Genomic DNA, 55,695 nt, shown 5'->3' on the forward strand with positions numbered 1-55,695 from the left:
GTTCGTCCGGGAGGTCGGAGCCGCGCACACCGGTGAAGCGGATCTCCCGCACCGGCTCCTCCACCGAGAGGTAGCGCACCTCCGGTCCTCCGTCCTGCTTGACGAACGTCCACGGGAGGAAGAGGGGGAACACGTCAGTCGCCTCGGCCCAGCCCTCCGCCATCACGATCAGCTCCTCCACGGAGGCGCGCACGTACGGAGTCTCGTCCCTCAGTTCGTCGCGCAACGGCCCCACGATCACCCTGACCATCTCGGCGGCCTGCTCGGACGGGAACCAGGAGAGGGCGAACATCGAGGACGGGTGGTCGAGCCGTTCTCGCACGGCCTCCTCGACCGCGGCGTCCTCGGTGAGGTCGGCGATCCGCTCCAGCACCCAGGTGTGGACGCCGTGCGAGGTGTTCCAGATCGGGCAGTACCAGGTGCCGTCCCGGTCGACGAAGAAGTCACTGGACATGGCTCGTGATCCTACGGACGGAACCGCGGGGTTGACCTCTACTTAAATGGAGTTCCTAGCCTCAGTGGCATGTTCGCGATTCGGCAGTACGAGTTCGGCCCGGCGGAGAACCTGCGGTTCGAGGAGGTCCCCGACCCGGAGCCCGCCCCGGGCCAGGTCCGCGTCACGGTGGCGGCGGCCGGCGTCCACCTCGTCGACACGACGATCCGCAAGGGCGGCTTCGGGCCGGTCGCCTTCCCGATGACGCCGGGCCGTGAGGTCGCCGGGGTCGTGACGGCGCTCGGGGAGGACGTCTCGCCGGACTGGCTCGGCCGCCGGGTCGTCGCGCACCTCGGCCTGGCCAACGGCGGGTATGCCGAGCTCGCGGTGGCGGGTGTCGATGCTCTGCACGCGCTGCCGGACGACGTGTCGTTCGAGGCGGCCGTCGCGATGATCGGCACCGGCCGCACGGTGGTCGGGGTGCTCGACGCCGCGAAGCTCACGAAGGACGACGTGGTGCTCGTGATGTCGGCGGCCGGGGGCATGGGCGCGTTGTTCGTGCAGGAGGCGCGCAACGTCGGTGCGCGCGTCATCGGCCTCGCGAGCACCGACAAGCTCGACCTCGTCATGGACAACGGCGCGGACGCCGCCATCGACTACACGCGGCCGGGCTGGGCGGACGGCCTCAAGGACATGACCGTCGTGCTGGACGGTGTCGGTGGCGAGGCGGGCGGGCAGGCGTTGAAGACGCTCGGGCCGGGCGGGCGGCAGATCATCTACGGCTGGGCGTCCGGGTCCTCGACGCCGATCAGCACCGAGGCGTTGTTCGCGAACAGTCTCACCGCGACTGTCGCGTTGGGACCCGGGCTGATGCGGCGCGGGTTGCGGGTGCTGGAGGACGAGTCGATGGCCGGGCTGGCGAGCGGGCGGTTCGTGCCGCTGGTCCATCCGCCGTTCGCGCTCAAGGACGCTCCGCTGGCGCACGAGTCGCTGGAGTCACGTGCCACCGCCGGGAAGGTGCTGCTGAGGCCTTAGCCGGCCTCGATCTCGAAGCCACGCCACTGGTTCGCCATCTCGATGAGCTCGTCGACGATCTTCACCGCGTGGTCACGCCCCTCGCCCTCGTGCTGTGCCAGCGCCGCGGGGCGGAGTTCGGTGCGGATGACGTGCACGATCTCCTCGGAGACCTCGGGGCCGAAGCTGCGTCCGAAGTCCTCCACGAAGACCAGCCCGCTCGAGAAGCTCCTGAGCTCGGCCCGCGCCTCTTCGTTCGTCACGTGCTCCGCGACCACTTCGAGTACCCACGACACGTAGGCACTGGAGTGGTTCCAGCAGTGGTCGCCGATGAACAGGTGGGATGACATAGGGCAAAGATAATGGGGCCGTCCGAAAAGGACGGCCCCATTATCCTCCGATCACGCCTGGACCGGTACCTCGACGAACTTCTTGCCCGCGAAGTTCTCCACCACGACCGACTTGACGTCGTCGGGGGCGACCAACGCGGAACCGTCCAGGTTCGTGCCCTCGGCGGCGCCCTTCTTGGACACCACCCAGGAGCCCGCCTCCTGGCGGCTGCCGTCCTTCGCGACGACGAAGATCCGGCACTTCTCGCCCTCGGGAATGCCGTTGATCGCCATGTTCGTCCGGACCCAGCCGGCGGCGGGGACGACCTTCACGGTCATCGACGCCTTGGTCGCCGGGTCGGTGAACGTGGCGAGCCTGGTGCCCGCCGGGTCCGGTGCCACCGTCGGGGTGGGAAGGGCCGTCACATCGGGTGACGTGGCCTTACCGACGAAGACACCGGCACCGAGCACCACCGCGGCCACGACGGCCGCCGCGGCACCGATCGCGAACTGACGACGTCGTGCGACGCCGCCCCGTTCGGCGCGTACCTGGCGCAGGGTGCGCTGCAACAACATGTCGCCGCCCTCGGGCGGCCCGTCCAGCATGGCCTCCGGCGGCACCTCGCCGAGGAAGGCCTCCATGTCGCGGAGTTCTTCGAGTTCACGCTTGCATTCGGGGCAGGACGCCAGGTGCTGGTCCATCTCGCGCACCTCCTGCTCGTCCAGTGCCCCGAGAACGTAGGCACCGAGCAGTTGCGGGTCGTGCTGCGTGGTCATCCGGCCACCCCCTTCAGTGCGACCTTCTGACCGCCGAAGGTCTCCCTCAAGGCTCGCAACGCGTAATACGATCTCGATTTCACTGTGCCAGGTGGCACCCCGAGCGCCTCAGCCGCCTCCGTCACGCTCCGGCCGCGGAAGTAGATCTCCATCAGCACGTCGCGGTGGTCGGAGGACAACCTGTCGAGCGCTTCGAGCACCACCACCGAGTCGACGACCTGGTCGGCGTGGTCGCGCTCGATCGGTGGCGTCGCCGGGGACTCCGCCACCTCCTGAGGACGCGCGGCCTTCGCCCGCACCCTGTCGGTGACGATGTTGCGCGCCACCGTGAGCAACCAGCCTCGCACTGATCCCTTGCCGTTCACGAGGGCGTCGGGATGGCGCCACGCTCGGACCAGGGTCTCCTGGACCACGTCCTCGGCAGCCGCCCGATCGCCGGTCAACCGCGTCGCGTACGCCAGCAGCGCCCGACCGTGCTCCTCGTAGAGCGATCGGATCAGTGCCTCGTCGGCCGCGGTCTCCCGTTTGCGGGAGAACAAAGCCGCCATCCACCTACTCCTCCCCGCCCGCGAACACTTCCTGCGGGCGTCCAGTTCAAGACCTCAGCCGACACACGAGCGGCGGAGAGCTTCGGTTCAACGGATTTCAACAAAAAGGATTGCCGGATGTTAGCGGGACCGGTTGAGCCGCCCGACCAGTTCCACCATCTGCGCCTCCGGCATGACGTTGATGTACATCGCGTGGTCGGTCGCCGGGTCGCGCAGTTCCTCGGCGAAGCTGTCGATCGCGTACGGCCGACCTGCGGGGACGTCGTAGCCCACGGTGATGTGCAGGCGCGGGATCGGGAAGGTCTTGGCCGGGCACATGCCACCCGCCAGTGGGAACACCACGTGCGTGCGGTGCGAGGCGCTGTCGGTGTTGTTGCCGTCCCAGCAGCTGCCGAAGTCGTAGCTGCGCAACGTGGTCGCGCTTCCGCACAGCGGGTACTTCGTGGTGAAGCGGCCCGGCCGGTCCGAGCAGCCCCACCGGGCGCGCGTGTTCGGGCCGTAGTCGCTGGTGAACGCCGCCGGATCGCCGGTGATCAGGCGCAGGAACCGCGGCATCGGCAGCACGGCGCTCACGGGGCTGCCGTCGTACCGGATCTCGACGCTCTTCGGCCGCAGCACCTCGCCGGTGTTGCCGTGCAGGCCGCCACCGTCCGCGTGCTCGTCGTGCCCGACGCCGTCGGTGAGCCGCAGCACGGGCCAGTAGTAGGTCGAGAGGTCGTTGTTCTCGCACGTCGTCGTCGCGGCCGCGAGGGACTCGTCGGTCGAGCGTGCATCGGCCGAGGAGTTGCCGACGTACTCGTGCGTGTGGTGGGCGCCGAACGGGATGCCGGGCGAGACGACGGGGTTGTCCGCGTTGAGGTGACGTTCCTCGTTCGTGCCGCACCGGATGACGACGTGCGGTGTGCTCGGTTCGACGAGCACCTGGTCCAGGTCGCCGACGTACTGGTCAGGTGACGGCGCACCGTTGGACGTGCCGCGCAGCAGGACCGCGGAGCCCGCCACGACGAGGAGCGCGACCACCGCGACCGCGAAGGTCGCCGGTTTGTTCCGGGCCACGTCCACAGCCTGCCAATCCGTCCGGGCGAACAAAAGCGCGCTGTCTCAACAGGATCGCAAACGCTCCGGCCGGACGGGGACTCGGGTCCGCGGCCCGAGTCCCGCTCCGCTCTACTGCGCCGTGACCAGCGGCTGGCGATCGTGGTCGACCACGCTGACCCCGGCCACGTCCCCTGCCCGCACCATCGCGGACCCGGCCAAGGTCACTTCACCGTCGTGCGCCCTCCACGAGCCCGCGGTGAACGTTCGTCCGTCCTTCGTGTGCACGACCAGCCAGCAGGCTTCCCCGTCCTGCATCCCGTCGACCGTCGCGACCAGCCTCAGGCCACCTTCGGTGTCGGTGACCTGCACGGCCATGTGCGCACCCGTCGACGAGGTCCCCTGCAGGAGCGCGTCGACGTTCTCGGTGTCACCGACCCCCAGGCCCTGGCCCATCCAGACGCCTCCGGCAAGCACTCCGGCGACCACCAGGGTCGACGACAGGGCCGTGATGCGGCCCCGGCGGCGCACGGCCCGGTGTCTCTCTTCGCGGACCGTGCCCAGCGTGCGCTGGAGCAGGTGGTCCATGTTCGGTGGAGGCCCGTCGAGCGCGGCCTCCGGTGGCAGTTCTTCCATCAGCATGTCGTTCTCGTTCAACTCGTTGGTGCCCAGGACGTTCGGTGCCTTGCGCCGGCGGACGCGGCAATGGACACGGTCACGCGGAACGATGCACTCAAATTTCTCCTTCTCCAGTCCCGCGCACAGCGGTGACCAACACCTTCAAAACGAGCCGGCGAGGAAGTTGGTTCAACGCAGATACAAGGACGTTGCGCAGCCCACACGAAACGGTTGACCTGGGCCTCCACCTGCCCATACGCTCTCATATATGATGTATGACCGGGTGGGAGCACTTCCGGCGTCCCGGACCGACTTCGTTCTGGAATCGATCAAAGAAGCGATTCTTTATGGAAAGCTGAAGCCCGGTCAGGCGCTCGTGGAAACCGATCTCGCCGCGATGCTGAACGTCTCGAAGACGCCCGTGCGCGAGGCGCTCAAGACGCTCGCCGGGTCGGGGCTCGTCGTGATGAGCCCGTACAAGGGCGCCACGGTCCGGGTGGTCGACGCCGAGATGGCCGCGTCCGTCTACGACGTGCGGCTGCTGGTCGAGCCCGAGGCGCTGCGCCGCTCCGTCGCGCTGGGGGCGGACTTCTCCGAGGCCCGCTCAGCCCTCGAGGAGGTGCCTGACCTGGCTCAGCGCAGCCTGGCCAACCGCCGCTTCCACCGCGCGCTCTACGCCGGGTGCGGCAACCCGTTGCTGGTGGGGATCCTCGACGGGCTGCGCGACCAGACCGCGTTGATCACCGTCGCGGGCTGGGGCGTCTGCCCGACGTGGGACGCCGAGGAGGCCGAGCACCGGGCGATCCTCGTCGCCGCCGAGGAGGGCTTCGGCGACGCCGCGGCCGACCTGCTGCGCCGGCACGTCAAGACCTTCGCCGACCGAGTAGCCGAGGAGCTTCCCGATGTCGTTCGATGACCTCTCCGACCAGCTGGCGTCCGTGGTGGCGATCACGGTCACCCCGTTCGGCGCGGACGGCGCGATCGACGAGAAGAACTACGCCGCCGTGGTGGACCGGATGGTCGAGGGCGGGATCTCGGTCGTGACGCCGAACGGCAACACGAGCGAGTTCTACACGTTGTCCGCCGCCGAGACCGAGCGCGCGCTGCAGATCACTGTGGACGCCGTCGGGGATCGTGCGGCGATCGTCGCCGGGGTCGGGCACGACCTGACGTCCGCCGTGACGGCCGCGCGGTTCGCGGACCGGGCCGGCGCGCGGGGGGTCATGATCCACCAGCCGGTGCACCCGTACGTCTCGCTGGACGGGTGGGTCGGCTACCACCGGGCGATCGCCTCGGCGGTGCCCGAACTCAGCGTGGTCCTGTACGTGCGGAACCCGCGGATCGGCGGCGAGCAGATCGCGGCGCTCGCGGACGCGTGCCCGAACGTCGTAGGCGTGAAGTACGCGGTGCCGGACCCGGTGCGGTTCGCCTCGGTCGCGCGGGACGCCGGGCTCGAGCGGCTGACGTGGGTCGCGGGGCTGGCCGAGCTGTCGGCGCCGGGTTACTTCGCGGTCGGGGCCACCGGGTTCACGTCCGGGCTGGCGAACGTCGCGCCGCAGCTGTCGATGCAGATGTTCCGGTGCCTGCAGGCGCGTGAGTTCGGTGCGGCGATGGAGTTCTGGGAGTTCGTCCGGGGGTTCGAGGAACTGCGGGCCTTGAACGAGTCGGCGAACAACGTGTCCGTTGTGAAGGAAGCGTTGGCACAGCTCGGTTTGTGCCGCCGGGACGTGCGTCCGCCCGCATCGGCGCTTTCGGAAGCCGACCGTTCGGCGGTGGGCGTGCTGCTGAACTCGTGGAGCCTGCTGTGAAGAAGCTCCGCAGCGCGGAGTGGTTCGAGGGTGAGGGGCTCAGGGCGTTCTCGCACAACGCTCGCGCGCGCCAGCTCGGCCTGAACGCGTCCGAGCACCTCGGCAAGCCGGTCATCGCGATCCTCAACACGTGGAGCGGCATCAACCCGTGCCACATGCATCTGCGCGAACGGGCGCAGCAGGTCGAGCGCGGGGTGTGGCAGGCGGGCGGTTTTCCGTTGGAGTTCCCCGTTTCCACGTTGTCGGAGACGTACCAGAAGCCGACCCCGATGCTGTACCGGAACATGCTGTCGATGGAGACCGAGGAGATCCTCCGGTCCTATCCCGTCGACGGTTGTGTGCTGATGGGCGGCTGCGACAAGAGCACCCCGGCGTTGCTGATGGGCGCCGCTTCCGCCGGGCTGCCGGCGGTCTTCGTGCCCGCGGGCCCGATGCTGCGCGGGCACTGGCGGGGCGAGAACCTCGCGTCCGGCACGGACATGTGGCGGTTCTGGGACGAGAAGCGGGCGGGCACGATCTCGTCCGGCGACTGGGCGGAGATCCAGTCAGGACTGGCCCGCTCCCCCGGCACGTGCATGACGATGGGCACGGCGTCGACCATGACGGCCGCCGCGGAGGCACTGGGACTGACGTTGCCCGGGGCGTCGTCGATCCCGGCCGTGGACTCGGCGCACCACCGGATGGCGGCCGCGTCCGGGATGCGCGCGGTCGAGATGGTGCGCGAGGGGCTGACGATCGGCGACGTGCTGTCCAAGGAGGCCTACGAGGACGCGATCCGGACGGTGCTGGCGCTGGGCGGGTCGACGAACTCGTACATCCACCTGATCGCGATGGCCGGGCGGTCGCAGATCCCGTTGTCGCTGGACGACTTCGACCGGCTGTCGCGCGAGGTTCCGGTGCTGGCCTCGGTCCAGCCCGCCGGTGAGCACCTGATGGAGGACTTCTACTACGCGGGCGGACTGCCCGGACTGCTGTCGCGGCTGCGGGACTCGTTGCACCTCGGGCGGATCACGGTCACCGGGCGGACGTTCGGCGAGGACCTCGACGGCGCCGAGGTGCACGACGCCGCCGTGATCCGGCCGCTGGACGATCCGATCTCCCCTGAGGGCGGTTTGGCCGTGCTGCGGGGAAATCTGGCCCCGGACGGCGCGGTGATCAAGTACGTGGCGGCCGATCCCGCGTTGTGGAGGCACACCGGGCCCGCCGTGGTCTTCCACGGCTACCAGGACCTGCAGGCACGGATCAACGACCCCGCGCTGGACGTGACGAGGGAGTCGGTGATCGTGCTCGCCGGTGGCGGCCCGAAGGGCGGGCCCGGCATGCCGGAGTACGGGATGCTGCCGATTCCGGAGAAGCTCCTCCGCGAGGGCGTCCGGGACATGGTGCGCGTGTCGGACGCACGGATGAGCGGAACCTCTTACGGTGCCTGCGTTCTGCACGTGGCACCGGAAGCGCACGTCGGCGGCCCGCTGGCGCTGGTGCGGGACGGCGACCTGGTGACGCTGGACGTCGAGGCGCGGGTGTTGCGCGTGGAGATCTCCGACGAGGAGATGGCGCGCCGTCGTGACGCGTGGACGGCACCACCGCCGAAGTTCGAACGCGGGTACGGCGCCCTGTACTACGAGCACATCACGCAGGCCGACGAGGGCTGCGACTTCGAGTTCCTGTCACGGCCCGGGAAGAATCCCGAACCCAACGCTCATTAGCTCTTCGACTCGACGCGGCCGTCCGTGATCTCGACGTCCTGCCAGTCCGTGGTTCCGTGTAGCTGACTGCGCAGGTACGCCGTGGTGAGGCGCTGCACGAGCGCGACCCGTTCGGGGTTCTCGTCGGTGGTCTCGGCGACGTCGTACCCGGAGACGCCACCGAACCCGTGTTCCGCGCCGGACAACGTGACCAGGTCCTTCGGGCCGGGTGCCAGGTGGTACGGGTCGGCGTGCCAGTCCGGCCCCATGGTCGTCAGGTGCGCGGAGGCGTCCGCGTCGCCGGCGACGACGAGCGCGGGCGTGGTCATCCCGCTGAAGTCCGTGCTCAGCATGAAGGAGTAGTTCTCCTTCACCATGTCGGTGACGGCGTCGCCACGGCCCGTGGAGCCGAGCAGCACACCCGCCCTGACCCGGTCGTCCTTCAGGCTGACGCCCTCGGTCGTCATGCCCAGCAGCAGGCTCGCGGTGTGGCCGCCCATCGAGTGGCCGACGACGGCGATCTTCGTGCGGTCCCAGCGGTTCTGGAGCTGCGGCACGGCCTTCTCGATCTCGTCGAGCCGGTCGAGCACGTGCGACAGGTCCTCGGCCCTGGAGCGCCAGAACAGCGGCGCGCCGGGGGTGTCCTCCGGCAGGGACAGGGTGCGGCTGCTCAGGTGCGTGGGCTGCAGGACGACGAAGCCCTGCTCGGCCCAGTGGTTCGCGAGCGGTGCGTAGCCGTTCAGCGAGGACAGGTGGTTCGAGTAACCGTGCCCGTGCGAGAGCAGGAGGATCGGCAGCCCGGTGCCCTCGGTCGGCGCGGAGACCTTCAACCGCAGGTCGACGGGCCTGCCGGGGATCTCGAGCACGACGGGGCTCAGGGTGAAGACGGTCATGGGGGTTCCCTTCAAACGGAGCGTTGTTCCGGAACGATACGGAGCGCTGTTCCGCTTTGTCAACCACCGCCGTCCACATCGGACTTGCCGCTGGTCGCCGCGAGCGGGGGCAGGACGCGCAGGCCGGACTTCACACCCGACCCGTCATGATTGCCCGATCCGGCACGAGGGTGAGGTATCCGTGGCAGTCACCATCCGCGACGTGGCACGCAGGGCGCACGTGTCCGTCGCGACCGTTTCGCGTGCCCTGACGTCCCCGGAGCTCGTGCGTCCGGAGACCAGGACGCGCGTACTGGCCGCCGCGACAGAACTCGGCTACCAGCCCAACCGGGCCGCTCGCGGGCTGATCACGGGCAAGACGGGCAACATCGGCATCGTCGTGCCCGACCTCGACAACCCGTTCTTCACCGGCGTGCTCAAGGCCGTGCAGGCGCGGGCGATGCAGGCCGACTACGCGGTGTTCGTGGCGGACAGCGACGAGGACCCGGTCGCCGAGGCCAGGCTCGTGCACGCGATGGCCAAGCAGGTCGACGGCGTCGTGCTGTGCGCGCCCGGCCTGGAGGACTCCCAGGTCCACGAGGTCGCCGGCGTGACGTCACTGGTGCTGCTGAACCGGCGGCTGGCCGGCGTGCCCGCCGCGCTGATGGACTCGGCGGGCGGAATGCACGCCGTCATCGATCACCTCGTCGCATTGGGACACCACCGGATCGCCTACCTCAACGGGCCTCGCACGTCCTGGTCCAACCAGGAGCGTCGCCGCGGGCTGATGAAGGCGGTGGCACGGCACGGGGTGGACCTGGTCGACCTCGGGCCGTTCGCGCCGCGCTACGAGGGCGGCCTGCAGGCGGCGGACCTCGCCGTGGCGGCCGACACGACGGCGATCGTCGCCTACAACGACATCATGGCGCTGGGCGTGCTGGCCCGGCTGCGCGATCGCGGCATCTCGGTGCCGGACGACGTGTCGGTGACCGGGTTCGACGACCTCACCTACGCCTCGCTGTGCTCCCCCGCGCTGACGACGGTGGCGATGCCGGTGGCGCAGGCGGGGCGCACGGCGGTGAACCTCCTGCTGGACTGGCTCGACTCGGACACCACCGAGGTCCCACAGATCGTGGCGGAGACGCAACTGATCGTGCGCGGCACGACCACGCCGCCACGAAAGTGAAGGGCCGCAAATGAAGGCGGCCCCGGCAGGGGCGTCTGGGGGGAGTACGCCTTGAGCCGGGGCCGCGAAGCGGCTGGGGCCCGAGGGGGGAGGGGGCCTGGCGCCGCTTGGTGTCCGAGTCTGCCCTGAGCGGAAGAAAATCGCCAGGGTGGATGTACCTGTTTTTGGATTTCTCGTACGTACGGGTTACTCGTAGAGTCCTTCGTACAACCCAGAGTGAAGTCGATGTACAACGGAGCGTTTGACCTTCAACGTCGGTGTGAGCTCACCTTCCTCCTGGGACAGATCCCTGGTGAGCAGCACGAACTTCTTCACTTGGGAAACACTGGCGAAGTGCGAGTTCGCTTCGTCGACAACTCCCTGCACGAGCGTTCGCACGTCCGGGTGACCCACCAAAGATTCGACGTCGGACGGCAAGCCACGCGCCGTCGCCCACGGCACGACCTCGTCCGCGTCCAGTGTGATCAGGGCCACACAGTACGGCTTGCGGTCGCCGAACAGCACGGCGTGCGAGATCCAGCGGGACTGGCGCAGCACGTTCTCCACGTTGGCCGGCGCGATGTTCTTGCCGCCCGCGGTGATGATGATGTCCTTCTTGCGCCCCGTGATCGTCACGAAACCGTCCGCGTCGATCTCGCCGAGGTCTCCGGTGTGCAGCCAGCCGTCCCGCAGCGTCTCGGCGGTGGCCTCGTCGTTGCGCCAGTAGCCCGCGAAGACGTGCGGACCGCGCATCAGCAGTTCGCCGTCCTCCCCCAGCGTCATCTCGAGCCCCGCCACGCCGGACGCGCCGACCGAGCCGAGCTTGAAGCGGCCCAGGGTGTTGATCGTGCCGACCGCCGTGGACTCGGTCATGCCGTAGCCCTCCAGCACCGGTACCCCGGCCGCGTGGAAGAACCGCAGCACCTCGGGTGAGATCGGCGCGGCACCGGACAGCGCCTGCACGAGCCGCCCGCCGAACGCCGCGCGCACGTTGGCGAACAGCGCGTCGACCTGCTCGAACGCGGCCGCCATCTCCGCCGGCACGGGCTCGCCCGCGGCACGCCTGCGCCGGACTTCCAGCCCCAGGGCGACGGCCTGGCCGAGCTGCTCCGCGGGCACGTTCGACGTGACGAAGGTGTAGATCTTCTCGAAGATCCGCGGCACGGACGGCAGGAACGTCGGCCGCACCTCGGCCAGCTCCGGCACGATCGCCTTCATGTCGCCGCCGAAGTAGGCGAGGGCGCCGCCCCGGTACATGGTGCCGAACATGATGATCTGCGCGAAGACGTGCGCGAGCGGCAGGAAGAGGTAGACGACGCCGGTCATCGCGTCGATGCGGGCCTCCTCCGCGACCCGGCACAGCGCGACCCAGTTCGCGTTCGTCAGGACGCAGCCCTTGGGCGGTCCGGTGGTGCCCGAGGTGTAGATGATGAGGCTCGGGTCCTCGGGCCTGATCGCGGCGCGGCGGGAGTCGAGGACGTCGGCCAGCGGGGAGGTGCGGCCGCTGTCCTGGACCTCGGCGATCCGCGGCCGGTCACCGGCGGGATCGATCGAGAAGACCGTGCGCAGCTCGGGGAGTCCGGCGCTGACGGACTCGACCTTGAGGCACTGCTCCTCGTTCTCCGCCACCACGATCGACGCGCCGGAGTCGCCGACCACCCAGGCGATCTCCTCCGGCGCGCTCGACGGGTAGATCGGCACGACGATGCCGCCCGCCGCGAGCACCGCGAGCTCGACCGCCGTCCACTCCGGACGGGTGTTCGCGAGCACGCAGACCCGGTCGCCCGCCTCCAGTCCGGCGTGGACGAACCCGGACGCCAGGTCCAGCACCACCTCGGAGACCTCGGCGTAGGTCTGCTCACGCCACTGCCCGTCCTGCTTGAACCGCCACGCCACCGCGTCCCCGTACGCCTGCTCCGCGAGGAACGGCAGGTCGGCTATCCGGCGGACGGCTTGCACCGCGTTCGGGCTGGTGACTCCGGCGGTCATGGCGACTCCAATGCACCTCGGGGGAAGGTCACGCACGCACGACCTGCACTCGGGTGCCGTTCAGGACGGCGGTGCCCGAGAGCGGGTCGATGCGGAGGTCGTCGGTGAGGAGGTTGACGTTCACGCCGGCGTGCTCGCCCGCGACGGTGAGCCGCGTGCCGGGCTGGTCGTGGCCCCAGCCGTGCGGCATCGAGACGACGCCGGGCGCGATGTCCGCGGTGACCTCGACCAGCACCTCGATCTTGCCGATGCGCGAGGTGACCTGGGCGGTCCCGCCGTCCTCGATGCCGAGCCGGTCGGCGTCGCCGGGGTTGACCAGCAGCGTGCACAACGGCTTGCCCTTCACCAGCGCGGGCACGTTGTGCATCCAGGAGTTGTTGGTGCGCAGGTGCCTGCGGCCGACCAGGACCATGCCGGTCTCGGGCGTGCGCAGGGCTTCGAGCACGCGCGGCAGGTCGTCCATGATCGGCTGTGGCGTGAGCTCGATCTTCCCGGACGGGGTGCGGAGGATCTCCGGCAGGCGCGAGGTGAGCGGGCCGAGGTCGATGCCGTGCGGGTTGTCCAGCAGCTGCTGGAGCGTCACCCCGTACGCGCCGGTGCGGAGTTTCAGGTCCAGCAGGCGTTCCTCGCGCGTCTCGCCCTCGGGTTCGAAGTCGGCGCCGGCCTTCTTCTTCAGGTCGGCGAGCTGGAACGCGGCGATGGCGTCGAGATCGGCCTTGGGGCCCAGGCCGCTGAAGATGGTGGCGAGCCGGAAGAAGATCTCCGTCTCGTCGACCCTGCCCTCCTCCAGCGGGATCGCGGCACGCGAGTACTTCACGACGTTGCGGACGGAGTTGTTGAGGAACGCGATGTCGTAGTGGTCGCGGCGGGACGGTGGCGGCGTCGGCAGGATGACGTCCGCGTGCCTGGTGGTCTCGTTGAGGTACGGGTCGACGCTGACCATGAAGTCCAATGAGGACAGTGTCTCGTTCACGCGGGCCGAGTTCGGCAGTGACAGCGCCGGGTTGCCGCCGACCGTGAACAGCGCCCGCACCTGGCCCTCGCCGGGCGTCTCGATCTCGTCGACCATCGTGACGGCCGGGAACTCCCCCATCACCTCGGGGTGGCCTCGCACGCGGCTGTGCCAGCGACCGATGCCGAAACCCTTGCCGGTGCCGGATCCCCGCTTGCTGTGCGCGGGCAGCGGCCACATCGCGCCACCGGGCCGGTCGAGGTTGCCCGTGAGGATGTTGAGCGTGTCGACCGCCCACGACGCGACCGTGCCGAACTCGACGGTCGTCGTGCCGATCCGGCCGTAGACCACGGCGCGTTCGGCCTCGGCCAGGCGCCTCGCCAGCGCCCGGATCGTCTCCGCGTCGATCCCGGTGCGGTCCGCGACGGCCTCGGGGCCGAACGGCTCGACGTGCCCGCGGATCACCGCGTGGTCGGTGACGTGCTCGGCGAGGTCCTTGAGGTTCACCAGGTCCTGGGCGAAGAGTTCGTGGATCAGGGCGAGCAGCAGGAACACGTCGGTGCCCGGCCGGATCACGACGTGCTGGTCGGCGGCCTGCGCGGTCCGGCTGCGGCGCGGGTCGACCACGACGAAGCTGCCACCGCGCTTCTGCAGGGCCTTGAAGCGGCCCGGCGCGTCCGGGACCGTCCACAGGCTCCCGTTGGACGAGAACGGGTCGGCGCCCAGCACCAGCATGAAGTCGGTGCGGTCGATGTCGGGCACCGGGATGGAGAAGATGCCGCCGAACACGTGACCGACCTGGACGTGCTTGGGCATCTGGTCGACGGTGCTCGCGGTGAACACGTTGCGGCTGCCCAGGGCCTTGCGCAGCGGTCCGGCGTAGAGGCCGCCGGCGAGCGAGTGGACGACAGGGTTGCCGAGGTACAGGGCAACGGAGTTGCGGTCCGGGAAGTCCTTCAGGCGTTCGTCGACGTACGCGAAGGCCTCCTCCCAGGTGGCCTCCTGGAACTCGCCGTCGCGCTTGATCAGCGGGGTGCTCAGCCGGTCGGGGTCGGCGTCGAGCGTGCCGAGCGAGGCGCCCTTGGGACACAGGAAGCCCTTGCTGAACTCGTCCTCGCGGTCGCCGCGCACCTTCGTGATGCGGTCACCCTCCACCGTCAGCTCGAGTCCGCACATCGCTTCGCAGAGCGGGCAGGTCGTGAACGCGGTCGTCATCGGGTCCCCTCACACAGCTTGTTACCAACGGGTACTAGTCGCCTGCCATCCGGCGCAACCGCCCGGCCGAGGGTCGACCCGAACAGCCCAACGACCGCCTGAGAGTCGCCGAGCATACCAGCCGGTATGTCGATTTGCACTGGTCAAGACCCGGCACACTTCCGGAACGCGCTGGTACCTATCTACGGAGTGAGTCCAGGCGGGTACGCCCTGTCGCGAGGTATGGCCATCGTGTGTGCGCAGGTGGAACATGTGGCGGTGAACGCCGCACTCCGCACCGCCGCCACGATCGCCGCGGTCGCGCTCGCGTACTACGCGACCGCGCAGGTCGGCCTGGTCCTGGCCCTCGTGAAGGGTCAGGTGACCCCGCTGTGGCTGCCGACGGGGATCTCCGTGGCGGCACTGCTGATGTCGGGCCGGAAGATCTGGCCGGGGATCACGCTCGGAGCGTTCGCCGCCAACATCTCGCTGGGCGCGCCCGTGCTCTCGGCGTTGCTGATCACCGCGGGCAACACCGCCGCTCCCCTGCTCGCCTGGTACCTGCTGACCCGCTTCGGCTTCCGGCCCGCGCTCGACCGGCTGAAGGACGCGCTGCTGCTCGTCTTCGCGGGTGCGCTGGGCGCGATGCTGGTCAGCGCGGTCGTCGGCGCGGCGGCGTTGAGGATCGGCGGCGTGATCCCGTGGCACGAGGTGCCGGCGGTGGTGTCGGTGTGGTGGACGGGCGACGCGATGGGCGTGCTGGTGTTCACGCCGTTGCTGCTCACGGTGCCGCGTCAGTGGAACGCCGCACCGCGCCGGTTGGCGGAGGCGGCCGCGCTGCTGGTCGCGACCGCCACGCTCGCGTCCGTCGTGACGACGGCCGAGTCGCGCCTGCTGTTCCTGGTGTTCCCGATGCTGATCTGGGGCGCGATCCGCTTCCAGCACGCGGTCGCCGCCCCGTGCGCCGTGATCATCTCGGTGGCCGCCGTGATGTCCGCGGCCAGCGGGCACTTCGCCGCCGACGACCTGCTGACCACGATGATCGTGTTGCAGGCGTTCAACGGCTCGGTGGCGCTGACCGGGCTGATCCTGAGCGCCGTCACGAGTGAGCGCAACGAGGCCAAGCAGGCCATCGAGCGGGCGTGCGTGCAGCTGGCCGAGACCGTCGCGCGCTACCAGGAGGACGGTGCGCGCAAACGGCTCGGCCGCGTAGTGCCGCCCGGATAGGAGACCGGACGAGCTAGAAGGGCTTGGTCTCCACCGCGATCTCACCGAGGATGTCGCTCAACGGTCGCGCGGACTGCACGCCCAGCGACGCCGCCGCACCCGGCGGCACGGTCTCCGCGATGTCCGTGCCCGCGCACGTGACGCGCGAAGCAGGCAGGATCCCGGACACCAGGTACTTGTTCACCAGGGTGTCGACACAAGCGTTGCGGCGCAACGCGTAGTGCCCGTGCTGTCCGTCGTTGGACACGCTGATCAGCGGCTGGTTCAGGTGCTCTGCCATCACGCGGCCGTTGGCGAGCGGCGTCTGGGTGTCGCCGTCGGAGTTGACCACCAGCCCGGCCGGGTACTTGCGGGTGATGGCGGGGATCTTCTCCGGGCGCTGGAACGCGCGGAACGTGCAGTTGGTCGGCGCCATGTAGTCGACGGTGCCGCCGTACGGGTTGGTGTCGCGCCAGCGCTTCATGTCGTTGTAGTAGGTGTTGACGTCGGAGAACCAGTCCCACTCGCACACCACGGCCTGGAAGGTGCCCGGCGAGGTGGGTTCGATGTCACCCTTCTTCAGCGCCGCCACGATCGCCGAGGCCTCCGCGGGGTCGGCGACACCCGCCTTGATCGACGCGATGTGACGGGAGAACGCGGCCCACGAACGGCGGTAGCGGGTGGAGCCGGCCGCGTAGTCGAAGGAGGTCACGTCCGCGTAGCCGCCGAACGGGCCTTCCTGCAGCTTCGCGGCGATCTTGTCGAGCTCACCGCGCACCGCGGCAGGGGTGGTGCCGAGGCCGTAGGTGCCGTTGCGGGCGGCGGTCCACTCGGTCCACTTCTTCAGGTTGTCGGTGATGGCGTCCACCACGTCGACGTCCTGCTCGTGCCACGTCTTCAGCGGGTCCAGGGCGGAGTCGAGGACGCTGCGGTCGAGGAACTTCGGGAACATCGAGCCGTAGACGGCGCCGAGCTGCGTGCCGTAGGAGTAGCCGACGTAGGAGATCTTCTTCTCCCCCATGGCCCCGCGGATGACGTCCATGTCGCGGGCGGTGTTCATGGTCGAGATGAACCGGCGCATCTCACCGCCGCCGCGCTGGCAGTTCGCCTCGACGGCACGGGCGTAGTCCGACCAGTTCGCGAGCTGCGAGTCCGTTGGGCGCGAAGGGAACTCGTCGTCGGACGGCGTCGAGATGCAGCGGATGTTCGTCGAACGGCCGACACCGCGCGGGTCCATGCCGATGACGTCGTAGATCTTCAGGACCTCGGTCTGCGCGTTGAACCAGTGCACCGCGCCGAGGCCAGAACCGCCGGGTCCGCCGGGATTCGTCATCAGCACGCCTCTGCGGCGCGCCGGATCGGTGGCCTTCTTGCGCGAGATGGCGACTTCCAGGTTGCCGTTGCCGGGGTTCTTGTAGTCCATCGGCACGATCACCGTGGCGCACTCGATCCCCGTCGAGGGCGTGACCCAGCCCGCCGGGCACTCTGCCCACGCGACGGTCTGGGTGTAGTACTCGTCCAACGGACCCGGTACCGCCTGGGCCGTTCCCACCAGGGACATGAACAGCGGAGCGACCAAAGCCGCCGCGCCCCAACGCTTCCTCACCGCGTACCCCTCACGATCGTCGGTCAGCGACAGAACGCTGTCGCAGTCGCGGACCCGGTCGACACCCCCGAAGGTCGGGTGAAATTGACCGAAGTGGGGTAGGAAGGGGTATGGATCCGGTCAAGGCGTTGAAGCAGGTGGCGTTCCACCTGGAACGGGCCGGCGAGCCGACCTACCGCGTCCAGGCGTTCCGCAACGCGGCCGTCGTCCTCGCCGACCTCGATCCCGCGGACGTCGAGAAGCGCGCGAAGCTCGGCACGCTCACCGACCTCAAGGGTGTCGGCAAGTCGACGGCCGGGGTGGTCCTGGACGCGCTCGCGAACCGTGAACCGTCTTATTTGGCGAAACTCCGGCACGTCGACATCACCGGCGGCGAGGAGATGCGGGCGAAGCTGAAGGGCGACTGCCACGTCCACTCGGACTGGTCCGACGGCGGCAGCCCGATCCGCGACATGGCGGAGGCGGCGCGCGACCTCGGGCACGAGTTCATGGTGCTGACGGACCACTCGCCGCGGCTGACCGTCGCGAACGGACTGTCGCGCGACCGCCTGGAGAAGCAGCTCGAGGTGATCGCCGAGCTGAACGTCGAGCTGGCACCGTTCCTGGTCCTCACCGGCATCGAGGTCGACATCCTCGACGACGGTGCGCTCGACCAGGACGAGGACCTGTTGGCACGGCTCGACGTCGTGGTCGCGAGCGTCCACTCGAAACTGAAGATGCCGCGCGCCGAGATGACGCGCCGGATGGTCAACGCGGTCGAGAACCCGCACGTCGACGTCCTCGGCCACTGCACCGGCCGGCTGGTCGTCGGCAAGGGCCGCCCGGAGTCCCAGTTCGACGCGGAGAAGGTCTTCGAGGCCTGCGCGCGGAGCGGCACCGCCGTCGAGATCAACTCACGTCCCGAACGGCTCGACCCCCCGCGCCGGCTGCTCAGCCTGGCCGTGGACGCCGGGTGCACGTTCTCCATCGACAGCGACGCACACGCGCCCGGCCAGCTGGACTGGCTGAACTACGGCTGCGCGCGGGCCGAGGAGTGCGGTGTCACGCCGGACCAGGTGATCAACACGAGGAGCGCAGCTCGGCTGCTGTCCGGGTGAGGTGCTCGTACCAGGACACGAGCGGCCCGGTGTCGGCCAGCGCACGGCCGAGCGCGACCCGGCACAGGTCCCGGACCGGTTCGGGGTCCCACGCGGCCACCAGGGCCTGTATCGAAGTCCCGTTCGATGAGAGTCGCGCCTGAGGTGGTTCCTGGTGGTGCGGCCGAATGGCCCGCATACCGCTGTTGTATGTGGGTCGTTCGGCCGTGCCGCCAGGGGCCGCGTCAGGCCCGGCTATCGCGAACATGGACTTCGATACAGGCCCTGGGTTCTCGAACGACCCCAGTTCACCGAGCGCGTAGCCCTCCAGGCCGGTGCAGATCGGCACGACCGTCCCGTCGGCCTTCACCACGAACGGATCGACCCGCACGAACGCCGTGGGATCGGCCCGCAGCAAAGCGGCGGACGTGACGTCGAACTGGACCTCGACGGCGTCGTCCTCGGCGACCCGGCCGAGCTCCACCGCCGCGTAGACGAGATCGACCCGGTCGACGCCGTGCGGCCGCACGCGCACCTTGCGAGCGCCCTCCCCGACCGCCTCGGTGGCCAGACCCCTCAGCATCGCCACGTTGTCCGGCACCAGATCGATCAGCACCGTCACCCGGTGCCCGTCGGCGGCGTGCCCTCCCACCTCGTCCAGCGCGACCACCAGCTCGGCTCCGGGCACGGCCGCGAGCCAGCGAGGGTCGCAGACCTCGACTCCCATGTCTCTACGGAGCAGGCGGCACGTGCGGAAATACCGCTCACTGGATCATCTGGTTTTTCCGTCTGGCGTATCAACCACCTGCCCGCATCCATCAGAGTGGAGTACGGCCCCGAATGGTCCGATCGAGGGACTTCGTTCACACCATCGGGAAAGCCGATAACGGCTGATCAGATGCGAGCGAAGTCATCGGTGGGAGGGAGCGAGAATGCGCCGGCAGTTCATCGTGCCCGCGGAGTCCTGCGCCAGGAGCGCGGCTGAGGCGCGCCGCACAGTGCTGCGCGATCTCCACGACGGTGTCGGTCCCTCGCTCGCCGCGGTCGCTCTCGGGCTGCGGTCGGCGCGGCAGCTGCTCGCCTCCGACCCGGCCGGCGCGGCCCGGCTCCTCGTGCTGCTCGAGGACGAGATCCACTCGGCGATAGGCGACATCAAGTCGCTGGTCGCGAACGAGAGTCCCGCCGCGGTGACCAAGTTCGGGTTGGTGGGAGCCGTCGAGACGTTCGTGGCCGCGTTGCGGTCGCGGCTGCACGTCGAGATCGAGGTGCTGGTGCTCGGCGAGATCCCGCCCCTTCCCGACCCGGTGAGCGTGGCGGCGTACCGGATCATCCGCGAGGCGCTGACGAACGTCGTCACGCACGCCGACGCGCGCACGTGCGTTGTGCGGCTGTGGTTCGACGCCGAGCTGCACGTCGAGGTGGTCGACGACGGGGTGGGCGCGGCCGAGGTGACGACCGGTGTCGGACTGGCGTCGATGCGGCAGCGGGCCAGTGATCTCGGCGGTGACTGCCGGGTCGAGCCCGGCCACGACGGCGGCACCAGACTCGCGGCCGCGCTGCCGGTCTCATGAGCCTGCGCGCGCTGGTCGTGGACGACCACCCGTTGTTCCGCCAGGGCGTGATGGCGGCGCTGGCGGACAGCGGCATCGACGTCGTGGGTGAGGCCAGCGACGGGACGCCGGCGATCGAGCTGGCGCGGCAGCTGCGGCCGGACGTGATCGTGATGGACCTCAACATGCCCGAACTCGGCGGCATCGAGGCGACGCGCCGGATCGTCGCCGCCCGGCCGTCCGCGCGAGTGCTGGTGCTGACCATGTTCGAGGACGACGAGTCGGTGTTCGCGGCGATGCGGGCCGGTGCGCGCGGTTATCTCGTGAAGTCCTCGCGGCCGCAGCAGATCGTCGACGCGGTGCGCGCGGTCGGGGAGGGCGAGGCGATCTTCAGCCCCGGCGTGGCGACGCGGCTGCTCGACTTCTTCGCCACCGCACCACGTCCGAGCGCGCTGCCGGAGCTGACCGGGCGGGAACGCGAGGTCGCCCTGCTCATGGCCGCGGGCAAGGGCAACGCGACGATCGCGCGGGAGTTGTTCGTCAGCACCAAAACCGTGCGCAACCACGTGTCCCACATCCTCCGCAAGTTGCAGGTCGCAGATCGTGCCCAGGCGGTAAACGCACTTCGGGACCGTTCGGGATAAGTGCCCGTGTCGGCCGGGACGCGCCCGGCAGGATGATGGAAGCAGTAGTCAGAAGGGGAGCTGATGAACGCCGAGCCCGTCACCGTCGTCCTGCACGCCACCGATTCCATCACCCGCGCGGGTGTCACCGTCGCACTGCGGTCCCGCCCGGAGATCAGGCTCGTCGAGCCGGAGACCACCGAGCGCTGCGTCGCTCTCGTCGTCGCCGAACGTCTCGACGAGAACGTGCTGCAACTGCTGAGAAAGCTGCAGTGCCAGCCGAACCCCGGCATCGTGCTGATCGCCGGCGACGTGGCCGACGCCGAACTGCTCGACGTCGTCGGCAGCGGGGTGTCCGCCGTGCTGCGCCGGGCCGACGCCACCCCGGACACGCTCGTCCGGCTGATCCGCGCCGCGCACGCCGGGGAGGGCTCGCTGCCCGCCGACTTGCTCGGCCGGTTGCTCGGACGTGTCTCCGCGCTGCAGCGCAACGTGCTGCGCCCCAACGGGTTGAACCTCGCCGGCATGTCGAGCCGGGAGACCGAGGTGCTGCGGATGATCGCGGACGGCCTGGAGACCAGGGAGATCGCGGAGCGGCTGTGCTACTCGCAGCGCACGGTGAAGTCGATCCTGCACGACATCACCAACCGCTTCCAGCTGCGCAACCGCGCCCACGCCGTGGCGTTCGCGTTGCGCGAAGGTCTGATCTGACCTCATCCGGAGCGTCCGTTCAACACCACCGACGGGGTGCACGAGCCCTTGGGTTGCGGGTTCTGGCAGCTCACCCGGAACACGATCTTCTCACCCGGCTGGAACCGCAGTGGTTCCTGGAAGTGCTCGTCGCGGTCCCGGAAGTTCCCGAGCCCGATGACCCGGATGGTGCTGCGCGTCCCGGCCGCGTCCCGGACGAGTTGGGCGGTGCCCGTGTCGCCCTTGGCGTTCTCGAAGAAGATGTCCTTGATGAGGAACGTCTTCTTGTCGTCCGGCGGGGTGAACGTGACCTCGGTGAACGAGCCGGTGTTCGCGACGATCGGCGCGGTGACGTCGAGCCGGAACGTCACCGGCTCACCGTTCTCGGCGGGTTTCGGCAGCGTCGGCGTCGCGCCGGTGTCACCGGGCTTGATGCCCAGGGCGTCCAGTGCCTGACCGGCGTTCGCCGCGGCCTGCTTCGACTCGTCCTTGGCCGCCCCGGCCGCGCTGGCCGCCTGGTCGGCCCTGTCCTTGATCTCCTTGCTCTCCTGCTGCATCGCCTCGCGCGCCGCGGTCTTCACCGCGGGCGCCAGCACCGTGATCCACAGCGCCGCCAGTGCCGCCGCGATCAGCAGGAGCGCGATCAGCAACGGCAGCAACCACGCCGGCAGCAGCGGGCGCTGGACCATCGTGCCCTGGGTGATCAGCGGGTCGCCCTGCTCCGGCGTGATCTCGACCTGGAACGGGTGCCGCTTCGGCTCTCCGCGCAGGAACCGCCGGCGCGGCCTGGCCCGCAGCCGCACGAACGCCGTGGTGCCGGGCGGCAGTGCGACCTCGGTGCGGTCCAGCCGGAAGTCCAGCTCGTCCTCGGGGTCGACGGCCCGCAGCCGCAGCACCGCGGGCGAGTTGCCGACGTTGTCGACGGCGACCTCGAACGTGGCCTTCCGCGCGCCCTCCGCCTTGGCGGGCACGAGTTCCACGGCCACGTCGGTGAACGCCCCGACCGCGACCACGCCCTCCTCCACGACGGAGCCGTTCGGGTCCTCGCGGGAGATGACCCGGACGCCGAACGGCACCGTGCCCGCGTAGACACCCGTCTCGCGGGGAGGCGCGAACCGGATGAGCACCGGCGCGGACTCACCGGGGTTCAGGTTCACCACGGCCGGTTCGGCGTGGCTCCAGGACGAGGCCTCGCCGACGACGTCGATCGTGAACTGGTCCACCAGCTCGCCCGCGTTGCGCACCATCACCTGGCAGGTGACGTCGCCGCCCGGCGCGACCGACAGGTCCGAAGTGGACAGTGTCGCTGTTGCTCCCATGTCGTGAAGTCTCCTTCGTGTGCTGTCCGCTGACAGCGGCGTTCCAGGCGTGGCCGGGTGCGCTCTTCACTGCCCGTTGGGGAAGCTGCTAACCGCGTTCGATGAAGTCGGCCGGCTGGCTCGTGTTGGGCAGCACCAGGAAGTCCCCCGACTTCACCTCGCCGAACCTGGTGCCCTCCACCGTCGCCGCCAGCGCCTGCCTCGGTCCCTCGGTGTCGTTGTGGAAGACCAGCATCTGCGCGGTGAACGTGCCGTCCGCGGTCGTCAGCTCGCCCGGTGTCTCGGAGATGCCCGGCGACCAGCCGAGCCTGATCTTGGCGCCCGGCGGGAAGTCCTTGCCCTGCAGGGAGACCACGCCGCCGAGCGGTCCGGCCTGCTGGTCGAGGGTGATGGCCGGTTGTTTGACGACGATCTGGGTGGAGGCCACGTTGTCGGACGCGATCTCGTCCGGGCCGGTGGCGATGACGACGCCGACCAGTTCGCGGTCGACGGCCTGGGTGGCCGGGATCGTCAGCTTCACCTCGGTCTGGCCGTCCGGGCCGAGTGTGCCGACCAGGCATTCCGGCTCGCAGCCGAACGCCGAGGCGACCACCCGGACGCTCGTGAGCGTCGAGCCGGAGCTGTTGAGCAGGGTGAAGGTGACGGTCACGTCGTCACCGCCGACGAACGCCGGCTGCGGGGTCGCCGCGACCGCCAGCGAGAGCGATCCGGTGCGTTCCAGCACCTTCACGGTGACTTTCGACGTGATCGTGCCGACCGCGGCGGTCACCTCGTGCTCCCCCGCCGTCGAGCCGATGGCGTCGCCGCTCACGACCTTCCGCTCCCCCGGCGCGATCGGACCGAGGTTCGACCCCACCGGTCCGCCCTGCAGACCGGGCGGCATCGTCACGGTCAGCGTGGCGGGCGCGGGGGCGAAACCGGTGTTCGCGACGGTCACCTCGATGGTCGTCCTGCCGTTGAACGGGATCTCGGCCGGAGTGGCGGTCGTGGTCACGGTGAGGCGCGGAAGTCGTTGCACGGCGGGCTGGCTCGCGTCGCGGGTCAGGAGTTGCGGGGTGCCGCCCTGAACGGGCACGGTCCACAGGTCCGGCGGCCGTTCCACGTCGGAGGACTCGAAGACGAGCCTCGTGCCGTCCGGGAGCCACGCCGCGTCACGTGGGCGGACGATGCTGCCGCTGTCCTCCACGACGACGCGGGTGTCGGTGCCGTCGGCCTTGACCGTGCAGATCCGCTCGTCCTGGGTGAACGCGAGGGTCTGGCCGTCCGGGGACCACGCCGGGTGCTCGTCGTTGTAGCCGTTGCACTCCTCGCCGAAGCGCGCGGACAGGTCGAACTGGCTGCTGCCGTCCGGGGTGACGAGCCAGATCCGTGACCCCTCCGGATCGTCCGCGGTGATCGTGACGATGGCGGTGTCCCTGCCGGTGTTGCCCTGGGCGTCGGTCGCGGTGCACGTCACCGTCGTGATGCCGACGGGGAACCTGGTGCCGGACGGCGGTGTGCAGGCCGGGGTGAGGGGGCGGTTCTGCGCGTCGGTCGCGGTGGCCTGGAAGGTGATCGTCGCGCCGGTGCCGTCCTGGGTCCGCGCGACGATGTCGTCTATGCGCACCAACGGTCTCACCTGGTCGGCGACCTGGACCTCGACGGTGTGGACGTACCCGGGCCTGGGCTCCTGGTCGTTGTTGAGGCGGAACTCGACCGTGCAGCGCAGGGTGCTGCCCGGTGTGGCGTTCGCGGCGACGGTGAACCTCTCGGTGAACCTGGCGTCCTGGCCGCTCGGCGCGGTCACCGGGCCCGGCGGGGTGAGCTCGACGGTGAGCCCGTCGTCGCACCGGGAGACCGGGGTGATCTTGACGTCGAGGTCCTTGATTCCGTCGAGGATCGCGGTGCTGATCTCGCCCGGTTTGTTCTCGTCGTAGGTCTGCAACGAGCCGTCGGTGGCGTCGACGAACCGCGTCGCCTGGCCGAGCTCGTTCAAGCCGCCGCTGTCGACGCCGACGAACCGGATGTTCGCCCGCTGCAGCGCGGCGATCGCGTTGTCGACCGTGTCGTCCCGGTTCGGGGGCATCAGGCGTTCGGCGGTGGGTTCGTCGCCGATCACGACGACGACCCGGCTCGAGTCGGGCCGGTACGCGAACGCGTCCGTCGCCGTGCGGATCAGCGCGTGGGCCCAGACCTCGGTAGAACCCTGGTCCAGGATCACGTTCACCTCGCCGATCCCGGCGACGGGGTCCTCGTCGAATCCGGAGTGGACGGTGAACGTGCGGCCCGCGTTCTCCGGCCCGGCGAAGCTCGCGATGCCGAACCGGGACTCGGGCTGCAGGGTCGAGATGTCGCCCATGATGTCGAGGAGGGTCTTCTTGACGCTCGCGATCTCGCCGTCCATCGAGCCGCTGATGTCGATGAGCAGCACGATGTCCGGCTTCGGCGGGACGCGCGGGGTGCGGACGACCTGCTCGACGTCGAACGTGCTCGCGCGGCGGACGGGCCGGTCGGTGGTGGGCACGCTGATCTGCGGCGGTGGCTGGGTGATGGTGCTGGACCTGCGGGTGATCGCGATGGTCCGGCCGTCCGGGGACCAGTCCGGCTGGCTGTCGTAGGCGCGCAGGTGCTCCGGAATTCCGATCTCACCGGTCTTGGCGCCGCCAGCGACCCGGTGGATCTGGATCCTCGGACTCTCGCCGTCGCCGATGGGGATCCAGGTGACAAGCGCGATGCTCGTGCCGTCCGGTGACCACGCCGGTTGGGTCTGCCGGAAGGGTTCGGCGTTGAGAGGCCTGGGGTTCGTGCCGTCGGCGTTAGCGATCATGACGTGGTCGTCGTCGACGTAGGCGAGCTTCGTGCCGTCCGGCGAGAACGCCGGGTCGTGTTGCTCGCGGGCGGTGCCGGTCAGGTTGGTGCGCGCGTTTCCGGTGCTGTCCACCTTGAAGACGTGGCCGTCGTCGCTCGTGAAGCCGATGTTGAACGGTTCCGCGGGCGGCTGGGCCTGGAGAACCGGCACCGGCATCACGAGCAAAGCCACGAGCAGCAACGGAAGTGCGCGCACGGTCATTTCACCTGCTTCTCGAACAACTCGATCTCGCTGATCACCGTGTCGGTGCTCTCGGTCGACGGGTAGACGCCCGCGACGAGCACCTGGACCTGCTGGACGCCGTCGCCGTTCTCGATGGCGTGCTCCTGCTGGTCGGGCGCGTCGGTGAGAGTGATGTCGTCGGTCTTGCCGGTGTCGAACACCAGCGTGAGCCGCTGCGGTCGTTGGGAACCCAGGTACTTCTTGGGGTCACCGCTGTAGACGATCATCCGGCGCAGGTCGGTCTTCCGGTCGAACTGAATGGTCAGCGCCGCGGTCCTGGGATCGGTCTGCGCGGCCCAGAACGTGCCCTTGTCCGTGTCCATGGCGAGGCCCGCCGGGTGGTCGGGGCGTTCCTGCGAGGCGGAGATCGAGCTCTGCCTGACCGGCACCCACTTCTCGACGAAGATGCCCGCCACGGTGTCCTTCGCCTTGACCACCTGGGTGTTGACGCCGCTGCGGAACGGCTGCGAGAACCCGTACAGGGCGACGAAGAGCAACACCGCGACGGCCAGCGTCCAGCGCACCGCCTTGCCGACGCCCTGGCGGACCTTGGTGGTCGTCCTGACGCGGCGCGGCCTGCTGCCGCTTTCCCTGACCTTCGGGCCCCTCCGCCACCGCTTCCACCACGGCTGCCGCTCGACCGTCGCGTCGACGAGCGTGTGGCCGCAGACGGCGCAGAACCGCCTGGTGGTCACGTTGCCCGAGCCGCACTGGCCGCAGATGAGGTCTCCGGGCTGCGGCTGTCTTCTGAGAGTCTGTTGTGGACGGTGGTGCGGCTGCTGCTGTTGCGGCTCGTCCGGGCGGACCGGGCCGGCCTGGGCCTGGGCACCGGTCCACTTCAGGAAGTCGCCGCAGTTGCCGCAGAATTCGGTGTTCGGCGCGTTGTGCTCGCCGCAGGTCTGGCAGACGATCATGTGGTCACCTCGATGGTCGTGGCGACGTGGGCGGGCACCATCCGGCGCACCGCCGCGGTGATGCGCGCCCGGTCCACCGCCTCCGGACGCTCCACCCGGACGCGGACCAGCACGTGCGCGGGAGAACTGCCGGGGACGGGGCCGTTCGGGGTCGACGAGGTCGCGGTGCCGCCGCTGTCCGCGATGTCGACGCGGCCGCCGGTGAGCAGCCAGACGTGTTCGGCGAGGCCTCTCCTGGTGCCGCGGAACCGGTGCAGCCGGACGGCGCGGGCCACGAGCTCACGGCGCTGGGCGGAGGACCAGTTCTCGTCGAGGTCGAGCGCGACCCAGCCGGCGAGCCAGTCCACGAAGTCCTCGGGGGCGAGCCGCGGGTCGAGGTAGGCGGAGAAGCAGTCGAGGACGGTGAAGATCGGGGCCAGGACCTCGTCGAGGGCCTGGGTGAAGCGCTGGGTGAAGTCGTCGTCGGTGTAGACGGCGGGCATGCGCTCGCCCAGGGGGTGCGGGGAGATGAGGTCGTCCACGGCGTTCCTCACGACCTCGCCACCCTGACCTGGTGGTTGTACGAGAACGCCAGGCCGTTCGGCGGCAGGTCGACCCGTTGCTGCGACTGGCTCCTCTCGCCCGTGGCCAGGTTCGCCGCGAACAGCTTGACGTCCTCCACCAGCTCGACGCCCTGGATGCGTTGCAGCACCGCGTAGACCTCGCCCGAGTGCACCGGCCTGCCGAACGGCCAGCCCGTCCCGTCCGCTCCGCCGCGGATCGGGTCGAGGTGGGCGGCGAGCGCGTCCATCGCCCGTGCCCGGACGGCCTCGGTGGGCGTGCCGGGGCGTGCCTTGAGGTCCGCGACCACCGTGACGCCCTGGTAGAACGGCGGTTCGACGCTCACCCGCGCGCCGACGCACCGGCGCGCGTCGAGGTGGCGGGCGATCCGTTCGAGGGTCTCCTGGTCGACCTGCAGGGCCGCGAAGTTCGGTTCCTCGTGCTGGGGCACCGCCGGGACGACCAGCACGCGCACACCGTCGTCGCCCGGCGCGCACCGCACCCGTGCGACCTCCGGAGCGACCTCCTTGGCGAGGACCTCGTAGTCCTCGGCCGTCACCGCCCGATCGCGCGTGCGCAGGGACAGCGGTCCTCTCAGTGCCGCGTCCTCGACCGACTCCCCCGCCACCCCGCCGCGGCCGGGCTTGCGGTTCGTGACGTTGCTGACGAACGGCACCGGATCCCGTTGCACGGTCACGAGGTTGCGCGCGACGTTGCCGCGCGGGCCGCCACCGGTCCGGTACTCGGTGACGCGGATCGCCGCCGACTTCGCCGGGACGGCGCCGTAGTGGCGCAGCGTGCCGTCCTCCCGGCGGACCGCCGGGCCGAAGATGATCTGGCCCTCGGTGTTGTCCAGCAGGAAGTGCCGGTCCTCCGGGCCCGACTCGACGAACTCGCGGACCTCGGTCCAGGTGTCCCAGCCTTCCGTGGTGGCGACCTCGACCGTGATCGGCTCACCCGCGACCACAGGGGTTCTCGCGAGCGGGAAGCGTTGACCCACAACACCTTCCGAGACGCCGAGCGACTCGTTCCTGACCACGTCGGCGTGCACCGCCTCGGTGGTGCCGCCGATCGTGGACGCCGTGACGTCGCGGAGCTTCGGCGAGCGCCGGTAGAAGGGCTGGCCGGGCCACAGTTCGGCGGCGCGGCACCGCAGCCAGCCCGCGCGCTGCCGGACCAGGACCGACGTGGTGTGGCCGGCCGGGACGTGCACGACGACGTCGCCTGCGGAGTTGAAGCCGCCGTTGGTGAAGTGGTCGACCTCGCAGGCGGCCCAGCCCTCGTCGGTCCAGGCCTCCCACGCCCACGGCGGGTCGGCGGGGTTGATGCCGGACCCCATCGGTTCGCAGTCGAACCGGAGCAGCACCGCGCAGCCGGGGACGGCGTCGGACAGGCCGAACAGCACGGCGTCGTCCTTCTGCGGCTGCTCGCTGAACGCCGGGGGTTCCTTGGCCGCCCTGAGGTCGTCGGTGCGGTCGACCGGCTGGCCGTTCGCCGTGGCCGTGGCGAGGTGGGAGAGCTCGCAGGGCACGATCGTGAGCGGGCGGTCGACCGTGAAGACGACCGGGTCCTCGACGCCCTTGCGCTGCGTCGCGACCTGGTTGCCCCGCGGGACCTCGACGGGGGCCGGTTGGGCGGCCGACAGCCAGTAGGTGACGTCCACTCGCGCGGCGGTCGGGGCGAACAGCTCGACGCCGATCAGGTCTAGGAACTTCAGGTAGTTCAGCTTCGGCACGCGGTTGAGCCGGTACATCAGCTCGTCGACCATGTGCGCGAAGGTCTCGATCAGCGTGACACCGGGGTCGGAGACGTTGTGGTCAGTCCATTCCGGACAGTGCTGCTGGACGCGGCGCTTGGCCTCGTCCACGAGCTGCTGGAAGCGCCGGTCGTCCAGGTTCGGCAGGGGAAGCGGCATCACGCACCGTCCTCGTGCGGCGGTATGACGTAGAACGGGAAGACGAGGTTGCGCGGGTCGTTGGTGGTGCTCAGGGTGTAGCGGATGTCGATCAGCAGGGTGCCGCTGTCCGCCTCGGCGAAGTCCACGACCACGTCGGTCAGCTCGATGCGCGGTTCCCACCGCTCCAGTGACTGCCGCACCTCGTAGGCGATCTGACCGGCCGTCGTGGAGTCCGCGGGCGCGAACACCAGGTCGTGGATCGCGCAGCCGAACTCGGGCCGCATCGGGCGTTCGCCGGGCGCGGTCGCGAGGATCAGCCGGATGCTCTCGACGATCTCGCGGTCGCCGTCGACGAGCGCCACCGAGCCCGTCGCGTCGGTGCGGACGGGGAAGCTGAGGCCCCTGCCGATGAACTCCATCACCCTCCTATCAGGACGGTCGGGCAGCCGGGCGGCAGGATCGGCGCGCCGCAGCCGCTCATGTCCCCGACGCGGGCCGCCGGCTTGCCGCCGATCAGCACGGTCGGGCAGCCCGGCGGCACGATCGGTGTCGGCGGGTGCACCGCGGGCGGCGGGAACGAGCACGTGTGCAGGTCCCCGACCGTCGCGGCCGGTTTGCCGCCGATCAGCACGGTCGGCACGCCGGGTCCGGTGATGACGCCGGGATGGGCTGTCATGTCGGCGATTCTGGCTGCGGGTGGCATGGTTCCTCAGTTGATCTTCACGATGGCGCCCTTGACGGTCAGCGGCCCGCTGGCCGTGACCTCCGTCTGCGCCTGGCCGGCGATCTTGACCTGGGCGCCCTCCGCCTTGAGCTCGGTCTGCGCCTTGATGGACACCTTCTGCCCCTTGAGCTCCAGCGGGCCGGTGCCGGCGTCGACGGTGATGCCGTTCTGCGCCTTGACGTTGACGGTCTTGGCGCTGGTGATCTCGATGTTCTGGGCCTTCTGGTCGATCCTGACGAGGAACTTCCCGTCACCGCTGGAGATCACGATGCCGTCGTCCTCGATCAGCTCGACCTTGTGCCCCTTGCGGCTCACGAATCCCCGGACCGCGATCTCGCCGCTCGCGCCGTCGACGGGCGGTTTGCTCAGCTTCGGCGGCTGGTCCTTGCCGTTGTGCAGGCCGCCGAGCACGTACGGCGCGTCGAACTCGCCGTGCTCGAAGCCGACCAGCACCTCGTCGCCGACCTCGGGCAGGATCATCGTGCCGCGGTTCGCGCCGGCGCCCTGCTGCACGGTCCGGGCCCAGACGCTGGTGAAGTCGCTGGCGAGCCAGGGGAACTTGACCTGGACCCGGCCGAGGTTCTTGGGGTCCTTGGCGTTCGTGACGATGGCGGGGACCAGTCCGTTGAGCGGCTTGTCCTTCGCGCTGTGGACGAGTCCGTAGAGCGAGCGCTCCTGCCGGCCGGAGACGGTGAACTCCGTGGTGTAGCCGGTGTGTTCGGCGAACAGGTGCCGGGTGCTGGTGAGGGTGTACTTGCCCTGGAACGGTTCGCCGACGTTGGTCAGCGCGACCGCCGTACCGGCCTTGAGCTCCGGGTTCCCCCTGGCCACGCCGGTGAGTTCGGCGCAGGAACCGCCCAGCTGGGCCGCTAGCGCCTCCGCCGCGGCCTTGGCCTCGGCGTGCGTGCGGTACTGACCGGTTTCCAGGTGTGGCTGCGCCTGGAACTTGTTCGCGAGCTCCTTCGGGTTGGCCTGGGGCACCTCGACGCCGGCGGTGTTCGGCACGGCGGTGGCGACGACCTCCTGCTTGTTCTCGAAGTCCCAGCCCCTGACCTGGACCTCGGGGACCTGGCCCGCGGTCGTGATGCCGGCCCGGAGCGCCACGAGCGTGCTGTGCATCTCGAGGACGAGCGGGTCCGACTTGGCCTTGGCGTTGGCTTTCGGTGCCTTGGCGGGAGGTTCGGGCAGCCTGAAGTCGAGTTTGCCGTCCTTGACCGCGATCTGCGCGCCGACCGCGCGCGCGAGGCGGCTGAGGAACTCCCAGTCGCTCACGTTGTCCTGGCTGAGCTGCGTGTCCGGCCGGCCGCCGACGCCCGGCACGTCGTCGATCGTGCCCGCCTTGATGTTCGCGCGTCCGGCGACCTTCCTCACGACGTCCGCGACCGTCATGCCCGGGTAGACCGCGACCCTGCGGCCGCGGAACAGCCGGTGCGCCTCGTCGTACCCTCGGACCTCGGTGAACGTGCCCTGCGCGTCGAGCTCGACGCCGACGGCCGTGATCTCGCCGCTCATCAGCGGTTTCGGTCCGCCGGGGTCGGCGGTCTGGACCTTGAGCGCGGCCTTCGCCCCGATCTTGAGCCCGGCCTTGGCGAGCACGACGTGGCCGGGGTCGCGGAACCGCAGCACGAACATGTCCGGCAGGTTGCGGCTGTCGTCCACGTAGGCGTAGGTGAGCAGCAGCTTGACGTCGGCGGGCAACGGCTGCCCCTCGACCTCGACGACGAGGTTGTTGGCGAAGCTCTCGTTAGCCATGGTGGACCTCCTCCAACGCGGGCACGAGCACCGTCGTGCCGGGGGTGAGGCGCATCGGGTCGTCGATGTTGTTGGCCTCGGCGATGTACCGCCACAGCTCGGGGTTGCCGTAGGCCTTGTACGCCAGGCTTTGCAGGCTGTCGCCGGCCGTGAGGGTGTGCGCGTTCCTGGCGGCCAGCGCGCCACTGGTCGGGTTCTGCCCGCCGGGTTCGCCGCTGACCTCCTCCAGGTTGACCGTGCAGAGCGCCCTGACCGGCATGCCTCCGGGCGTGAAGAGCGTGTACTTGGCGCTGACGCTCGCGACGTAGCTCGGGAAGCCCGTCGTCGTGCCCCACTTGAAGATGACCCAGGGCGGACTGCCCTTGCCGCCCTGCCTGGAGTCCTTCGTGGGCACGGTGAGGTTGAAGAGCTGCTCGACCTTCTTGATGGTCGCGTCGCCCATCGTGTCCGTGGAGTCGAGGAAGATCTCCAGGCTCAGCTTGGCCGGTTCGGCCCCCTTGAACTCGGGCACGCCCGCCTTGGCCGCGTTGGGCTGCGTCTGCCGCTGCCACTTGGCGTTCTTGGCGAGCGTCAGCTCCTTGGGGTTGAACTGGAACTTGATCTCGTCGATCTGCGCCCCCGGTTTCTGCAACCCACCGGGCTTGGGCGGCTCGTGCACGGTCAGCGACGCGTGCTCCATCTTCTTGGACGTGGTCGCGTTCCCCGCGCTCGTGAACGTGACGGTCATCGCGCGTCCAGGAACCCGTGGTGCGCCAGCTCGAGCGTCTCGGTGGCGACCTTCGTCTGCTCGGCGCTCAGCTGCGGCCCCGTCCACCGGACGGGAATCACCTCGGCCAGCGACCAGCTCGCGATCACCCTGCCCTCCAACGTCTTGGCCTCGATGACCGCGGTCCTGCGCTTGATGCCGGACGCCATGCCCGCGATCCAGTTGGTGATCTTCTGGCTGTCCCTGGTCACCGGTCGCGTGAGCTTCACGTTGGGGTACTTGATGCGCGTGGGCAGCTGCCACACCATCCCGTTGTTGCCGCCCTCTTCCCGTTGCTCGATGACGAACTCACACCCGAGCCCCTCACAACTGTTGAAGGCCCCCAGATCGTCCTTGTCGACCGACACGCTGAAACAGACGGCGACGGCTTCCTCCGGTGCACTCATCACACGTCCTCACATGTCGGTGAGCGCCCCACGACGCTCACGGTCGAGCCACAGATCGGCCTTGAGCCGCCGCAGCAACGGGTCGTACAACTTCCGCAACAACTCGTCGGCCCCCTGCCCCTGCACCGGCACCTCGACCCGTTGCACCTCCTGCGGCCCGACCTCGGCCACCCGCTGCACCACCGTCTCCACGACCGGCGCCCTCGTTTCGACCACTTCCTCAACGGCACGGGCCACCACCACCGGCAACGCGGGTTCGGCACCCTTCCGCTCCGTGGGTTCCGCAGGTTGCGCGAACCGCTGCACGGCCCAACTGCCGGTGAGCGGCCGCTGCTCTGCCTGCACCACAGCGGGTTCTGGCTTGTCGGCACTCTGCGCGAGCTGCACCACAGGCAGGGCCGCTTCGGCAGCGCGCTGCGCGGCAACGCCGAGCGACGGCACCTCCGCCGGCCCACCGGGAGCGGCCGAGGACGCGGGGTTACCGGGCAATCGCTGCACCACAACGCCGAGTTCCGGCGCCACCGTCGTCTCCGCGGCCCTCTGCACCTCGATGCCGGGAGACGGTGCCTCTGGCACACCGGCCGTCGGTGCCGGTGCGGAGATCGGCTCACCAAGCCCCAGCCTGCGCGACCGGGTCGGCAGGGGCACGGCGCTGGAGCGTTGTACGACCGCATCGGACCGGCTTGCGGACGGCTCGACATCGGCTCGGGGTTCGGGCGGGCCGGCGTGGTCCGAGGAGACGAGCCGGAGGTGGTCCGTCGCGGCACGCTGGATGCCGGGCTCGGACGAGGTGAGCGGTCTGCTTGCACCGCTTGTCGTCGTGAAGGGTGTGCCCGCGCTCCCTGGCGACGCGAACGGCGGAGTGCTTTGTTCTGCGTGCCGCGGGAGGCCAAGACCCGCTGGGGCGGGTGGCGCGCCTTGCTCGGTCGAAGCACGCTGCACTGGTGAGGTGGGCGTCGCGGAGGCGCGTTGCACGATGCCCGGCTGCAACGGGGTTAGGGGCAGGACTTCGGGCATGGTCGAGCCGGGCGGCGGGTTCCCGTGCTCCGGAGAGACCGCCGGGGCGTCCGGCTGCAGGCTGCTGGGCAGCGCTGGGCTGCGGTGTTCGACTGAGGAGCGCTGCGGGGTGCCGTGTTCTAGTGGGGTCGTGTCGTCGGTTGCCGAGCGCTGCAGGGCAGCCCGTTGCACGGTGGCGGGTTCGGCCTTCGCGCGCTGCGGGGTACCGAGAGCCGGTGGCGCGTCGCGCTCGGCCACAGCCCGTTGCAGGATGCCGAGTGCCGGTGCGGCGGCAGGTTCGATCGCGGTGCTCTGCACGGTGCCGTGCTCCGGCACGACATCGCGCTCCACCGCAGTCCGCTGCACGGTGACGCGTTCCGGCGCGGCGGCGGGTTCCGGCGCGGCGCGCTGCACGGTGGCGCGTTCCGGCGCGGCGGCAGGTTCTGTCATGGCGTGCTGCACGATGGCGCGTTCAGACACGGCGGCAGATTCCGTCGAGGCCCGCTGCACGATGGCGCGTTCCAGTAGGACTTCGCGCTCCACCGGAGCCCGCTGCACGGTGACGCGTTCCGGCGCGGCGGCAAGTTCCGTCAAGGCGTGCTGCATGGTGGCGCGTTCCAGGGTGGCGGCAGGTTCCGTCGAGGCCCGCTGCAAGGTTGCGTGCTCCGGTGATGCGTCGGACTCAGCCGAAACCCGTTGCACGGCGGCGCGTTCCGGCACGGCGGCAGGTTCGGCCGAGGCGCGCTGCAGGGTGCCGGACGTCGGCAGGTAGTCGCGCTCGGCCGCAGTCCGTTGAAACGCGGCGCGGTCCGGGGCGGCGGGTTCGGTCGCGGCCCGCTGCACGGGGGCGCTTTCCGCCACGACAGGCTCGGCCACAGCACGCTGCGGGGCGCTGGGCTCCGGCGTGGCATCACGCTCAGCCGCAGCCCGTTGCACGGTGGCGGGTCCCGGCACAGTGGCGCGTTCCAGCGAAGCGGCGCGTCCCCGCAGGGCAACGTGTTCTGGCGCACCGGCGGGCTCAACCGCAGCCCGTTGCACAGTGGCGGTTCGCGGCACAGCAACGTGTTCCGGCACGCCAGCGGGCTCAACCGCGGCCCGTTGCCCAGCAGCGCGTCTCGGCACAGCAACATGTTCCGGCACGCCAGCGGGCTCAGCCGCAGCCCGTTGCACAGCAGCGCGTCCCGGCGTGGCATCACGCTCAGCCGCAGCCCGCTGCACCGTGGCGCGTCCCGGCGCAGCAACGTGTCCCAGCGCACCGCTGGGTTCGACCACAGCCCGTTGCACAGCACCGCGTCCCGCCGAACCAGCGCCGTCTGACGCCACGGATGGCGGCGAGAAGTCGGCCGGGCGGGACGGCGGAGGTGGCTGGTCCGGGGCAGGCTTGGCCACGTCGGCGATCGACCCCGACAGCTCCGACTCGCCCACCGCGTGCGCCAGAGGCGCGAGGAACGACGGGTTCTGCCACGCGGCCAGGCGAGCGGAGAACGCCGGCACCGGGTTGATCAGCGGGTGCGGGGCCACCAGGCGTTGCAGGGGCGGGAGGGTTCGCCAGTCCGACCTGACGACCGGAAGCGGGGCGGCGGCTCGCCGTCGAAAGGGCCACACGACCGATCACCTCCCCTAGCCCGAAGAACACCGAAAAACGACTAGCCCGCTGAGATGCGGGCGTTGATGCGGCCGATCTCCTCCACGTACCGCAGCCGCTCCGCGTGCTCCAGGTCCAGAATGGAGTCGAGCGACCAGTGGAAGTGGTAGGCGACGTACGCGACCTCCGAGTACAGGCGGTCCGCCGCGTACGTCACGATTCCCCCAGGCGCCCACCGGCGATGTCGACCTCGAAGCCGTGGCCGCAGGACGGGCACGAGACCCCAGAACGCGTGTGGCCCTCGCTGTTGATGCGGCGGTACATGTCCTGCAGGAACGCCAGATCCGCTGCGAACAGGTTCTCGATGACGCCGGCGTGCACGTCGGTGACCGAGCCCAGGCGGACCACCACCCGGCCCAGCAGGACGACGGTCAGGTACGCGGCGTTCTCGCGGACCCTGTCGTCCCGCAACGGGATCAGCTCGTCGCGGGCCGTGGCGAGGCGCATCACGCCGGAACGGTGCAACACGCCCGAGTCGTCCACGTAGCCGCGGGGGAGTTCGAAGGCGAACTCCGTCTGCATCTCGACCACGGCGGAACGCTTCACTCGACGTCCATCTCCTCGTAGGTGACCGTGAGCTTCTCGGTCAGCACTGAGGTGTCGCCGGCCTTCAGCGTCCCGATCTCCAGCGCCTTCGGCCAGGCGCGCATGATCTTGTAGCGCTTGATGGCCTGGCCCTCGTAGTCGTAGACGACGACCACGCCGTTCTTGCGGGCCGCGCCCATCTTGCCGAAGCGGGAGTCCTTCACCCACTTCTCGAACGAGTTGTCGGACGTGAGGCCTCGGGTGAAGACGACCTCGCCCGCCTTCATGCGGCCCGGCAGCTTCTTCACGACGTACTTGCCGTCGGCCATGTTCTGCTTGAGCTCGATGACGTCCTGCTCCATCTTCAGGCCCGTCACCTCGGAGATCTGCTTGATCGTGATGCCGTCGACCTCCAGGCCGAACGAGTGGCCTACCGACGTGTCGAGATCGGGGAGTGGCATGTCGAGGTACCGCCTTTACTCGTTGACCAGACTGGTGCCGCCCTGCATCTGGGCGAGCCTGAAGATGACGAACTCCGCGGGCTTCACGGGCGCGATGCCGACCTCGCAGACGACCTGGCCGAGGTCGATGCCCTCGGCGGGGTTGGTCTCGCGGTCGCACTTGACGTAGAACGCCTCGTCCGGCGTCAGGCCGAACAGGGCCCCCTTGCGCCACTCCATCACCAGGAACGCGGCGATGGTGCGGCGGATGCGGGCCCACAGGGCATCGTCGTTCGGCTCGAAGACGACCCACTGCGTTCCGTCCAGAATGGACTCTTCGAGGTAGTTGAAGAGCCGCCGGACGTTCAGGTAGCGCCACGCCGGGTCCGAGGACAGGGTCCTGGCGCCCCACACGCGGATGCCGCGGCCGGTGAACGAGCGGATGCAGTTCACGCCGATCGGGTTCAGCAGTTCCTGCTCGGCCTTGGTGAGCTGGGTCTGCAACGCCACGGCGCCACGCACGGTCTCGTTCGCCGGGGCTTTGTGCACGCCGCGGGTGGCGTCGGTGCGGGCCCACACGCCGGCCATGTGACCGGACGGAGGCACGAAGATGTTGTCCGAGGTGGACGGGTCGTAGACCTTGATCCACGGGTAGTACAGGGTCGCGTACTTCGAGTCGAAGCCCGCCTCGACCTGCTTCCAGTTCTTGATCTCGTCCGGCGACAGCGCCGGCGGCGGGTCGAGGATCGCCATGCGGTCGCCCATGAGCTCGCAGTGCGCGATCACGGCCGCCTGCACGGTCTTCACGGCCTCCAGCGTGATCAGTCCGCGCTGGTAGGAGCTCATCAGGTCGGGCACCGAGACCATCGTGATCTCGTCCACGGCCTCCAGGCCGCCGAAGCCGGTGCGGTCCGAGACGTCACCCACGTAGTCGTCCGCGACGACCTTGCGCGGCACCGGCGACGCGGCGGGCTCCGAGCGCAACGCCACGGAGGCCTTGTCCGGACGAGCGACGGCGGCCCCGGTCACCTCCTCGACCGTGATGAGCTTCGAAGCCGTGTTCACGACCGTGACGACGTTCTCCTTGCCGCGCTTCGACGACACCTGGTGCGTCTCGACGACCTTGCCGTTGTCCTTGACCAGCAACGAGAAGCGGTCGTCCGGCGCGTTCTCCCCCGCGGCCTCGCCGACCTCGACGGACAGGGAACCGGCACCGAGCTCACGGGCCTTCACCTTGTAACTGCCCAGCACGGCGGAGGGCCCGGCCTCCAGGGCGGCGGAACGGGAGCCGCCGACCCGCACGACGTAGCAGTTGGTGCCACCGTTGAGGAAGTAGCCGTAGACGGCGAGCGGCAGGTAGCAGCCCTCCGCGAAGTCGCCGAACTTGTCGGTGTACTGCGACCAGTTCGAGACGAGAGTCGGGGTGTTGAAGTCCCCCTTGACCGCGAAGCCGACGAACGCGGCGACGGCGGTGCCCACGCCCTCGATCGGACGGGCACCTGCCTCCACCTCCTCGACGTACACGCCCGGCGAGAGATAGGTGGGCATCGACGGCCTCCCAAGTCGTACGGAACCCTGTACGACCCATGCTGGAACGGCGCCGAAGATCCCGACACGACCCCACGACGGTGCTGGAGGGAGCAGGCGGCTGCCCAAACGGGCAGTCACCCCCTGGAGGGGTTTTCCCACCGTTCACCCAACCGCCGCCGAACGATCATTGGTGACCGAACCACCTCACCCCTACTCTTCGCGACGGCCCATGTCCGCCCACCACCACGAGGACAGGCATGTCACGTCGCAGGGCTCCCCTAGCCGTGCTCTCCACCGTCATCATCACGGCGGCCACACTCACCGCCTCGACCGCGGCTCAGGCTGCCGCCACCACCTTCACACCCACCGCCGACACCTACGTCGACAACGGGTCCACCGGCACGAACTACGGCACCTCGAGCCAGTTCGGCGTCGACAACTCGCCGGTCAAGCGGACGTTCCTCAAGTTCACCGTCTCCGGCGTCACGGGCGGCGTCAGCAACGCCAAGCTCCGCCTGCACACCGACGACGTCTCCGGCGCGGAAAGCCCCAGCGGCGGCACGTTCAGGGCGATGTCGAACACCAGCTGGACCGAGACCGCCGTGACCTGGGCAAGCCAGCCCGCGATCGACGGCGCCACGCTCGGTTCTCTCGGCTCGGTCGTGCGCAACGCCTGGTACGAGGTCGACGTCACGAGCTACGTCACCGGCAACGGCACGTACAGCATCGGCATCACGTCGAGCAGCACGGACGGCGCCGACTACGACTCGCGCGAGTCGGGCTCGACGGCGCCGCAGCTCGTCGTCACCGACGGCACGACGCCGCCTCCCGGCGACCCGGTGTGGGTCGGCGCGGGCGACATCGCGGACTCGGGTTCCGGCGACACGGCCACGGCCGCGTTGCTGGACGGCATCCAGGGCACCGTCTGGACCACGGGCGACAACGTCTACCCGGACGGCACCGCGAGCCAGTTCACCACCTACTACGAGCCCACGTGGGGCCGGCACAAGGCACGCACCAGGCCCTCCCCCGGCAACCACGACTACCACACCAGCGGCGCCACGGGTTACTACAACTACTTCGGCGCACAGGCCGGGCCGTCCGGCCGCGGTTACTACTCCTACGACATCGGCAACTGGCACATCGTGTCGCTGAACTCCAACGTCAGCATGTCGGCGGGCAGCGCGCAGGAGCAGTGGCTGCGGCAGGACCTGGCGGCGAGCACGAAGCCGTGCACCGCGGCGTACTGGCACCACCCGCTGTTCACCAGCGGCGCCAACCACTCGCCGTCGACGGCCACCCGGCCGTTGTTCCAGGCCCTGTACGACGCCAACGCGGACGTGGTCGTCTTCGGCCACAACCACCAGTACGAGCGGTTCGCCCCGCAGAACCCCAACGGCGGCCTCGACAACACGCGCGGCATCCGTTCGTTCGTCGCGGGCATGGGCGGTGCGGGCGCCTACGGCTTCGGCACGATCAGGCCGAACAGCGAGGCCCGCAACACCGGAACCCAGGGCGTGCTGAAGCTGACGTTGCACGACAACAGCTTCGACTGGCAGTTCGTCCCGGTCGCGGGCAAGACCTACACCGACAGCGGCACCACCAACTGCCACTGACGGACCGCTGGAGGCCGATGATGTACCTGTCCACGATCGACAAACCCAGGACGGCGAACTGGAAAGGGCTGAGCGGCAACGTCTTCGCGCTCGGCACGGTCAGCCTCATCACCGACGTCTCGTCGGAGATGGTGGCCGCGATCCTGCCGCTGTACCTGGTCATCGGCCTCCAGCTCAGTCCGGCCGCGTACGGGCTGATCGACGGCGTCTACACCGGCGCCACCACACTCCTCAGACTCGCGGGCGGCTACCTCGCCGACCGCACGAACAGGCGCAAAGCCGTCGCGGGCTTCGGTTACGGACTCTCGGCCGTGGCCAAGCTGGGACTCCTGGCGGCGGGCAACTCGCTGACCGCGCTCGGCGTCGTGATCACGGCGGACCGCGCGGGCAAGGGCCTCAGAACAGCCCCGCGCGACGCGTTGATCACCCTCTCCACCCCCAGCGGCGACCTCGGACGGGCGTTCGGCGTGCACCGGGCGATGGACGGCATCGGCGCGTTCGCCGGGCCGCTCGTCGCGATGGCCGTGCTCGCCGCCTCCGCACAGTCGTTCGACGCCGTGTTCGTCGTCAGCTTCTGCATCGCCGCGTTCGGGGTGCTGGTGCTCGTGCTCTACGTGCGGGACCGGCCGGAACCCGTGGAGCGCAGGGAACCTCTCAAACTCGCCCTGCTCAAGGACCCGGCCGTCCGGAAGATCGTGCTGGCCGCGTCCCTGCTCGGTCTCGTCACCATCGGCGACGGGTTCGTCTACCTGTTGCTGCAGAAGCGCGAAGGGCTGGCGTTCGGCTGGTTCCCGTTGCTGGCCGTGGGCACGAGCCTGGTCTACCTGCTGCTCGCCGCACCACTCGGCGCGCTCGCGGACAAGATCGGCCGGCTCAAGGTCATGCTGGCCGGTTACGGCGCCCTGACCGTCGTCTACCTGCTGTTGCACGGACCGCTGGGCGGCTGGCCGCTCCTCGTGCTGGTCGTGCTGTTGTACGGCGTCTTCTACGCCTGCACGGACGGCGTGCTGATGGCACTCGCGGGCCCGGTCCTGCCGGAACGCCTGCGCACCACCGGCATCGCGCTGATCCAAAGTGGACAGGCGATCGCCTACCTCGGCTCGTCCGTGCTGTTCGGCCTCGCCTGGCAGTTCTGGAGCCCCGAGGCCGCCACCAGGGTCGCCGCCGTCGCGGTCGTCCTGGCCCTGATCACCACCGCCGCACTGCTGGGACGCCGGAAATGAACCAACGCCTGCTGATCACCCTGACCGCCGCCGTCCTGCTCGGGGGTGTCGCGGTCGGCTACACCGCGCTGTCCGGTGCCGCACCGGACGCCGCGCAGTCCGTCACGACCGGCGCGGGCCCACGTCTGATGGTTCTGAGCAACGGCAAGCTCTCCACGGTGTCGAGCGCCGGCGGTTCGCGCGAGGTCACCGGACAGAGCTGCGACCGCGCGTACGAGGCAGCGGGCACGATCTCCTGCCTGCGCCCGGTCGGCGCGCTGAAGGCCAGCGAACTGGCCGTGCTCGACCGCGACCTGAAGGAACTCAGGACCGTTCCGCTGACGGGTTTCCCGAACCGCACGAGGGTCTCGGCCAGCGGCCGGATGGTGGCGTGGACGCTGTTCGTCGACGGACACTCGTACGCCGCCAACGGGTTCTCCACCAGCACCGGCGTTCTCGACACGAAGACCGGCACGCTGGTCGCGTCGCTGGAGGAGTTCGCGGTCGAGGGCATGCCGCAACGGCCGGTCGACACGAACTACTGGGGCGTCACCTTCACCGCCGACGACAACCGCTTCTACGCCACCATGTCCACCGGCGGCCACCGTTACCTGCTCGAAGGCGACTTCGCCGAGCGCACGGTCCGGCCGCTCACCGACCTGGACGACGTCGAGTGCCCGTCGCTGTCCCCGGACGGCACCCGCATCGCCTACAAGAAGGCCGTCGGTGGCGATCCGCAGCAGGGCTGGCGGGTGTCCGTGCTCGACCTGAAGACCCGCGAGATCACCGAGCTCGCCGAGACCCGCAGCGTCGACGACCAGCCGGCCTGGGTCGACGACAGGACCGTCGCGTACGGCATCCAGCGCGACGACGGCCTGAACGACGTGTGGGCGGTCCCGGCGGACGGCACCGGCGCACCGGCGATCCTGGTGCCGGAGGCCAGCTCACCGGCGCCGATCAGCTAGCGGACTCGGTTTCTTCCTCTTCCTCGGCTCGTTGCACGAACGTCTGGGCGGTCTCCTCCTCGGGAGCTTCCTCCCGTTGCACGGCCGGAGCGGAAGGGGCCGCCGACATCACGCGGTCGGCGTTCGCCACGGCCTCGCGCTCGAACCGGTCCGACGGGCTGCTGACCTTCACCCCGGCACCGTTGTCCGTGCCGTCGACCGGCCCGGACCGCTGCTGCACCACGTGCGTCAGCTCGTGCGCCAGCATGTGCTTGCCGGAGTCCGACGACGGGTCGTACTTGTCGCGCTGGAACACGATGTTCGACCCGACGGTGTACGCGTGCGCGTTCACCGACTTCGCGGAGTCGTGCGCCTCGGACCCGGTGTGCACCCGGACGTCGGAGAAGTCCTGGCCGAACCGGCCCTCCATGTCCTCGCGCACCCCCGCGTCGAGCGGCGCCCCGCCGGACGACACGCCGGACGACACGACGTCGCTGACACCCGCGTTGCCCACGGCCCGTTGCAGGCCGAGCATCCCCTGAGGTCCGAGCACGTCCGGGCGTCCGGCGACGGCCGCGCGGCCCATCAGGTCGGTCTCCTCCTGCGGCGCCCGGTCGCCCCTGGGGCGCAAGGACGTCTCGTGCTCATGTTCGTGCCCGCGCATCACAACCCTCTCTTTCCACGGCGAGTTCGAGGTAGCGGCCGAACTCGCGTTCGCCCACCAGGCGGCCGAGCTTGCGGTACTCGCGTGCCACGGCGCCGATCAGCTCGACCATGCCGACGACGTGGCCGGCCGCGGCGGCGAGGTAGGCCGCGGTCACCGCCGCCGACCGGATGTGCCCGCCCGCCAGCTCGAACGCCTCCGCGAGGAACCCCAGGTCCACATCGGACGATCGCGGCACAGAACGGCCCAGGCAGCGGTCCCACAGGCCGCGACGCAGGTCCGCGTCCGGCAACGGGAAGTCCACGATCACGTCGATGCGGCGGGTGAACGCGTCGTCGAGGTTCGCCCGCAGGTTCGTGGCCAGCACCGCGATCCCGTCGAACGACTCCATGCGCTGCAACAGGTACGCGCTCTCGATGTTCGCGTACCGGTCGTGCGCGTCGCGGACCTCCGAACGCTTGCCGAAGATCGCGTCGGCCTCGTCGAACAGCAGCACGCCGTTGACCCCGGCCGCCTCCACGAAGATCCGCTCCAGGTTCTTCTCGGTCTCACCGACGTACTTGTCGACGACCGTCGCCAGGTTGACCGTGTAGAGGTCGAGGCCGAGCGACGCCGCGATCACCTCGGCCGACATCGTCTTGCCCGTCCCGGAATCACCGGCGAACAACGCCGTCACGCCGCGGCCCCGGCCACCACCGGGACGCATCCGCCACTCGTCGATCACGCGGTCGCGGTGCCGGGCCCTGGCCGCGAGCTCGTGCAGCAGAGCGGTGACCGGCGCGGGCAGCACCAGGTCCGGCCACGCCACCGCCGGTTCGATCCGGCGGGCCAGGCGTTGCAGGCCGCCCGCGTTCTGGCTGCGCGCACCGGCTCGCAGGTGCGTCACGTCGACCAGGCCGTCGTCCGCCAGTGCCGAAACGAAGGCCGCGCTCGCCGCCCTGCTGATCTGCGTCGGCCCCAGCACGAAGTGCGCGGTGACCTCCGCCGGGTCGATGCCGGACGCGAGCTTGCCGTCGAGTTCGGTGCGCCACAACGCGACCCGCACGTCGAACGGCACCTGCACCGCGTCGTGCTGCAACGGTGGCGTGCGGGTCCAGCGCGGTTCCCAGGCACCGGACCCGTACACGACCATAGGGATCTCGTCGTGCAGCAGGGGATCCAGGGCGAAGCCGGAGTCCACCGGCCCGACGACGATTCCCGCGCCTCGCAGCAACGCCTCCCGTGTCACCGCGAGCGCGTCCGTCAAGCGCGGCGCGTCCACCAGCAACGCCGGGAAACCCGCCTGCGCCAACGCTGCCACGGCCAGTTCCGCCGCTCCACCACCAGGATGTTCACGCAGGTAGACGAGCCGCACACCACGGTCGACACCGCGGGCCAGCCGATCGTCGCCGGGCATCCGCACCGGATCCCCCGGTAGCGTCACGAAGTCGGCGAGCAACGGGTCCGGGCGGTCGTCACCGAGCAGGTGCGCGCCGACCCGGTCCGGCACCCGCAACGAGCGGCTGAGCAGCGGCCGTTCGGGATCCTCCACGGTCACGAGGCCGCAGCGCACCAGAGGGCTGCCGAGGTCGAGCCTCGACCGTCCCTGCGGTGAGGCCTCCGCGAGCCCGCACAACCGCAGCGCCAGCCCGACCGTCGCCCGGCGCCGCGTCACGTCGTCGTTCAGGTAGCCGTAGAACTGCTCGAAGCGGCTGTCGACGTCCGGTGCCAGTGCCACGAGCAGCAGCTCGACGTCCACTTCGGACAGTTGGGCCTTCGCCGCGAGCCGGCCGAGCCTGCCGTCCGCCCGCGTCCCGGAGAACGGTGCGAACGGCTCCCGTCCGCTGTCCAGCAACGCGTCGATGACCTCGTCGGACAGGTAGAGCCCGCGGAACGGGTCGTCCGGGTTCGGGTCCGCGGTCCGGCGAGTGGCCACCGCCACCCGGATCCGCCGCTCCAGCACCGCCATCCGCTCGAAGATCATGGCGACACCTTGCGCATCGCCACCCCGTCGGCGGTCACGTTGTGCCGCACCCGATCCGATCCGGCGTGCAGCTCGACGCCCTCGCGCACGGGAGGCCCGGCGGCGAACTTGCGCCCGGACGACACCGGCGCCGACACCACGACGTCGAGCGACGGCTTCAGCTCGCCTCCCAGCGCACTCCACACGTCCGCGAACGCGCGATCTTCCGGCGGTGGCAGGGCGACCGTCATCGGCACGGGCAGCGCCAGCTCCTCCAGCGTGCCGCTGAGCAGGCGCGGAGGCACGGCGTCGTACCCGATGAACCCCATGAGCAGGTCCGACAGCAACCGGTGCTCGTCCTCGGGCCGTTGTGTCCACGCCGTGACGAGGTACGAGAGCTTCATGTGCCGTGGCGGCAGATGACGTGCCGCGACCTGGCCCTGCGCGTCGTACTCGTTGAGCAGGCCGCGTTGCCGGCGACGCAGGTCCTCGCGGATGTCGTAGAGGTAGATGTTGACGGTGGGCGCGTTGCGCCGCGCCGCCCAGTCCTTGGTCGGCGCGTCGAACGCGACGTCCAGGTCCGAACCGCGCAACGCCTCGTCTCGCACCAGGCGGCGCAAAGCCTCGTCAACCTCGTGGATCACGCCGTCCACGATGGCGAGCCCGCGCGCGAAGCACGACCAACGCAGCGACGTCCCACCGGACACGATCCGCTGCCCCAACGGGCAACGGGAGGATCAGGCAAGAGCGGAGCAGCATCGATCTCCCGTCATAGCTGGTCAGACTGGTCTGATTACCTCATCGCCAGAACGACGAGAGGTAGGAACAGATGAGCGTCCAGCACGGTTTCCACGCCACCATGACCGCCAGGCCCGGCAAGGGCGACGAGGTCGTCGAGTTCCTGCTCGACGCACCGTCGCTCACGAACGACGACTGCGTGGTCTTCCTGGTCGGCCGCTCGACGACCGACCCGGACGTCGTCCACGTGACCGAGGGCTGGACGACGGCCGAGGCGCACGCGGCGTTCTTCGCCACCGAAGCGGCACAGGCACTCGTCGCGAAGCTCCAGACGCTGCTCCAAGGCGAGTCGGCCTACGTCGACCTGCTGCCCGTCGGCGGCAAGGCGGCGTTCTGATGGCCGCCCCCGCCCTCGACCCCGAACTGCGCGCTCTCCTGGCCGAGATGCCGCTGTCGGCCGAACTCACCCACGAGATGCTCCAGCAGATCCGCCAGATGCCGTCGCCGCCGTTCAAGACCGACGCCGAACGGCACGACGTCACCGTCGGCGAGATCACGCTGACCGTCTTCCGCCCCGAGGGACTCGACGGCCCCGCGCCGTGCGTCTACTGGATCCACGGCGGCGGCATGGTGATGGGCGACCGCTTCTCGCAGATCGACATCCCGTTGCAGTGGCTGGCGGAACTCGGCGTCGTCGTGGTCACGGTCGAGCACCGGCTCGCACCCGAGGCGACCGGGACGGCGCTGGTCGAGGACTGCTACTACGGTCTGTTGTGGACGGTCGAGAACATCGACACCGACCAGGTCGTCGTGGCGGGCATCAGCGCCGGCGGCGGACTGGCCGCCGGTGTCACGCTGATGGCCCGCGACCGGAACGGCCCGGAGATCGCCGCCCAGGTGCTGATCTGCCCGATGCTCGACCACCGCAACGACTCCACGTCGAGCAGGCAGTATTCCGGCGAGCCCGGCGTGTGGACGCGCGAGATGAACGAGTTCGGCTGGCGCTCGGTCCGGGGAGACGCCGAGGAGGTTTCCCCTTACACGTCACCGGCTCTGGCCGAGGACCTCTCCGGGCTGCCCGCCACCTACGTCGACACCGGGACCGCGGAGGTGTTCCGGGACGAGGACGTCGCCTACGCGTCGCGGATCTGGGCGGCGGGCGGGGACGCCGAACTGCACACGTGGGCGGGCGGGTTCCACGGCTTCGACGCGATCTTCCCGGACGCGGCGCTCTCCGTGCGGGCACGGCGTACCCGCACGGAGTGGCTCGCTCGAAAATTAGGCCGGTAATTAGGCCGGTAGCGGCCTCATCCGGTCCGGCATGTGTGCGCGCAACGTGTCGTGCAACGCCGACACCTCGTCGGCGTCCAGGAGAACGGACCCCGTCTCGCACGCCAGCACCGCCTCACCGGTGCGCTGGTCGGGCACGTACCGCAGTTCCACGTCCGGCACGGTGCACGACTCGGCCTGACGAATCGCGGACAGCAACTCCGACACCCGTTCGTACCCCAGCCGCGCGCTCCAGCACGACGCGGCCGGGGGACGAACGAACAAACGAAGGCCTCCGGTGGATCGGCGAACCTCGACGCACGACATCACCGTGAACAACCTCCTACACCAGACTCACCAGCGAGACTAGTCAGAGATGTCCGGTTTCAGCGTCGAGTGTCACCCGTTCGGTTCATTGGTAGCAGGGCTTCTCGAACTTGAAGTCCTTGGCCGTGGAACCGGTGAAGAAGTCCTCCACCAGCGTCACTCCGGTCGGAGCGGCGTCGTCCGGCTTGTAGAGGGTCGACTGGCGGAACAGCCCGTCCTGGGGCGAAGCGGCGAAATTGCCCGCACCCGAAGGAAGCATGCCTTCGTAGTCCACGGACGAGAGCTGACCCACGGCGGCGAGCACACCGTCGCGCGTCAGGTCCTTGTTCGCGGCCGCCTTCTCCAGCGCCGCCTTCAACGGGTACGCCCACACCCAGCCCGCGGTGTAGCCGTCGTTGGGCGTCACGCCCGGCAGCGCCGCACGCATCGCGGTGTGGCCGACGGACTCGGTGCTCCACGACTTCCACGGCGCCGACTGCATGTACAGCGCCTTGATCGCGGGCGCGGCCGGCGACTTCAGCAGACCGGGGTTCCACGTCGGCGAGGTGCCGATGAACTTGCCCTTGAAACCACGGGCCGCGGACTGTCCGATGATCACGGCCGCGTCGGTCGGCCCGGTCGTCAGCACGACCAGGTCCGGCTTCTTCGACACCACGGCGTCGATCGCGCCGCCCTGGTTGTCCTGACCAGCTGTGGTGGTCACGTTCTCGAACGTCAGCCCGCGCTTCTCGGCCGCGATCTTCGCCCCGGCCGCCGCGTCGTCGCCGTAGTCACCGGCGTTGTGCACGGCCATGACGGACTTCACGCCCATCTTCTCGGCGGCGTAGTCCACGGTGTTCATCGACTCGACGCAGTAGTTCGCGCCGGACTCCAGCACCCCGGCCTCGACGCCCCACAACGAGGTCCACGACGCCGGCACCGCGACCATCTTCGTGTTCTTCATGTCCGGCAGGATCGCCGCAGTCGTGGGCGAACCCAGCGTCTGCGTCAGCGCCAGGACGCTGCCCTTGATCTCCTGGTAGACCTGGTTGTGGATCTGCGGGTTGTACTTGTTGTCCTTGACGTACTTGGTGACGTCGACCTCGTAGCCGCCGATGCCGCCCTTGTCGTTGACGCGCTTCCAGAACGCCTTCTGCGAGTCCGTGATCGGCACGGCCAGCGTCTTGAACGGGCCCTCGGTGAGGTCCGAGATGGTGCCCAGGTAGATGCAGCCCTTGGCCTTGTCGACGGCGTTGGGGCAGGCCTCCTTCGTCACGCCGACGTCGACCTTGATGCCGCCCGCGCCTTCCTGCGGTGCGGCGTCACCACCGCCACGACACGAGGCGAGGAGTAACGCCCCAACGAATATGACTGCGATTCTCTTACCAGACATGGGGATTCTCTCTCCTCAGTACGAGAACGGCCAGGTGCGCCAGTAGTTGCGGACGCGGACCCAGATGCCGAACAACCCGCGTGGCTCGACGATGAGGAACACGATGATGAGCACGCCGTAGAGCACGGCTTCCAGCTGGAAGACCGTGATCACGCCGGTCGCGTCACCACTGATGAACGGCAGCACCGAAGGCAGTTCCCTGGTGATGCGTGGCAGCAAGGTGATGAAGAGCGCGCCCATGATCGCTCCGGAGATGGTGCCCGCGCCGCCGATGAGCACCATCGCGATGTACTGCACTGACAACAGCAGGCTGAACGAGCCCGGATCGAAGAACCCGTTCACCACGAACAACAACGCGCCCGCGACACCCGCGTAGAACGAGGACACCGCGAACGCCAGGACCTTGTACTTCGTCAGGTCCACGCCGATCACCGACGCGGCCAGGTCCCGGTCCCGCACCGCCGCGAACGCCCGGCCGACGCGCGACCGCACCAGGTTCCGCGCCAGCACACCGAAGATCACCAGCAGCACGAACATCAGCAGGTACAGCTGTTGTGCCGCCGTGAACACCGAGTTGTCCCGGTCGAGGCGCACCCCGAACAGCTCGGGCACGGCCGCGGGCCGGCCGACACCGGGCCCGCCGGTCAGCGACGTCCACTCCCGGAACACGTGCTCTCCCAGGAAGACCAGCCCCAGCGTCACGATCGCGAGGTAGAGCCCTCGCAACCGCACCGCCACCGGCGCCACCAGGACGCCGAACAACGCGGCCACCAGCCCCGCGGCCAGCAGCCAGATCGGCAGCGACGTGATGCCGAAACCGATCACCCGCCCGGTCTCGGGACCGGACAGCGCCGCCGCGGTGTACGCGCCGATCGCGAGGAAGAACGCGTGGCCCAGCGAGACCTGACCCGCGTACCCCGTGACGATGTTCAGCCCGATCGCGCCGATCGCCGCCACGAAACCGGTGGCGAGCAGCTGCAACAGGTCGTCGGTGATCATGAACGGCATCACCAGGGCGATCACGACGAGCCCACCCGTCCACGCGCGTTTCGGACGCGTGTTCAGGAACGCCATGTCTTGCCCGTAGGAGGTGTAGAGCTCTGGCCTGCCCTTGATGGTTGTCGGTCCCTTCACAGACGTTCCACCTCCCGCTTGCCGAACAGTCCGTACGGTCTGACGAGAAGGACGAGCAGCATCAACGCGTACGGCGCCACCAACCCGAAGTTCGGCCCGAGCCACGGGGCGAAGTCGTTCTGGTAGGTGCCGAACAGCGACTCGACGACGCCGACCGTGAGCCCGCCGACCACGGCGCCGCCCAACGACTCCAGGCCGCCGATGATGATCGCGGGCAACGCTTTCAGCGCCACGATCCACAGCTGCTGGTCGACCCCGGCGCCCGTCGCGACGAACACGCCGGCCAGAGCGGCGAGCCCACCGGCCAGTGCCCACGACAGCGCGAACACCGACCCGACCGAGACCCCTTGTGCCAGCGCGACCTCCTGGTCGTAGGCGACCGCACGCATCGCGAGCCCGATCCGCGAGTAGCGGAAGAACGCGAACAGCACGCCCGTCACGATCGCGGTCGTCGCGATCATCACGAGGTACCGCTGCTGCACCTCGGCGCCCAGGAAGCTGACCGTGTCGAGACCCCACGGGTCGCCGACCTGCCGGACGTCGAGGCCGATGAACGCGTTCGTCACCACCCTCACCACGACGTCCACGCCGATGGTGATGATCGCGACCACGAACACCGGTTTGCCGACCATCGGCCGCAGCACCGTGCGTTCGACTCCCAGCGCCAGCACCGCGATCACCACGGCGGCGACGAGCACCGCGCCGGCGAACGACACCACGGGTGAGAGGTACGAGACCAGCACCGCGCCCGCCAGCATGAACGCCGGCTGCGCGAAGCTGATCACCTGCGTCGACTTGTAGATGATCACGAAGCCGAGCGCGAGCAGCGAATAGATCGACCCGGTGCCGAGACCCCGGATCAGCGACTGGAGAAACTCATCCATACATGCTCTCCACGAGGTCGTCGAACATCTTGCCCAGCGCGGATCTCTTGACCTTCTGCGTCGCGGTCAGCTCGCCGTCCTCGTGGTCGAGCTCCTTGGGGAACATCCGGAACTTCTTGATCTGCTCGACCGTCGCGAACTTCTGGTTCGCCTCGGTCACGATCCCCTGCACCAGTTCCAGGACCTCGGTCTTCTCCGACAGGTCCCGGTAGGTGGTGTAGGTGATCTTGCGCTGCTGGGCCCAGTGCCCGACCGTCTCGTACTCGATGCCGATCAACGCCACCAGGTACTTGCGCTGGTCCCCGATCACCACCGCCTCCTTGATGTACGGGGAGGTCTTCAGCGCGTTCTCCAGCTCGGACGGCGCGATGTTCTTGCCGCCCGCGGTGATGATGATGTCCTTCATCCGGTCGGTGATCTTCACGTGCGTGCCGTCGACCCACTCGCCGACGTCACCGGTGTGCAGCCAGCCGTCGACCAGCACCTGCCGGGTGGACTCGGGGTCCTGCCAGTAGCCCGCGAACGTGCCGCCGTGCTTCGTGAGGACCTCGCCGGTCTCCTCGTCGATCCGCAGCTCCGTGCCCGGTTGCGGCTCGCCGACCGTGCCGACCTTGACCCGCCCCGGGCGGTTTCCCGTTGCCACGGCGGTGTTCTCGGTCATGCCGTAGACCTCGTGCATCGGCACCCCGATGCCCATGAAGAACTTCAGCACGTCCGGCGCGATCGGCGCGGCGCCGGACGCCGCGTACCGCACGTGCCGCATGCCGATGCGGGCCTTCAGCGCGCGGAAGCAGAACAGCCAGCCCAACGCGTAGAGTGCCCGGCTTTGCCCGGTGTGCTTGCCGCCGGTCCGCACGAGCGTCTCACCGATGGTCTCGGCGCGCCGGAGCCAGAACCCGGTGGTGGTGCGCTTGGTCCAGGACGCCGACGACACCCCGATCTTGATGCCCGCCAGCACCTTCTCCCAGATGCGGGGCACGCCGAACAGGATCGTCGGCTGCACCTCGCGCAGGTTCGCCTGCACCGTCTCGATCGACTCGGCGAAGTGCACCTGCACACCGCTGGCCGCGCTGAACCACGTCGTGAAGATCCGTTCGGCGACGTGGCACAACGGCAGATAGGACAGCGTGACGTCGGAGGAGGACGGGGGTGGCGAGGTGAAACCGCCGCCCTCCACCAGCACGTCGACGGCGAACTCGACGTTCGCCACGGTCAGCATCGCGCCCTTGGGCGGACCGGTCGTGCCGGACGTGTAGATCAGCGTCATGACGTCGCCGGGCTCGGTGGCCGCCATGCGTTCGGCGAGCTCGGCCGGGAACGAGTCGCGGTGCTGGGCGCCCAGCGCCAGGAAGTCGTCCCAGGCCAGCAGTTTCGGGTTGTCGTAGCGGCCCTTGATGCCGCGGGGCTCGAGGTAGACGATCCATTCCAGGTCGGGGGTGTCCTCCAGCACCAGCAACGCCTTGTCGACCTGTTCCTGGTCCTCGGCGACGAGGATCCGCGTGCCGGAGTGGGACAGCAGGTACGCGACCTCGGACGCGGGGTTCGTCGGGTAGAGGCCGACCGTGATGCCCTGGGCGGCGACGATGCCGAGGTCGGCGTAGAGCCACTCGCGCCGGTTCTCGGAGTGGATCGCCACCCGTTCACCCGGCTTGAGGCCGAGAGCGAGCAGGGCGTGGCCGACCAGCTCGACGTTCGCCCAGTAGCAGGCCCAGGTGACCTCCTGCCAGATGCCGAAGTCCTTGGCGCGCAACGCGATCTGGTCGGGCGTGCGCTCAGCGCGGTCCTTGACGCGCGTGACGACGGTTGTGGTCATGGCGTCACGCTCTTGTGCTGCTCACCGAGGTACGCGCGGATCACGTCGGGATCCTGCTGCACCTCCGCGGGCGTGCCGGTGCGGATCGGGCGGCCGAAGTCCATGACCATCACACGGTCGGCCAGGTCCATCACGAGGCCCATGTCGTGCTCCACCATGATCATCGGGATGTTCAGCTCCTCCCGGACGTCGAGGATGAACCGCGCCATGTCCTCCGTCTCCTCGACGTTCATGCCGGCGACCGGCTCGTCGAGCAGCAGGAGCTTGGGCTCCATGGCGAGCGCCCGGCCCAGTTCGACGCGCTTCTGCACGCCGTAGGGCAGCAGGCCGACCGGGTACCGGCGCCACTGCTCCAGTTCCAGGAAGTCGATGACCTCCTCGACGGCGGCCCTGTTCTTCAGCTCCTCGTTCCTGGCCTTGCCGAGCCAGAAGAACGCCGACAGCGCGCCGTACCGCATGTGGTTGTGACGCCCGAGCATCAGGTTGTCGACCACGGTGAGGTGGGAGAACAGCTCGATGTTCTGGAACGTGCGGGCCATGCCCCGCGCGGCGATGCGGTGGGGCCGCAGGCCGAGCAGGTCGTCGCCGTGGAACCGCACGGAGCCCTGCTGCGGCCGGTAGACGCCGCTCAGGACGTTGAAGATGGACGTCTTGCCGGCGCCGTTCGGGCCGATGACGGCGAAGAGCTCGCCCTCCTCGACGCTGAACGACACCCCGTCGACGGCCACCACGCCGTCGAACGCGAGCCGGACGTCGGTGACTTCGAGAACGGAGGTGGATGGCGCCTCCGCTGAGGTACGTACGTCGGCGCTCATGACAGCCACCTCTTCCTGCGCTTGTAGTGCTTGACCGCACGGAACGAGGAGGTGCCGAGACCGAGGTAGAACTCGCGGATGTCGTCGTCGGCGAGCAGCGCCTGCGCCGGCTTGTCCATCACGACCTTGCCGGTCTCCAGCACGTAGCCGTGGTCCGCGATGGAGAGCGCCATGCTGGCGTTCTGCTCGACCAGCAGGACCGTGGTGCCCTGTTCGTTGATCTTCACGACGAGGTCGCGGATCTGCTGCACGAGCAACGGCGCGAGGCCGAGGCTGGGTTCGTCCAGCAGGAGGTAGGACGGTTCCGACATCAGCGCCCGGCCGATCGAGAGCATCTGCTGCTCGCCGCCGGACAGGTAGCCCGCGCTCTGTCTTCGCCTCTCCAGCAGCCGGGGGAACAGTTCGTAACAGCGGTCCAGGTTCTGCCTGAGCCGCTTGGGTCTCGCGTGGCCGCCGACCTTGAGGTTCTCCTCGACGGTCAGCTCACCCAGGATCCGGCGGCCCTCCAGGGCCTGTTTGATGCCCCGCTCCGCGATCCGCGCCGGTGAGAGGCGGTGGATCGGTTCACCGTCGAGCGTGATCGAGCCCTTCGTGACCTTGCCGTCGTGCACGTCGAGCAGACCGCTGAAGGCCCTCATCAGGGTCGTCTTCCCCGCTCCGTTCGCACCGAGCAACGCGACGACCTTGCCCTGGGGCACCTGCAGGCTCACGCCCCTGAGCACCAGCATCACGTCGTCGTAGACAACCTCGAGGTTGTTCGCTTCGAGCACCAGCGCCTCCTATGGGCCCCTGACATACCGCGCAGTATGCCGCCCGTGAGACTTGGATCACAGAGCGGTTTGACCACTGTGGGCGATTTCGTGATGTGCGGACAGCGCTCGCTTCAACACGAAGCGTGACTATCCACAGTGGACATATGTCGGATGTGTAACGCCGCGTGACTCGGGTACTCACCTACCGACACCAATCGAAGGAGGAGGTTTCGTGACCACCATTGAGAAGTCGGTGGACGTCCAGGTGCCGGTGAGCACGGCGTACAACCAGTGGACCCAGTTCGAATCCTTCCCGGCGTTCATGGACGGCGTGGAGAAGATCGACCAGCTCACGCCGACGATGACGCACTGGACCACGAAGATCGGCGGGGTCGTCCGCGAGTTCGACGCGGAGATCACCGAGCAGCACGCGGACGAACGAGTCGCGTGGACCACGGTCGACGGGCCCCAGCAGGCCGGTGTGGTCACGTTCCACCGGATCGACAACGACACGACGCGGGTCCACCTGCAGATGGACTACGAGCCGGAGACCCTCACGGAGAAGGCCGGCACCGCGCTCGGTGTGGTCGGCCACCGGATCGAGGGTGACCTCAAGCGGTTCAAGGAGTTCATCGAGAACCGCGGCACCGAGACCGGTGCGTGGCGTGGCGACGTGACGCCACCGCCCCAGGTCTGATCGCGGTGCGCGTTGACGCCAGACCAGCACGCGGCGTTCGAGGAACTCGCCCGCATCAGCCGTGACTCGCCACGATATTTCGTGATGCGGGACCGGCTGGTGCGCGAGTACCTCCCGCTCGCCCGGCACATCGCCCGTCGTTTCAGCGAACGCGGCGAGCCCATGGAAGACCTCACGCAGGTGGCGGCGGTGGGGCTGATCAACGCCATCGACCGGTTCGACGTCGGCCGGCAGACGGACTTCCTGTCCTACGCCGTGCCGACGATCACCGGCGAGGTGCGGCGCCACTTCCGCGACCAGTGCTGGGCGGTGCGCGTCCCCCGCAGGTTGAAGGAACTGTGCGACTCGATCGACGGCGCGACCGCCGAACTCTCGCACCGGACCGGGCGATCTCCCACCCCCTCGGAGATCGCCCGGCACCTCGGGATCTCGCTCACCGACGTCTACGAGGGCCTGCGCATCGAGAAGAACATCGCGTTCGCTCCCCTGGACGCGCTGGAGAGCTCGACCGTCGACGACCCGGCGCTGGAAGGCGTCGAGATCCACGAGGCCCTGCAGCCGATGCTGCGGGGCCTTCCCCGCCGGGAGCGGACCATCGTGGTCCTGCGCTTCTTCGGCCGGCTGACCCAGACCGAGATCGCCCGTCGCGTGGGCATCTCCCAGATGCACGTGTCGCGCCTGCTCACGAAGTCACTGGAGCAGTTGCGGCACGATTTGCTCGCAGAGGAGTGAAATGAACGAGCGGGAACGTCCGGTTCTGGCGATACTGGCCTCATGAACCGGTTGCGGTGGCCCCAGAAGCTGGCGATCGGCACTGGCGCCCTGCTCGTGCTCTGGGGTGTGGCCGGGTTCTTCGTGACCGGCTTCGCGGGGTTCGCGGCCGAGTCCGACACCTGGGTCCTCGGGCTGCGCGTGAACCCGCTGCAGAACGTCATCCACGTCGTGTTCGGTGCCGCACTGCTGCTGGCGGCCCCGCGGCTCAAGGCGCTGAGCGGCACCGGACTGCTCGTGGCCGTGCTGTTCCTGGTGCTGTTCGGGCTGGGTCTCGCGCGCTACGACGGCGAGGTCGTCAACTTCCTGAACGTGAACCCCGGCTCGAACGCGCTGCACCTGTTCGCGGGGTTCGCCTCACTGGCGGCGGCCCAGGGCGCCGCCTGGTGCCGCCAGTGCGACCGGGCCGCGCTCAAGCCTGCCTGAACCTCAGGAGTCCCTGCGCGAGCTCTTCCTGGCCTCGTCGAAGGCTCGCAGCTTGGTCAGAGCGGCGGACTTCCACACGCGGACGGTCTTGCCCCTGATGCCGAGGCGATCTGCCACCTCCGCGTGGTCCTTCCCAGCCGCAAGAAGCTTGAGCACCTCGTGTTCACCGTCGGTGAGCTGCGACGACACCGAGAATTTCAGCATTCGTCGCGCGACGTCCGAAGCGAAGACCACCCCGTCCACGGAGAGCTCTCCTATCGCGTTGACGATGTCGCTGGGCGCCGCTGTTTTGGACAGGTGGCCACTCGCTCCTGCCCTCATCAACGCGAAGACCTCGTCGAAGTCCTCGTTCACGGTCAAGACCAGAACCTTGCATCCGGTACCGGAAACGTGAATCTGTTTCACGAGTTCGAGGGCTCCCCCTCCGCTCAGCACGACGACGTCGGGATGCGTGTCCAGGACCAGCGACATGGCGTCGCCTCCTGTGGACGCTTCACCGACCACGCTGAACCCCTTCTCGCTGTCCAGCAACGCCCGCAGACCGTGCCGGAAAACCGGATGGGTGTCGACGAGGAGCACACGGGTGGCACTGGATCCGATCTGCTTCACCTCGGACTGCACGATCTGTTCGAACAGCCTTTCGAACTGTCCACTC

Annotated in this window: 56 protein-coding genes (2 of these 56 only partly in view); 19 read left to right on the forward strand and 37 right to left on the reverse strand. The window is 69.3% G+C overall.

The annotated features are described in order from the left end of the window. Positions 1–454, reverse strand: the 5' portion of a protein-coding gene (locus tag PV646_RS39085; RefSeq protein WP_500347529.1) for a hypothetical protein. 152 nt of this gene lie to the left of the window's left edge; the window shows 454 of its 606 coding nt (coding positions 1–454); the start codon lies at positions 452–454; its stop codon lies beyond the left edge, outside the window. Between the two features lie 69 nt (positions 455–523). Between PV646_RS39085 and PV646_RS39090 the strand changes: the two genes are divergently transcribed. Further along, a complete protein-coding gene (locus tag PV646_RS39090) occupies positions 524–1,468 on the forward strand; it encodes a zinc-binding dehydrogenase (RefSeq protein WP_500347531.1) in 945 nt (314 codons plus the stop codon). Here PV646_RS39090 and PV646_RS39095 read toward each other — a convergent pair. The 5 genes from PV646_RS39095 to PV646_RS39115 form a co-directional block, all read right to left on the reverse strand. Beyond that, on the reverse strand, positions 1,465–1,797 hold the full coding sequence (locus PV646_RS39095; protein ID WP_500347533.1) for a hypothetical protein: 333 nt from the start codon (positions 1,795–1,797) through the stop codon (positions 1,465–1,467). The two genes, PV646_RS39090 and PV646_RS39095, sit on opposite strands and share 4 nt — an antisense overlap. A 51-nt stretch (positions 1,798–1,848) precedes the next feature. Then, a complete protein-coding gene (locus PV646_RS39100) occupies positions 1,849–2,553 on the reverse strand; it encodes an anti-sigma factor family protein (RefSeq protein ID WP_500347534.1) in 705 nt (234 codons plus the stop codon). After that, a complete protein-coding gene (locus PV646_RS39105; RefSeq protein ID WP_089953784.1) occupies positions 2,550–3,101 on the reverse strand; it encodes a sigma-70 family RNA polymerase sigma factor in 552 nt (183 codons plus the stop codon). Before PV646_RS39105 ends, PV646_RS39100 begins: the two co-directional genes overlap by 4 nt. 120 nt (positions 3,102–3,221) lie before the next feature. Next, entirely contained in the window at positions 3,222–4,157 is a 936-nt protein-coding gene (locus PV646_RS39110) for a DUF1996 domain-containing protein (protein WP_500347536.1), read from the reverse strand. 111 nt (positions 4,158–4,268) lie between these two features. Continuing rightward, on the reverse strand, positions 4,269–4,778 hold the full coding sequence (locus PV646_RS39115; protein ID WP_500347538.1) for a hypothetical protein: 510 nt from the start codon (positions 4,776–4,778) through the stop codon (positions 4,269–4,271). A 244-nt stretch (positions 4,779–5,022) separates the two neighbouring features. On the opposite strand from PV646_RS39115, the gene PV646_RS39120 reads away from it, so the two are divergent. From PV646_RS39120 to araD, 3 genes are read left to right on the forward strand one after another with little or no spacing between them, the layout of a single operon-like run. Next, complete coding sequence (locus tag PV646_RS39120) at positions 5,023–5,670, forward strand: GntR family transcriptional regulator (protein ID WP_500347540.1); 648 nt, start codon at positions 5,023–5,025, stop codon at positions 5,668–5,670. Further along, positions 5,657–6,562, forward strand: a complete 906-nt coding sequence (locus PV646_RS39125) for a dihydrodipicolinate synthase family protein (RefSeq protein ID WP_500347542.1) — start codon at positions 5,657–5,659, stop codon at positions 6,560–6,562. The genes PV646_RS39120 and PV646_RS39125 overlap by 14 nt, the downstream gene beginning before the upstream one ends. Then, a complete protein-coding gene (gene araD, locus PV646_RS39130; protein ID WP_500347543.1) occupies positions 6,547–8,268 on the forward strand; it encodes an L-arabinonate dehydratase in 1,722 nt (573 codons plus the stop codon). The genes PV646_RS39125 and araD overlap by 16 nt, the downstream gene beginning before the upstream one ends. On the opposite strand, the gene PV646_RS39135 is transcribed toward araD, so the two are convergent. Continuing rightward, positions 8,265–9,140 carry an alpha/beta hydrolase family protein gene (locus tag PV646_RS39135; protein ID WP_500347545.1) on the reverse strand — a complete coding sequence of 292 codons (876 nt, stop codon included), beginning with the start codon at positions 9,138–9,140 and terminating at the stop codon, positions 8,265–8,267. The genes araD and PV646_RS39135 overlap by 4 nt on opposite strands. A gap of 181 nt (positions 9,141–9,321) precedes the next feature. Here PV646_RS39135 and PV646_RS39140 point away from each other — a divergent pair, with 181 nt between their 5' ends. Continuing rightward, positions 9,322–10,305 carry a LacI family DNA-binding transcriptional regulator gene (locus PV646_RS39140; RefSeq protein WP_189159584.1) on the forward strand — a complete coding sequence of 328 codons (984 nt, stop codon included), beginning with the start codon at positions 9,322–9,324 and terminating at the stop codon, positions 10,303–10,305. Between the two features lie 186 nt (positions 10,306–10,491). Here the strand turns inward: PV646_RS39140 and PV646_RS39145 are convergent, their stop codons facing one another. Both PV646_RS39145 and PV646_RS39150 read right to left on the reverse strand, forming a co-directional pair. After that, positions 10,492–12,273, reverse strand: a complete 1,782-nt coding sequence (locus PV646_RS39145) for an AMP-dependent synthetase/ligase (protein ID WP_500347547.1) — start codon at positions 12,271–12,273, stop codon at positions 10,492–10,494. A 28-nt stretch (positions 12,274–12,301) separates the two neighbouring features. Further along, complete coding sequence (locus PV646_RS39150) at positions 12,302–14,440, reverse strand: molybdopterin oxidoreductase family protein (RefSeq protein WP_500347549.1); 2,139 nt, start codon at positions 14,438–14,440, stop codon at positions 12,302–12,304. A 258-nt stretch (positions 14,441–14,698) separates the two neighbouring features. On the opposite strand from PV646_RS39150, the gene PV646_RS39155 reads away from it, so the two are divergent. Then, entirely contained in the window at positions 14,699–15,646 is a 948-nt protein-coding gene (locus PV646_RS39155; protein ID WP_500347551.1) for an MASE1 domain-containing protein, read from the forward strand. A 13-nt stretch (positions 15,647–15,659) separates the two neighbouring features. Here the strand turns inward: PV646_RS39155 and PV646_RS39160 are convergent, their stop codons facing one another. Then, the gene (locus PV646_RS39160) at positions 15,660–17,231 is read right to left on the reverse strand and encodes an alpha/beta fold hydrolase (protein ID WP_500347553.1); all 1,572 of its coding nucleotides are present in this window, start codon (positions 17,229–17,231) and stop codon (positions 15,660–15,662) included. Between the two features lie 110 nt (positions 17,232–17,341). On the opposite strand from PV646_RS39160, the gene PV646_RS39165 reads away from it, so the two are divergent. After that, positions 17,342–18,328 carry a PHP domain-containing protein gene (locus tag PV646_RS39165; RefSeq protein ID WP_500347554.1) on the forward strand — a complete coding sequence of 329 codons (987 nt, stop codon included), beginning with the start codon at positions 17,342–17,344 and terminating at the stop codon, positions 18,326–18,328. Here PV646_RS39165 and PV646_RS39170 read toward each other — a convergent pair. Then, complete coding sequence (locus PV646_RS39170) at positions 18,291–19,034, reverse strand: hypothetical protein (RefSeq protein WP_500347556.1); 744 nt, start codon at positions 19,032–19,034, stop codon at positions 18,291–18,293. The genes PV646_RS39165 and PV646_RS39170 overlap by 38 nt on opposite strands. Before the next feature lie 205 nt (positions 19,035–19,239). Between PV646_RS39170 and PV646_RS39175 the strand changes: the two genes are divergently transcribed. From PV646_RS39175 to PV646_RS39185, 3 genes are all read left to right on the forward strand, one after another. After that, the gene (locus tag PV646_RS39175) at positions 19,240–19,878 is read left to right on the forward strand and encodes a sensor histidine kinase (RefSeq protein ID WP_500347558.1); all 639 of its coding nucleotides are present in this window, start codon (positions 19,240–19,242) and stop codon (positions 19,876–19,878) included. Then, positions 19,875–20,501, forward strand: a complete 627-nt coding sequence (locus tag PV646_RS39180; protein ID WP_500347560.1) for a response regulator — start codon at positions 19,875–19,877, stop codon at positions 20,499–20,501. Before PV646_RS39175 ends, PV646_RS39180 begins: the two co-directional genes overlap by 4 nt. A 63-nt stretch (positions 20,502–20,564) precedes the next feature. Further along, positions 20,565–21,191 (forward strand): response regulator transcription factor, encoded by a 627-nt coding sequence (locus PV646_RS39185; protein WP_500347562.1) that lies wholly within the window; start codon positions 20,565–20,567, stop codon positions 21,189–21,191. A 2-nt stretch (positions 21,192–21,193) separates the two neighbouring features. Here the strand turns inward: PV646_RS39185 and PV646_RS39190 are convergent, their stop codons facing one another. From PV646_RS39190 to PV646_RS39240, 11 genes are all read right to left on the reverse strand, one after another. Then, positions 21,194–22,489 (reverse strand): COG1470 family protein, encoded by a 1,296-nt coding sequence (locus PV646_RS39190; RefSeq protein ID WP_500347564.1) that lies wholly within the window; start codon positions 22,487–22,489, stop codon positions 21,194–21,196. Positions 22,490–22,577: 88 nt separating this feature from the next. Next, entirely contained in the window at positions 22,578–25,538 is a 2,961-nt protein-coding gene (locus PV646_RS39195) for a VWA domain-containing protein (RefSeq protein WP_500347565.1), read from the reverse strand. Continuing rightward, the gene (locus PV646_RS39200) at positions 25,535–26,473 is read right to left on the reverse strand and encodes an NADase-type glycan-binding domain-containing protein (protein WP_500347567.1); all 939 of its coding nucleotides are present in this window, start codon (positions 26,471–26,473) and stop codon (positions 25,535–25,537) included. Before PV646_RS39200 ends, PV646_RS39195 begins: the two co-directional genes overlap by 4 nt. Continuing rightward, positions 26,470–27,006: a phage tail protein gene (locus PV646_RS39205; protein WP_500347569.1), complete on the reverse strand. Its 537-nt coding sequence runs from the start codon at positions 27,004–27,006 to the stop codon at positions 26,470–26,472. The genes PV646_RS39200 and PV646_RS39205 overlap by 4 nt, the downstream gene beginning before the upstream one ends. Continuing rightward, a complete protein-coding gene (locus PV646_RS39210; RefSeq protein ID WP_500347724.1) occupies positions 27,003–28,928 on the reverse strand; it encodes a putative baseplate assembly protein in 1,926 nt (641 codons plus the stop codon). Before PV646_RS39210 ends, PV646_RS39205 begins: the two co-directional genes overlap by 4 nt. Further along, complete coding sequence (locus PV646_RS39215; RefSeq protein ID WP_500347570.1) at positions 28,928–29,329, reverse strand: GPW/gp25 family protein; 402 nt, start codon at positions 29,327–29,329, stop codon at positions 28,928–28,930. Before PV646_RS39215 ends, PV646_RS39210 begins: the two co-directional genes overlap by 1 nt. After that, positions 29,329–29,613: a PAAR domain-containing protein gene (locus PV646_RS39220; RefSeq protein ID WP_500347571.1), complete on the reverse strand. Its 285-nt coding sequence runs from the start codon at positions 29,611–29,613 to the stop codon at positions 29,329–29,331. The genes PV646_RS39215 and PV646_RS39220 overlap by 1 nt, the downstream gene beginning before the upstream one ends. A gap of 6 nt (positions 29,614–29,619) precedes the next feature. Then, complete coding sequence (locus PV646_RS39225) at positions 29,620–31,386, reverse strand: VgrG-related protein (protein WP_500347573.1); 1,767 nt, start codon at positions 31,384–31,386, stop codon at positions 29,620–29,622. Further along, positions 31,379–32,113 carry a CIS tube protein gene (locus PV646_RS39230; protein ID WP_500347575.1) on the reverse strand — a complete coding sequence of 245 codons (735 nt, stop codon included), beginning with the start codon at positions 32,111–32,113 and terminating at the stop codon, positions 31,379–31,381. Before PV646_RS39230 ends, PV646_RS39225 begins: the two co-directional genes overlap by 8 nt. After that, positions 32,110–32,538 (reverse strand): phage tail protein, encoded by a 429-nt coding sequence (locus tag PV646_RS39235; protein WP_500347576.1) that lies wholly within the window; start codon positions 32,536–32,538, stop codon positions 32,110–32,112. Before PV646_RS39235 ends, PV646_RS39230 begins: the two co-directional genes overlap by 4 nt. 9 nt (positions 32,539–32,547) lie before the next feature. Continuing rightward, entirely contained in the window at positions 32,548–34,395 is a 1,848-nt protein-coding gene (locus PV646_RS39240) for a hypothetical protein (protein ID WP_500347577.1), read from the reverse strand. A gap of 135 nt (positions 34,396–34,530) precedes the next feature. Here PV646_RS39240 and PV646_RS39245 point away from each other — a divergent pair, with 135 nt between their 5' ends. Then, on the forward strand, positions 34,531–34,851 hold the full coding sequence (locus PV646_RS39245; protein ID WP_500347578.1) for a hypothetical protein: 321 nt from the start codon (positions 34,531–34,533) through the stop codon (positions 34,849–34,851). Positions 34,852–35,180: 329 nt separating this feature from the next. Here the strand turns inward: PV646_RS39245 and PV646_RS39250 are convergent, their stop codons facing one another. The 4 genes from PV646_RS39250 to PV646_RS39265 are packed head-to-tail and all read right to left on the reverse strand — an operon-like array spanning position 35,181 to position 37,692. Beyond that, positions 35,181–35,336 (reverse strand): DUF6760 family protein, encoded by a 156-nt coding sequence (locus PV646_RS39250; protein ID WP_452255532.1) that lies wholly within the window; start codon positions 35,334–35,336, stop codon positions 35,181–35,183. Continuing rightward, complete coding sequence (locus PV646_RS39255) at positions 35,333–35,725, reverse strand: hypothetical protein (RefSeq protein WP_500347580.1); 393 nt, start codon at positions 35,723–35,725, stop codon at positions 35,333–35,335. Before PV646_RS39255 ends, PV646_RS39250 begins: the two co-directional genes overlap by 4 nt. Continuing rightward, positions 35,722–36,165, reverse strand: a complete 444-nt coding sequence (locus tag PV646_RS39260; RefSeq protein WP_500347581.1) for a phage tail protein — start codon at positions 36,163–36,165, stop codon at positions 35,722–35,724. The genes PV646_RS39255 and PV646_RS39260 overlap by 4 nt, the downstream gene beginning before the upstream one ends. Before the next feature lie 15 nt (positions 36,166–36,180). Next, entirely contained in the window at positions 36,181–37,692 is a 1,512-nt protein-coding gene (locus tag PV646_RS39265; RefSeq protein WP_500347583.1) for a phage tail sheath family protein, read from the reverse strand. Positions 37,693–37,931: 239 nt separating this feature from the next. Here PV646_RS39265 and PV646_RS39270 point away from each other — a divergent pair, with 239 nt between their 5' ends. The 3 genes from PV646_RS39270 to PV646_RS39280 are packed head-to-tail and all read left to right on the forward strand — an operon-like array spanning position 37,932 to position 41,457. Continuing rightward, positions 37,932–39,290 (forward strand): CBM96 family carbohydrate-binding protein, encoded by a 1,359-nt coding sequence (locus PV646_RS39270; RefSeq protein ID WP_500347585.1) that lies wholly within the window; start codon positions 37,932–37,934, stop codon positions 39,288–39,290. A gap of 17 nt (positions 39,291–39,307) precedes the next feature. Continuing rightward, positions 39,308–40,513: an MFS transporter gene (locus PV646_RS39275; RefSeq protein WP_500347587.1), complete on the forward strand. Its 1,206-nt coding sequence runs from the start codon at positions 39,308–39,310 to the stop codon at positions 40,511–40,513. Continuing rightward, positions 40,510–41,457, forward strand: a complete 948-nt coding sequence (locus PV646_RS39280) for a hypothetical protein (RefSeq protein WP_500347588.1) — start codon at positions 40,510–40,512, stop codon at positions 41,455–41,457. Before PV646_RS39275 ends, PV646_RS39280 begins: the two co-directional genes overlap by 4 nt. On the opposite strand, the gene PV646_RS39285 is transcribed toward PV646_RS39280, so the two are convergent. From PV646_RS39285 to PV646_RS39295, 3 genes are read right to left on the reverse strand one after another with little or no spacing between them, the layout of a single operon-like run. Then, positions 41,450–42,100, reverse strand: a complete 651-nt coding sequence (locus PV646_RS39285; protein WP_500347590.1) for an eCIS core domain-containing protein — start codon at positions 42,098–42,100, stop codon at positions 41,450–41,452. The two genes, PV646_RS39280 and PV646_RS39285, sit on opposite strands and share 8 nt — an antisense overlap. After that, a complete protein-coding gene (locus tag PV646_RS39290) occupies positions 42,081–44,063 on the reverse strand; it encodes an ATP-binding protein (protein WP_500347592.1) in 1,983 nt (660 codons plus the stop codon). The genes PV646_RS39285 and PV646_RS39290 overlap by 20 nt, the downstream gene beginning before the upstream one ends. Continuing rightward, positions 44,060–44,764 carry a Pvc16 family protein gene (locus PV646_RS39295; protein ID WP_500347594.1) on the reverse strand — a complete coding sequence of 235 codons (705 nt, stop codon included), beginning with the start codon at positions 44,762–44,764 and terminating at the stop codon, positions 44,060–44,062. Before PV646_RS39295 ends, PV646_RS39290 begins: the two co-directional genes overlap by 4 nt. A 107-nt stretch (positions 44,765–44,871) precedes the next feature. Between PV646_RS39295 and PV646_RS39300 the strand changes: the two genes are divergently transcribed. Together PV646_RS39300 and PV646_RS39305 are read left to right on the forward strand one after the other, a co-directional pair. Further along, the gene (locus PV646_RS39300; protein WP_500347596.1) at positions 44,872–45,177 is read left to right on the forward strand and encodes a putative quinol monooxygenase; all 306 of its coding nucleotides are present in this window, start codon (positions 44,872–44,874) and stop codon (positions 45,175–45,177) included. Continuing rightward, entirely contained in the window at positions 45,177–46,070 is an 894-nt protein-coding gene (locus PV646_RS39305; protein WP_500347597.1) for an alpha/beta hydrolase, read from the forward strand. The genes PV646_RS39300 and PV646_RS39305 overlap by 1 nt, the downstream gene beginning before the upstream one ends. Here PV646_RS39305 and PV646_RS39310 read toward each other — a convergent pair whose 3' ends face one another. From PV646_RS39310 to PV646_RS39340, 7 genes are all read right to left on the reverse strand, one after another. Continuing rightward, complete coding sequence (locus tag PV646_RS39310) at positions 46,071–46,334, reverse strand: hypothetical protein (RefSeq protein WP_500347599.1); 264 nt, start codon at positions 46,332–46,334, stop codon at positions 46,071–46,073. It lies immediately after the preceding gene. A 127-nt stretch (positions 46,335–46,461) separates the two neighbouring features. Next, on the reverse strand, positions 46,462–47,748 hold the full coding sequence (locus tag PV646_RS39315; RefSeq protein WP_500347601.1) for an ABC transporter substrate-binding protein: 1,287 nt from the start codon (positions 47,746–47,748) through the stop codon (positions 46,462–46,464). A 15-nt stretch (positions 47,749–47,763) separates the two neighbouring features. Next, a complete protein-coding gene (locus PV646_RS39320; RefSeq protein WP_500347603.1) occupies positions 47,764–48,882 on the reverse strand; it encodes a branched-chain amino acid ABC transporter permease in 1,119 nt (372 codons plus the stop codon). Further along, positions 48,879–49,766 carry a branched-chain amino acid ABC transporter permease gene (locus PV646_RS39325; RefSeq protein ID WP_500347605.1) on the reverse strand — a complete coding sequence of 296 codons (888 nt, stop codon included), beginning with the start codon at positions 49,764–49,766 and terminating at the stop codon, positions 48,879–48,881. Before PV646_RS39325 ends, PV646_RS39320 begins: the two co-directional genes overlap by 4 nt. Then, positions 49,759–51,579, reverse strand: coding sequence for an AMP-dependent synthetase/ligase (locus tag PV646_RS39330; protein ID WP_500347607.1), 1,821 nt, complete (start codon positions 51,577–51,579; stop codon positions 49,759–49,761). Before PV646_RS39330 ends, PV646_RS39325 begins: the two co-directional genes overlap by 8 nt. Continuing rightward, positions 51,576–52,394 (reverse strand): ABC transporter ATP-binding protein, encoded by an 819-nt coding sequence (locus PV646_RS39335; protein WP_500347609.1) that lies wholly within the window; start codon positions 52,392–52,394, stop codon positions 51,576–51,578. The genes PV646_RS39330 and PV646_RS39335 overlap by 4 nt, the downstream gene beginning before the upstream one ends. Next, positions 52,391–53,164: an ABC transporter ATP-binding protein gene (locus PV646_RS39340; RefSeq protein WP_500347611.1), complete on the reverse strand. Its 774-nt coding sequence runs from the start codon at positions 53,162–53,164 to the stop codon at positions 52,391–52,393. The genes PV646_RS39335 and PV646_RS39340 overlap by 4 nt, the downstream gene beginning before the upstream one ends. A gap of 214 nt (positions 53,165–53,378) precedes the next feature. Here PV646_RS39340 and PV646_RS39345 point away from each other — a divergent pair, with 214 nt between their 5' ends. The 3 genes from PV646_RS39345 to PV646_RS39355 are packed head-to-tail and all read left to right on the forward strand — an operon-like array spanning position 53,379 to position 55,040. Beyond that, entirely contained in the window at positions 53,379–53,843 is a 465-nt protein-coding gene (locus tag PV646_RS39345) for an SRPBCC family protein (protein ID WP_189159551.1), read from the forward strand. Positions 53,844–53,855: 12 nt separating this feature from the next. Then, positions 53,856–54,575 carry a SigB/SigF/SigG family RNA polymerase sigma factor gene (locus tag PV646_RS39350; protein WP_500347612.1) on the forward strand — a complete coding sequence of 240 codons (720 nt, stop codon included), beginning with the start codon at positions 53,856–53,858 and terminating at the stop codon, positions 54,573–54,575. Positions 54,576–54,617: 42 nt separating this feature from the next. After that, complete coding sequence (locus PV646_RS39355; RefSeq protein ID WP_500347614.1) at positions 54,618–55,040, forward strand: DUF4383 domain-containing protein; 423 nt, start codon at positions 54,618–54,620, stop codon at positions 55,038–55,040. Positions 55,041–55,043: 3 nt separating this feature from the next. Here the strand turns inward: PV646_RS39355 and PV646_RS39360 are convergent, their stop codons facing one another. Continuing rightward, positions 55,044–55,695, reverse strand: the 3' portion of a protein-coding gene (locus tag PV646_RS39360) for an SAV_2336 N-terminal domain-related protein (protein WP_500347616.1). Its footprint extends 4,652 nt past the window's final position; 652 of the gene's 5,304 nt are visible here — the last part of the coding sequence; the start codon falls outside the window, past its right edge; the stop codon is at positions 55,044–55,046.

Origin of the sequence: Streptomyces sp. ID05-26A, assembly GCF_033794685.1 — a bacterium.
Lineage (GTDB): Bacteria > Actinomycetota > Actinomycetes > Mycobacteriales > Pseudonocardiaceae > Lentzea.

Excerpts from the sequence above, each read along its gene's own strand:
- PV646_RS39260 (WP_500347581.1), bottom strand. The coding sequence starts at position 36,165 with ATGCCACTCCCCGATCTCGACACGTCGGTAGGCCACTCGTTCGGCCTG.
- PV646_RS39230 (WP_500347575.1), bottom strand. The coding sequence starts at position 32,113 with ATGACCGTCACGTTCACGAGCGCGGGGAACGCGACCACGTCCAAGAAG.
- PV646_RS39145 (WP_500347547.1), bottom strand. The coding sequence starts at position 12,273 with ATGACCGCCGGAGTCACCAGCCCGAACGCGGTGCAAGCCGTCCGCCGG.
- PV646_RS39200 (WP_500347567.1), bottom strand. The coding sequence starts at position 26,473 with ATGATCGTCTGCCAGACCTGCGGCGAGCACAACGCGCCGAACACCGAA.
- PV646_RS39165 (WP_500347554.1), top strand. The coding sequence starts at position 17,342 with ATGGATCCGGTCAAGGCGTTGAAGCAGGTGGCGTTCCACCTGGAACGG.
- PV646_RS39180 (WP_500347560.1), top strand. The coding sequence starts at position 19,875 with ATGAGCCTGCGCGCGCTGGTCGTGGACGACCACCCGTTGTTCCGCCAG.
- PV646_RS39135 (WP_500347545.1), bottom strand. The coding sequence starts at position 9,140 with ATGACCGTCTTCACCCTGAGCCCCGTCGTGCTCGAGATCCCCGGCAGG.
- PV646_RS39280 (WP_500347588.1), top strand. The coding sequence starts at position 40,510 with ATGAACCAACGCCTGCTGATCACCCTGACCGCCGCCGTCCTGCTCGGG.
- PV646_RS39355 (WP_500347614.1), top strand. The coding sequence starts at position 54,618 with ATGAACCGGTTGCGGTGGCCCCAGAAGCTGGCGATCGGCACTGGCGCC.
- PV646_RS39325 (WP_500347605.1), bottom strand. The coding sequence starts at position 49,766 with ATGGATGAGTTTCTCCAGTCGCTGATCCGGGGTCTCGGCACCGGGTCG.
- PV646_RS39120 (WP_500347540.1), top strand. The coding sequence starts at position 5,023 with ATGATGTATGACCGGGTGGGAGCACTTCCGGCGTCCCGGACCGACTTC.
- PV646_RS39235 (WP_500347576.1), bottom strand. The coding sequence starts at position 32,538 with ATGAGTGCACCGGAGGAAGCCGTCGCCGTCTGTTTCAGCGTGTCGGTC.
- PV646_RS39285 (WP_500347590.1), bottom strand. The coding sequence starts at position 42,100 with ATGCGCGGGCACGAACATGAGCACGAGACGTCCTTGCGCCCCAGGGGC.
- PV646_RS39275 (WP_500347587.1), top strand. The coding sequence starts at position 39,308 with ATGATGTACCTGTCCACGATCGACAAACCCAGGACGGCGAACTGGAAA.
- PV646_RS39090 (WP_500347531.1), top strand. The coding sequence starts at position 524 with ATGTTCGCGATTCGGCAGTACGAGTTCGGCCCGGCGGAGAACCTGCGG.
- PV646_RS39215 (WP_500347570.1), bottom strand. The coding sequence starts at position 29,329 with ATGGAGTTCATCGGCAGGGGCCTCAGCTTCCCCGTCCGCACCGACGCG.
- PV646_RS39300 (WP_500347596.1), top strand. The coding sequence starts at position 44,872 with ATGAGCGTCCAGCACGGTTTCCACGCCACCATGACCGCCAGGCCCGGC.
- PV646_RS39115 (WP_500347538.1), bottom strand. The coding sequence starts at position 4,778 with ATGCTGATGGAAGAACTGCCACCGGAGGCCGCGCTCGACGGGCCTCCA.
- PV646_RS39170 (WP_500347556.1), bottom strand. The coding sequence starts at position 19,034 with ATGGGAGTCGAGGTCTGCGACCCTCGCTGGCTCGCGGCCGTGCCCGGA.
- PV646_RS39335 (WP_500347609.1), bottom strand. The coding sequence starts at position 52,394 with ATGAGCGCCGACGTACGTACCTCAGCGGAGGCGCCATCCACCTCCGTT.
- PV646_RS39315 (WP_500347601.1), bottom strand. The coding sequence starts at position 47,748 with ATGTCTGGTAAGAGAATCGCAGTCATATTCGTTGGGGCGTTACTCCTC.
- PV646_RS39150 (WP_500347549.1), bottom strand. The coding sequence starts at position 14,440 with ATGACGACCGCGTTCACGACCTGCCCGCTCTGCGAAGCGATGTGCGGA.
- PV646_RS39265 (WP_500347583.1), bottom strand. The coding sequence starts at position 37,692 with ATGCCCACCTATCTCTCGCCGGGCGTGTACGTCGAGGAGGTGGAGGCA.
- PV646_RS39185 (WP_500347562.1), top strand. The coding sequence starts at position 20,565 with ATGAACGCCGAGCCCGTCACCGTCGTCCTGCACGCCACCGATTCCATC.
- PV646_RS39175 (WP_500347558.1), top strand. The coding sequence starts at position 19,240 with ATGCGCCGGCAGTTCATCGTGCCCGCGGAGTCCTGCGCCAGGAGCGCG.
- PV646_RS39220 (WP_500347571.1), bottom strand. The coding sequence starts at position 29,613 with ATGCCACCCGCAGCCAGAATCGCCGACATGACAGCCCATCCCGGCGTC.
- PV646_RS39125 (WP_500347542.1), top strand. The coding sequence starts at position 5,657 with ATGTCGTTCGATGACCTCTCCGACCAGCTGGCGTCCGTGGTGGCGATC.
- PV646_RS39290 (WP_500347592.1), bottom strand. The coding sequence starts at position 44,063 with ATGATCTTCGAGCGGATGGCGGTGCTGGAGCGGCGGATCCGGGTGGCG.
- PV646_RS39210 (WP_500347724.1), bottom strand. The coding sequence starts at position 28,928 with ATGCCGCTTCCCCTGCCGAACCTGGACGACCGGCGCTTCCAGCAGCTC.
- PV646_RS39225 (WP_500347573.1), bottom strand. The coding sequence starts at position 31,386 with ATGGCTAACGAGAGCTTCGCCAACAACCTCGTCGTCGAGGTCGAGGGG.
- PV646_RS39105 (WP_089953784.1), bottom strand. The coding sequence starts at position 3,101 with ATGGCGGCTTTGTTCTCCCGCAAACGGGAGACCGCGGCCGACGAGGCA.
- PV646_RS39305 (WP_500347597.1), top strand. The coding sequence starts at position 45,177 with ATGGCCGCCCCCGCCCTCGACCCCGAACTGCGCGCTCTCCTGGCCGAG.
- PV646_RS39270 (WP_500347585.1), top strand. The coding sequence starts at position 37,932 with ATGTCACGTCGCAGGGCTCCCCTAGCCGTGCTCTCCACCGTCATCATC.
- PV646_RS39195 (WP_500347565.1), bottom strand. The coding sequence starts at position 25,538 with ATGACCGTGCGCGCACTTCCGTTGCTGCTCGTGGCTTTGCTCGTGATG.
- PV646_RS39190 (WP_500347564.1), bottom strand. The coding sequence starts at position 22,489 with ATGGGAGCAACAGCGACACTGTCCACTTCGGACCTGTCGGTCGCGCCG.
- PV646_RS39100 (WP_500347534.1), bottom strand. The coding sequence starts at position 2,553 with ATGACCACGCAGCACGACCCGCAACTGCTCGGTGCCTACGTTCTCGGG.
- PV646_RS39095 (WP_500347533.1), bottom strand. The coding sequence starts at position 1,797 with ATGTCATCCCACCTGTTCATCGGCGACCACTGCTGGAACCACTCCAGT.
- PV646_RS39330 (WP_500347607.1), bottom strand. The coding sequence starts at position 51,579 with ATGACCACAACCGTCGTCACGCGCGTCAAGGACCGCGCTGAGCGCACG.